Source organism: Nocardia brasiliensis IFM 10847 (assembly GCF_000710915.1).
Lineage (GTDB): Bacteria > Actinomycetota > Actinomycetes > Mycobacteriales > Mycobacteriaceae > Nocardia > Nocardia brasiliensis_A.
Window position 1 is genome coordinate 1 of the sequence record NZ_BAUA01000082.1, and the last position, 57,300, is coordinate 57,300.

General features: G+C 69.1%; 51 protein-coding genes (1 of these 51 only partly in view). 24 read left to right on the forward strand and 27 right to left on the reverse strand.

Annotation, left to right across the window (positions count from 1 at the left end):
* Positions 1-18: 18 nt before the first annotated feature.
* The 9 genes from purH to sucC form a co-directional block, all read right to left on the reverse strand.
* On the reverse strand, positions 19-1,602 hold the full coding sequence (gene purH, locus NBRGI_RS17575; protein WP_029897656.1) for a bifunctional phosphoribosylaminoimidazolecarboxamide formyltransferase/IMP cyclohydrolase: 1,584 nt from the start codon (positions 1,600-1,602) through the stop codon (positions 19-21).
* Positions 1,589-2,281 carry a phosphoribosylglycinamide formyltransferase gene (purN, locus tag NBRGI_RS17580; protein WP_267467018.1) on the reverse strand — a complete coding sequence of 231 codons (693 nt, stop codon included), beginning with the start codon at positions 2,279-2,281 and terminating at the stop codon, positions 1,589-1,591. Before purN ends, purH begins: the two co-directional genes overlap by 14 nt.
* A gap of 56 nt (positions 2,282-2,337) precedes the next feature.
* Positions 2,338-3,846, reverse strand: coding sequence for a cell division protein PerM (locus NBRGI_RS17590; RefSeq protein WP_029897658.1), 1,509 nt, complete (start codon positions 3,844-3,846; stop codon positions 2,338-2,340).
* Positions 3,847-3,918: 72 nt separating this feature from the next.
* Positions 3,919-5,007, reverse strand: coding sequence for a DUF5336 domain-containing protein (locus NBRGI_RS17595; RefSeq protein WP_029897659.1), 1,089 nt, complete (start codon positions 5,005-5,007; stop codon positions 3,919-3,921).
* A gap of 260 nt (positions 5,008-5,267) precedes the next feature.
* Complete coding sequence (locus NBRGI_RS17600) at positions 5,268-5,498, reverse strand: hypothetical protein (protein ID WP_029897660.1); 231 nt, start codon at positions 5,496-5,498, stop codon at positions 5,268-5,270.
* A gap of 45 nt (positions 5,499-5,543) precedes the next feature.
* Positions 5,544-5,804, reverse strand: coding sequence for a hypothetical protein (locus NBRGI_RS17605; RefSeq protein ID WP_029897661.1), 261 nt, complete (start codon positions 5,802-5,804; stop codon positions 5,544-5,546).
* 102 nt (positions 5,805-5,906) lie between these two features.
* On the reverse strand, positions 5,907-8,891 hold the full coding sequence (locus tag NBRGI_RS45260) for a BTAD domain-containing putative transcriptional regulator (RefSeq protein ID WP_051727848.1): 2,985 nt from the start codon (positions 8,889-8,891) through the stop codon (positions 5,907-5,909).
* 243 nt (positions 8,892-9,134) lie between these two features.
* A complete protein-coding gene (gene sucD, locus NBRGI_RS17620) occupies positions 9,135-10,049 on the reverse strand; it encodes a succinate--CoA ligase subunit alpha (RefSeq protein ID WP_029897662.1) in 915 nt (304 codons plus the stop codon).
* An 11-nt stretch (positions 10,050-10,060) separates the two neighbouring features.
* Entirely contained in the window at positions 10,061-11,227 is a 1,167-nt protein-coding gene (gene sucC / locus NBRGI_RS17625; protein ID WP_029897663.1) for an ADP-forming succinate--CoA ligase subunit beta, read from the reverse strand.
* Between the two features lie 546 nt (positions 11,228-11,773).
* Here sucC and NBRGI_RS17635 point away from each other — a divergent pair.
* Positions 11,774-12,943 (forward strand): M23 family metallopeptidase, encoded by a 1,170-nt coding sequence (locus tag NBRGI_RS17635; RefSeq protein WP_029897664.1) that lies wholly within the window; start codon positions 11,774-11,776, stop codon positions 12,941-12,943.
* Between the two features lie 360 nt (positions 12,944-13,303).
* Here NBRGI_RS17635 and NBRGI_RS17640 read toward each other — a convergent pair whose 3' ends face one another.
* Positions 13,304-13,681: a hypothetical protein gene (locus NBRGI_RS17640; protein ID WP_029897665.1), complete on the reverse strand. Its 378-nt coding sequence runs from the start codon at positions 13,679-13,681 to the stop codon at positions 13,304-13,306.
* A gap of 334 nt (positions 13,682-14,015) precedes the next feature.
* Positions 14,016-14,480 (reverse strand): hypothetical protein, encoded by a 465-nt coding sequence (locus tag NBRGI_RS17645; RefSeq protein ID WP_029897666.1) that lies wholly within the window; start codon positions 14,478-14,480, stop codon positions 14,016-14,018.
* Between the two features lie 767 nt (positions 14,481-15,247).
* Between NBRGI_RS17645 and NBRGI_RS43910 the strand changes: the two genes are divergently transcribed.
* Positions 15,248-16,627: a DUF1731 domain-containing protein gene (locus NBRGI_RS43910; RefSeq protein ID WP_029897667.1), complete on the forward strand. Its 1,380-nt coding sequence runs from the start codon at positions 15,248-15,250 to the stop codon at positions 16,625-16,627.
* Between the two features lie 159 nt (positions 16,628-16,786).
* Here the strand turns inward: NBRGI_RS43910 and pcrA are convergent, their stop codons facing one another.
* On the reverse strand, positions 16,787-19,393 hold the full coding sequence (gene pcrA, locus NBRGI_RS17655; RefSeq protein ID WP_029897668.1) for a DNA helicase PcrA: 2,607 nt from the start codon (positions 19,391-19,393) through the stop codon (positions 16,787-16,789).
* 383 nt (positions 19,394-19,776) lie between these two features.
* Between pcrA and NBRGI_RS17660 the strand changes: the two genes are divergently transcribed.
* The gene (locus NBRGI_RS17660; RefSeq protein ID WP_014988338.1) at positions 19,777-20,070 is read left to right on the forward strand and encodes a chorismate mutase; all 294 of its coding nucleotides are present in this window, start codon (positions 19,777-19,779) and stop codon (positions 20,068-20,070) included.
* A 138-nt stretch (positions 20,071-20,208) separates the two neighbouring features.
* On the opposite strand, the gene NBRGI_RS17665 is transcribed toward NBRGI_RS17660, so the two are convergent.
* On the reverse strand, positions 20,209-21,663 hold the full coding sequence (locus NBRGI_RS17665) for an NAD-dependent succinate-semialdehyde dehydrogenase (RefSeq protein ID WP_029897669.1): 1,455 nt from the start codon (positions 21,661-21,663) through the stop codon (positions 20,209-20,211).
* Positions 21,664-21,809: 146 nt separating this feature from the next.
* Here NBRGI_RS17665 and pgi point away from each other — a divergent pair, with 146 nt between their 5' ends.
* Positions 21,810-23,447, forward strand: a complete 1,638-nt coding sequence (gene pgi / locus NBRGI_RS17670) for a glucose-6-phosphate isomerase (protein WP_029897670.1) — start codon at positions 21,810-21,812, stop codon at positions 23,445-23,447.
* A 13-nt stretch (positions 23,448-23,460) separates the two neighbouring features.
* Here the strand turns inward: pgi and NBRGI_RS17675 are convergent, their stop codons facing one another.
* The 4 genes from NBRGI_RS17675 to NBRGI_RS17690 form a co-directional block, all read right to left on the reverse strand.
* Positions 23,461-24,132: a nucleoside/nucleotide kinase family protein gene (locus NBRGI_RS17675; protein WP_029897671.1), complete on the reverse strand. Its 672-nt coding sequence runs from the start codon at positions 24,130-24,132 to the stop codon at positions 23,461-23,463.
* An 84-nt stretch (positions 24,133-24,216) separates the two neighbouring features.
* A complete protein-coding gene (locus NBRGI_RS17680) occupies positions 24,217-25,836 on the reverse strand; it encodes a M4 family metallopeptidase (protein WP_051727849.1) in 1,620 nt (539 codons plus the stop codon).
* A gap of 326 nt (positions 25,837-26,162) precedes the next feature.
* Positions 26,163-27,782, reverse strand: a complete 1,620-nt coding sequence (locus NBRGI_RS17685) for an acyl-CoA dehydrogenase family protein (RefSeq protein WP_029897673.1) — start codon at positions 27,780-27,782, stop codon at positions 26,163-26,165.
* Positions 27,769-28,419 (reverse strand): TetR/AcrR family transcriptional regulator, encoded by a 651-nt coding sequence (locus tag NBRGI_RS17690; protein ID WP_029897674.1) that lies wholly within the window; start codon positions 28,417-28,419, stop codon positions 27,769-27,771. The genes NBRGI_RS17685 and NBRGI_RS17690 overlap by 14 nt, the downstream gene beginning before the upstream one ends.
* A gap of 53 nt (positions 28,420-28,472) precedes the next feature.
* Here NBRGI_RS17690 and NBRGI_RS17695 point away from each other — a divergent pair, with 53 nt between their 5' ends.
* Both NBRGI_RS17695 and NBRGI_RS17700 read left to right on the forward strand, forming a co-directional pair.
* Complete coding sequence (locus tag NBRGI_RS17695; RefSeq protein ID WP_036559631.1) at positions 28,473-29,246, forward strand: crotonase/enoyl-CoA hydratase family protein; 774 nt, start codon at positions 28,473-28,475, stop codon at positions 29,244-29,246.
* Positions 29,243-30,490, forward strand: a complete 1,248-nt coding sequence (locus tag NBRGI_RS17700; RefSeq protein ID WP_029897676.1) for a hypothetical protein — start codon at positions 29,243-29,245, stop codon at positions 30,488-30,490. The genes NBRGI_RS17695 and NBRGI_RS17700 overlap by 4 nt, the downstream gene beginning before the upstream one ends.
* Before the next feature lie 7 nt (positions 30,491-30,497).
* On the opposite strand, the gene NBRGI_RS17705 is transcribed toward NBRGI_RS17700, so the two are convergent.
* Positions 30,498-31,694, reverse strand: coding sequence for a PucR family transcriptional regulator (locus tag NBRGI_RS17705; RefSeq protein ID WP_148310861.1), 1,197 nt, complete (start codon positions 31,692-31,694; stop codon positions 30,498-30,500).
* A gap of 276 nt (positions 31,695-31,970) precedes the next feature.
* Complete coding sequence (locus tag NBRGI_RS17710; protein WP_029897678.1) at positions 31,971-32,663, reverse strand: pyridoxamine 5'-phosphate oxidase family protein; 693 nt, start codon at positions 32,661-32,663, stop codon at positions 31,971-31,973.
* Between the two features lie 79 nt (positions 32,664-32,742).
* On the opposite strand from NBRGI_RS17710, the gene pdxR reads away from it, so the two are divergent.
* From pdxR to NBRGI_RS17730, 4 genes are read left to right on the forward strand one after another with little or no spacing between them, the layout of a single operon-like run.
* Entirely contained in the window at positions 32,743-34,110 is a 1,368-nt protein-coding gene (gene pdxR / locus NBRGI_RS17715; protein WP_029897679.1) for a MocR-like pyridoxine biosynthesis transcription factor PdxR, read from the forward strand.
* Between the two features lie 10 nt (positions 34,111-34,120).
* Positions 34,121-34,366: a DUF2630 family protein gene (locus NBRGI_RS17720; protein WP_014988351.1), complete on the forward strand. Its 246-nt coding sequence runs from the start codon at positions 34,121-34,123 to the stop codon at positions 34,364-34,366.
* An 8-nt stretch (positions 34,367-34,374) separates the two neighbouring features.
* Positions 34,375-35,808 carry a dihydrolipoyl dehydrogenase family protein gene (locus tag NBRGI_RS17725; protein ID WP_029897680.1) on the forward strand — a complete coding sequence of 478 codons (1,434 nt, stop codon included), beginning with the start codon at positions 34,375-34,377 and terminating at the stop codon, positions 35,806-35,808.
* A gap of 13 nt (positions 35,809-35,821) precedes the next feature.
* Positions 35,822-37,339, forward strand: a complete 1,518-nt coding sequence (locus NBRGI_RS17730) for a carboxylesterase/lipase family protein (RefSeq protein WP_029897681.1) — start codon at positions 35,822-35,824, stop codon at positions 37,337-37,339.
* On the opposite strand, the gene NBRGI_RS17735 is transcribed toward NBRGI_RS17730, so the two are convergent.
* Both NBRGI_RS17735 and cobF read right to left on the reverse strand, forming a co-directional pair.
* On the reverse strand, positions 37,332-38,201 hold the full coding sequence (locus NBRGI_RS17735; protein WP_029897682.1) for an Fpg/Nei family DNA glycosylase: 870 nt from the start codon (positions 38,199-38,201) through the stop codon (positions 37,332-37,334). The genes NBRGI_RS17730 and NBRGI_RS17735 overlap by 8 nt on opposite strands.
* Before the next feature lie 53 nt (positions 38,202-38,254).
* The gene (gene cobF, locus NBRGI_RS17740; RefSeq protein WP_029897683.1) at positions 38,255-38,992 is read right to left on the reverse strand and encodes a precorrin-6A synthase (deacetylating); all 738 of its coding nucleotides are present in this window, start codon (positions 38,990-38,992) and stop codon (positions 38,255-38,257) included.
* Here cobF and NBRGI_RS17745 point away from each other — a divergent pair.
* From NBRGI_RS17745 to NBRGI_RS17770, 6 genes are all read left to right on the forward strand, one after another.
* The gene (locus NBRGI_RS17745; protein ID WP_051727850.1) at positions 38,991-39,839 is read left to right on the forward strand and encodes a thymidylate synthase; all 849 of its coding nucleotides are present in this window, start codon (positions 38,991-38,993) and stop codon (positions 39,837-39,839) included. The two genes, cobF and NBRGI_RS17745, sit on opposite strands and share 2 nt — an antisense overlap.
* Positions 39,836-40,372, forward strand: a complete 537-nt coding sequence (locus NBRGI_RS17750; protein WP_081878125.1) for a dihydrofolate reductase — start codon at positions 39,836-39,838, stop codon at positions 40,370-40,372. The genes NBRGI_RS17745 and NBRGI_RS17750 overlap by 4 nt, the downstream gene beginning before the upstream one ends.
* A gap of 198 nt (positions 40,373-40,570) precedes the next feature.
* Entirely contained in the window at positions 40,571-40,897 is a 327-nt protein-coding gene (locus NBRGI_RS17755; protein WP_014988358.1) for a cupin domain-containing protein, read from the forward strand.
* 59 nt (positions 40,898-40,956) lie between these two features.
* Positions 40,957-41,976, forward strand: a complete 1,020-nt coding sequence (locus tag NBRGI_RS17760; RefSeq protein ID WP_029897686.1) for a Dyp-type peroxidase — start codon at positions 40,957-40,959, stop codon at positions 41,974-41,976.
* Positions 41,973-42,773 carry a family 1 encapsulin nanocompartment shell protein gene (locus NBRGI_RS17765; RefSeq protein ID WP_029897687.1) on the forward strand — a complete coding sequence of 267 codons (801 nt, stop codon included), beginning with the start codon at positions 41,973-41,975 and terminating at the stop codon, positions 42,771-42,773. Before NBRGI_RS17760 ends, NBRGI_RS17765 begins: the two co-directional genes overlap by 4 nt.
* Positions 42,774-42,840: 67 nt before the next feature.
* A complete protein-coding gene (locus NBRGI_RS17770; protein WP_029897688.1) occupies positions 42,841-43,371 on the forward strand; it encodes a hypothetical protein in 531 nt (176 codons plus the stop codon).
* Between the two features lie 30 nt (positions 43,372-43,401).
* On the opposite strand, the gene NBRGI_RS17775 is transcribed toward NBRGI_RS17770, so the two are convergent.
* The gene (locus NBRGI_RS17775; RefSeq protein WP_029897689.1) at positions 43,402-44,064 is read right to left on the reverse strand and encodes a TetR/AcrR family transcriptional regulator; all 663 of its coding nucleotides are present in this window, start codon (positions 44,062-44,064) and stop codon (positions 43,402-43,404) included.
* A 207-nt stretch (positions 44,065-44,271) separates the two neighbouring features.
* Between NBRGI_RS17775 and NBRGI_RS17780 the strand changes: the two genes are divergently transcribed.
* The 4 genes from NBRGI_RS17780 to NBRGI_RS17795 all read left to right on the forward strand — a co-directional run bounded on the left by NBRGI_RS17780 (position 44,272) and on the right by NBRGI_RS17795 (position 49,333).
* Positions 44,272-45,810, forward strand: coding sequence for an amino acid permease (locus tag NBRGI_RS17780; RefSeq protein ID WP_036559647.1), 1,539 nt, complete (start codon positions 44,272-44,274; stop codon positions 45,808-45,810).
* Between the two features lie 81 nt (positions 45,811-45,891).
* The gene (locus NBRGI_RS17785; RefSeq protein WP_029897691.1) at positions 45,892-46,644 is read left to right on the forward strand and encodes a DUF1989 domain-containing protein; all 753 of its coding nucleotides are present in this window, start codon (positions 45,892-45,894) and stop codon (positions 46,642-46,644) included.
* On the forward strand, positions 46,641-47,261 hold the full coding sequence (locus NBRGI_RS17790; RefSeq protein WP_029897692.1) for an urea amidolyase associated protein UAAP2: 621 nt from the start codon (positions 46,641-46,643) through the stop codon (positions 47,259-47,261). Before NBRGI_RS17785 ends, NBRGI_RS17790 begins: the two co-directional genes overlap by 4 nt.
* A 98-nt stretch (positions 47,262-47,359) precedes the next feature.
* Positions 47,360-49,333, forward strand: a complete 1,974-nt coding sequence (locus NBRGI_RS17795) for a 5-oxoprolinase/urea amidolyase family protein (RefSeq protein WP_029897693.1) — start codon at positions 47,360-47,362, stop codon at positions 49,331-49,333.
* Between the two features lie 4 nt (positions 49,334-49,337).
* On the opposite strand, the gene NBRGI_RS48530 is transcribed toward NBRGI_RS17795, so the two are convergent.
* Positions 49,338-49,490: a hypothetical protein gene (locus NBRGI_RS48530; protein WP_014988367.1), complete on the reverse strand. Its 153-nt coding sequence runs from the start codon at positions 49,488-49,490 to the stop codon at positions 49,338-49,340.
* Between the two features lie 86 nt (positions 49,491-49,576).
* Positions 49,577-50,731: an epoxide hydrolase family protein gene (locus tag NBRGI_RS17805; protein ID WP_029897694.1), complete on the reverse strand. Its 1,155-nt coding sequence runs from the start codon at positions 50,729-50,731 to the stop codon at positions 49,577-49,579.
* Between the two features lie 63 nt (positions 50,732-50,794).
* On the opposite strand from NBRGI_RS17805, the gene NBRGI_RS17810 reads away from it, so the two are divergent.
* Complete coding sequence (locus NBRGI_RS17810; protein ID WP_029897695.1) at positions 50,795-51,745, forward strand: helix-turn-helix transcriptional regulator; 951 nt, start codon at positions 50,795-50,797, stop codon at positions 51,743-51,745.
* Between the two features lie 65 nt (positions 51,746-51,810).
* Here the strand turns inward: NBRGI_RS17810 and NBRGI_RS17815 are convergent, their stop codons facing one another.
* Positions 51,811-52,821: an NAD(P)-dependent alcohol dehydrogenase gene (locus tag NBRGI_RS17815; RefSeq protein ID WP_036559650.1), complete on the reverse strand. Its 1,011-nt coding sequence runs from the start codon at positions 52,819-52,821 to the stop codon at positions 51,811-51,813.
* A 90-nt stretch (positions 52,822-52,911) separates the two neighbouring features.
* Here NBRGI_RS17815 and NBRGI_RS43915 point away from each other — a divergent pair, with 90 nt between their 5' ends.
* Positions 52,912-53,616 carry a TetR/AcrR family transcriptional regulator gene (locus NBRGI_RS43915; RefSeq protein WP_029897697.1) on the forward strand — a complete coding sequence of 235 codons (705 nt, stop codon included), beginning with the start codon at positions 52,912-52,914 and terminating at the stop codon, positions 53,614-53,616.
* Here the strand turns inward: NBRGI_RS43915 and NBRGI_RS17825 are convergent.
* Positions 53,585-54,049 carry a MarR family winged helix-turn-helix transcriptional regulator gene (locus NBRGI_RS17825; RefSeq protein ID WP_029897698.1) on the reverse strand — a complete coding sequence of 155 codons (465 nt, stop codon included), beginning with the start codon at positions 54,047-54,049 and terminating at the stop codon, positions 53,585-53,587. The two genes, NBRGI_RS43915 and NBRGI_RS17825, sit on opposite strands and share 32 nt — an antisense overlap.
* Before the next feature lie 108 nt (positions 54,050-54,157).
* Between NBRGI_RS17825 and NBRGI_RS17830 the strand changes: the two genes are divergently transcribed.
* The gene (locus NBRGI_RS17830) at positions 54,158-55,297 is read left to right on the forward strand and encodes a GDSL-type esterase/lipase family protein (RefSeq protein ID WP_029897699.1); all 1,140 of its coding nucleotides are present in this window, start codon (positions 54,158-54,160) and stop codon (positions 55,295-55,297) included.
* A gap of 43 nt (positions 55,298-55,340) precedes the next feature.
* Here the strand turns inward: NBRGI_RS17830 and NBRGI_RS17835 are convergent, their stop codons facing one another.
* The gene (locus tag NBRGI_RS17835) at positions 55,341-55,952 is read right to left on the reverse strand and encodes a TetR/AcrR family transcriptional regulator (RefSeq protein ID WP_029897700.1); all 612 of its coding nucleotides are present in this window, start codon (positions 55,950-55,952) and stop codon (positions 55,341-55,343) included.
* Between the two features lie 70 nt (positions 55,953-56,022).
* On the opposite strand from NBRGI_RS17835, the gene asnB reads away from it, so the two are divergent.
* A protein-coding gene (asnB, locus tag NBRGI_RS17840; RefSeq protein ID WP_029897701.1) for an asparagine synthase (glutamine-hydrolyzing) crosses the window boundary here: on the forward strand, positions 56,023-57,300 show its 5' portion. It continues 558 nt past the right edge of the window; the window shows 1,278 of its 1,836 coding nt (coding positions 1-1,278); the start codon lies at positions 56,023-56,025; the stop codon falls past the right edge of the window.

The following is a 57,300-nucleotide window of genomic DNA, read 5'->3' on the forward strand; positions in this document are numbered from 1 at the left end:
GGCGCGCGGTGGTCTCGATCAGTGGGCGAAGTGCCGCGAACCGGTCAGGTACAGCGTGACGCCCGCTTCCCGGGCCAGGTCGATGGTCTCCTGGTCGCGCACCGACCCGCCCGGTTGCACGATCGCCCGCACCCCGGCCTGGATGAGCTGCTGCGGGCCGTCCGGGAACGGGAAGAACGCGTCGGAGGCCGCGACCGAGCCCTTGGCCCGATCGCCCGCGCGCTGCACGGCCAACTGCACCGCATCCACCCGGTTCACCTGGCCCATGCCGACACCGACGGAGGCGCCGTCGTGGGCCAGCAGGATCGCGTTGGACTTCACCGCCCGGCAGGCGCGCCAAGCGAATTCGAGATCGGCCAGCGTCTCGGCATCGGCCGCCGCACCCGCGACCAACGTCCAGTTGGCCGGGTCGTCGCCCGCGGCATCGAGGATATCGCGCTGCTGCAGCAGCGCGCCGCCGCTGATCGGGCGCAGTTCGGCGCCCGCCCGGCGCGGCGGCTCGGCGACCAGGATGCGCACGTTCTTCTTGCGCTGCAACACTTCCACCGCGCCGTCGGCGTAGGCGGGGGCCACGATCACCTCGGTGAAGATCTCGGCGACCTGCTCGGCCAGCTCGACGGTGACCTCGCGGTTGGCCGCGATGACCCCGCCGAACGCGCTCACCGGATCACACGCGTGCGCCTTGCGATGCGCCTCGGCGATATCGGCGCCCACCGCGATGCCACACGGGTTGGCGTGCTTGATGATCGCCACCGTCGGACCGGTGTGGTCGTAGGCGGCGCGCCACGCGGCGTCGGCATCGGTGTAGTTGTTGTACGACATCTCCTTGCCGTGCAACTGACGCGCCTGCGCGAGACCGGCACTGCCGCCGTTGTCGGTGTACAGCGCCGCGGCCTGATGCGGGTTCTCGCCGTAACGCAGCACGGCGGCGCGCTCCCAGGTGCCGCCGAGCCAGCCGGGGAATTGCTCGTCCGCCTCGGCGGGGGCCTGCGCGACACCGGGCACGAGCACCGAGGTCATCCAGCTCGCCACCGCGACGTCATAGCTTGCCGTGTGCTGAAAAGCCTTGGCCGCCAACGCGGTCCGCTCGGGCAGGGTGAACCCGCCGGACTCTGCCGCAGCAAGCACCCGGTCGTAGTCGCCGCTGTCGACGACGACCGCGACGGACGGATGATTCTTCGCGGCCGCCCGCACCATCGACGGCCCGCCGATGTCGATCTGCTCGACGCACTCGTCCGGGGTCGCGCCGCTGGCGACGGTCGCGGTGAACGGGTACAGGTTCACCACCACCAGCTCGAACGCCGCCACCCCCAGTTCGGCCAGCTGATCGGCGTGCTCCTGCTTGCGCAGGTCGGCGAGGATGCCCGCGTGCACCCGCGGGTGCAGCGTCTTCACCCGCCCGTCGAGGGTCTCCGGGAAACCGGTGAGCTCCTCGACCTTGGTCACCGGGATACCGGCGTCGGCGATCTTGCTCGCGGTCGAGCCGGTCGAGACCAGCTCGATGCCCGCAGCGTGCAGACCGGTCGCGAGTTCGACGAGGCCGGTCTTGTCGTAGACACTCACCAGGGCCCGGCGCAACGGCTTGCGCTCATACTCGCTCATCAGGGATTACTGCCTTTCGTCCGTCGGAAACAATGCCCCGCGTCGCGGCGGCGGCGACCACCTGCGCCAGCAACCGCCGTTCGACAACCTTGATGCGCTCGTGCAGGCTCGCCTCGTCGTCGTCGGGCAGCACCGGCACCGCCTCCTGCGCGAGGATCGGGCCGGTGTCGACGCCCGCGTCGACCAGGTGCACGGTCGAGCCGGTGACCCGCACGCCGTAGGCGAGCGCGTCACGCACCCCGTGCGCGCCGGCGAAGGCGGGCAGCAGCGCGGGATGGGTGTTGATGATCCGGCCGCCGAAGCGTCCGAGGAAGCGTGCGCCGAGGATCTTCATGAACCCGGCGGAGACCACGAGATCGGGCGCGTACCCCGCGACCGCGTCGGTGAGCGCGGCGTCCCAGGCGGCGCGATCGGGAAAGTCGTTCAGCGCCACCCGGAAATGCGGCACGCCCGCCGCTTCGGCATGCGCGGTCGCCGGGCAGGGACGGTCGACCCCGACGGCGACGATCCGTGCCGGGAAATCGGCGGCGGTGGCCGCGTCGAGCAGCGCGCGCAGCAGCGATCCGGTGCCCGAGGCGAGCACGACTACGGTCGCCGGAGTGGCGGTGGGGGTCCACCGGGCAGTGGGCGACGCGACGGGGTCGGCGGCCGGCGAAGGCGGCGGGGTGGGTGAGCTCAGGGCTCTACTCCTGCGGTCGATCGGACGGCGGTCGGAACGGCTCCGCCGGGTAGAGCCTAACGACCGTCTACCCGGTGACTTTCCGGCAGGTCCGCCTCGACCACCTCGGCATCGACGATGTCCGGTGTGGTATTCGCGCCGGGGGCGCGCACCGTCTCGATGGACGTCTGTTCCTCGACGAGTTCGCCGTCCAGCGCCTCGTCCGGGTCCTGGTACGGATAGTCGTCGTACTCGTCGTCGAGGTATTCGCGGTCGTCGTTCGCGTAGTGATCGTCGGCGTAGTAATCGTCTTCGTAGTCGTCGGCGTAATAGTCGTGCTCGTCGTACGGATCGCTGTAATCCGCAGGCGCGGCGCCGACCGGGACGAGGAACCAGCGCGCGAAGGCCAGGCCGGCGTACCCGGGGACCGCCAGCCAGGCGAAGGTGACGGCGGCGAAGATCGGCAGATCCAGTCCGACCCGGCCGAAGGTGCCGAGTTCGCCGCCTGCCACTGCCGCGAGCAGCACCAGCACCAGGGTCGCCAGCGCGGCCGAGCTCAGCGTGGCCCACGGCGCGCCGATCCGGTCGGTCGAGCGCCGCGCGAGATCGAGCCCACCGAGCACCCCGATCGCCGCTGGGATCAGCAACAGCACCGGCCACCACGCGGGCGCGGGCCCGGTCGGCACCGCCACCAGCAGCGGCAGCGCCGGAATCGGTCCGCCCACCACGGCGAACAGGCCGAACGAGGCAGCGCCGATCTGCGCGGTCGAACCGACGAGCACACCGACCGCCTGCACCACCAGATTCGGCAGATAAGCCAGCGAGAGCAGGGTCAGCCCGAGCACGCCCGCGGCGTTGCCCGCGCCGGCGTAGGTGTCACCGACTCGCGAGACGTGCAGCAGGAACGACACGAGCGTGAGCACGCTGGCACAGCCGAGCAGGCGCAGCACCGCACGGCCCGCGCCGTACATGCCCGAGATCGCCCAATCCGGTAGGCGCAGCAGCGCGAAGACCCCTCGCCGGTTGGCGGCCGCGATCCCACCAAGGGCCGCAACCAGATACAGCCCGGCGACCCACGCGAAGGCGGCGAGCGTGTTCGGCGGTTGCAGCGCGACGACGCCGGAGGCGTCCTCGGCGACCGCGAGACAGATCGCCGTGATCAACAGGGGCCCGGCCAGCGCGGCGCCGACGATCCAGCCGAGATCGGCTCGGGTACTGCCGGGTTCGACCGCGCGCGCGCATTCGCGGCCGGCCAGCCAGACCACGAGCGCCGTCGGCAGCAACGGCAGCAGGCCGAGCGAGGTCTTGCCGATCACCAGCGGAACCTGATGCACGCCAAGCCATCCCGCGGCGATGGCACCCGAGGTGCCGGCCAGATTGCTGCCCGAGGACAACAGGGCGGCGAGCATGAGGACGATGATCGCGGTGAGTGCGTAGGTGGTCGGTCGTCCGGCGACCAGCACGAGGACCCGGGCCCGCTCCGGGGTCAGCGACAGAAACCCGGCCCCTTCGGCGTCGGCGTGCGGTTCCGGCACACCGCGGGACTCGGCGGTCCGGCGCGCAAGGGAGTTCCTGGGGGCGTTCATGACAATTCAGCGTGGCAGCTTCCCCGGCGCGAGCGGGTCAGGCGCGCCGCGAACTCGCGCCGGGAAGGACTGCTACTTGTTGTCTTCGGACGGCCGGAACGCCTGGGTGGCGTCGGAGGCCGGATCGCCGCTCTGCTCCCCGCCGAACGGCTGCGCGGACTGCTGTGCGCCCGGCTGGCTCGGCTGCCCGTAGTTCGACGCACCGTACGGCGACTGCTGGGCGGGCTGCTGGGTCGAGCCGAAGTGCTGCGTGGCGCCCTCGTCCGGGCGGGCCTGGGGCACGCTCGGCTGACTCGGCTGGCTCTGCCCGTACGGCGAACCCTGCTGCGCCGCACCGAAAGCCGTGGTCGGCTGGCCGTAGGACGGCTGCTGCCCGTAGGCCTGGCCCGGCTGCTGGCCGTACGCGGGCTGGCCCGGCTGGCTCTGGCCGTACGGCGAAGCCTGCTGTGCCGCACCGTAACCGGCCTGCTGGCCGTAAGGAGACTGCTGGCCGTACGACTGGGCGGGCTGCTGCTGCCCGTAACCCTGCTGCTGCCCGTAGCCGGGCTGGCTCTGACCGAATGACGCGCCGGGCTGCTGCTGGCCGTAACCACCCTGGGCGTAACCCTGCGGCGCCGGGGCGGCCGGACGCGGCGCCGGGGCCTTGACGAGGCCCGATTCGAGCAGCACCGCGCCGATCGCCAGCGCGGCCTGCGCGAAGGCAAGCACGAGCAGGATGTAGGCGCCCCACTTCAGCTCGATGCCGTCGACGAGGGTGAACGAGTGCAGCAGCAGCGCGAGGAAACCCGCGACCGAAGCCGCCGCGGCCGCGCCGGTCCAGCTCTGCTTCGGCAATACCGACAACGCGGCGAGTAACCCACCCAGCAGCAGGATGCCGACCAGCGAGGCGCCGGAGAACCCGAACAGGCTGACGGTCTCGTCGGGCGACACCCGAGTCCCGCCGATTTCGACCGGCTTCGAGCCCACATACGGCAGGAAACCGAGCAGGAAGTTGATCACACCGAGCGCGGCGACACCGACCACCAGGAAGAACGGCAGACCCTTGGACTCGGCACCGGACGCACTCGAGCCGGAGCTGGCACCACCTGCCGTCGAACCGAAGCTTGCGGATGTGGATGGCGCGGGTGTGTTGTACCCGGAGCCCCCGGACGGGTATGACATGTCGTCGTCTCCTAGGTCGAGTCATACGTGGTCTGTGCTGGCTGGATCTTCTCCTGACGCTACTGCACTCGCCCGCCCAGGTCACCCTCAACGGACCGGCCGGACGGCATGCTCGTTCGTTTCCGAGCAGGTCGCGGGCCGTTTGCCGACGGCAAGCACTACCTCGTGGAAGCAGTTCCAGCGGCCGTGTCCGGCAAAGGACGCGCGACGGCCCGGAGCCATGTCACCGAACGGACACGGCGCCGGGCCGTGGACACCCATCAGTACTGCGGCTTGATGTACCACGCCCCGGGGGCTCCCTCGCAGGTGTAGTCGGCCCATTCGCCGTTCTCCATACCGAGGTTGCCCTGGCGTTCGCAGGTCGCCAGCTGCTCGTACGGGCCGAGACCGGTCTGCTCCGGCGCGGCCGCGGCGATGCTGTCGGTCAGTCCGGCGCCGAACAGCCCGGCGAAAGTGATCGCGGCGACGGCCGCGAAACGTGCGATGGTCATATCGAATTCCTTCGTGGTCGGTCGGATAGCGCTGACGTGCGCTGGTCAGCGCGGGACGAGTCGCCAGGCGCCGTAGCTGCCGACACAGTCGAAGTCCTGCCACTCGCCGGCCTCGACGCCCTGGTTGCCGCGGCCGAGGCACTGGTGCTCGTATTCGAACGGGCCGAGGCTGCCTGGGGCTGCGGGGGCGGCCGAGCCGCTGTCGAACGGACCCGCGTGCGCGGGGGCGAGGGTGCCGAGCAAGCCGGCGACGGTCAGTGCGGCGGTCGCGGCGACGCGTGCGGCCGCAATGCGGGGAGTGGTCATGATCGTTGCTTCCTGTGCGGGTGTATGGCGTTGTGCGAACCAGACTCCCGGCCGGCCGTCTCAGCGCGGTTTCACCTACATTTCACGAGCTAGGAAGCATTTTCACGACGGTGGCTCGGGGCCGGACAGTCGGTCGGCGTAGCGATGCCAGCCGAAACCGGCGGCGGCGAACTCGGCGCGGAGTTCGGCCCGCAGCGCGCGGGCGCCCGCGTGATCGCCCTCCGCCTGCCGCACTGTCACGGTGACCGCGCGGGCGGCGAGCAACGGCACACCGGCCGGCGCGGTGGCCATGAACTCGTCGAGCAGCGCCCTGGCCGCGGCCGGTTCGCCCTTGGCGAGGAGCACGTCGGCCAGGTCGACCCGGGCGAAACCGGTCGCGTCCTCCTCGTGCGCGAGAGCGGCACGGCAATAGGACTCCGCCGCGTCGAGCTGACCGGTGGCGAGCGCGGCGGCGGCGCGGGTGAGATCGTTCAGCGGCAGGATCTGCCGATCGTCCAGGCGGCGCGCGTAGCGATCGGATTCCGCCACGGCCGCGAGTGCCTCGTCCAGCCGGCCGAGCTCGAGCAGGGCTTTGGCCTGATTGCTCAGCCCACGCGAAAGGCCGTGCTCGTCCTCGTGCACCGCGTCCACCTTGGTGGAGCGGGTGTACGCGGCCAGCGCCTCGGCCGGATCGCCCGCGTACAGCAGCGCAGTGCCGAGCGCGTCCGCGAACGACGCGCCCTGGGTGTCGCGCACGGCCAGATGTTCGCCCTGCTGCAAACGCTCGATCGCCTCGGACAACCTGCCGCGTTCGATATCGACGATGCCCTGGTAGTACCGCACCGTCTGGGCGAGTTCCGCGTCGTCCAGCGGCTCGGCCACCGCGCTCGCGCGGGCCAGCTGCGCGGCGGCGGTATCGAGGTCCCCGGTCATCAAAGTGTGGAAACCGTAGTGACTCAACGCCTCTGCCAGCTCTTGCGGCGTGAGGGCGACGGCTTCGGTGCGGGCCGCGTTTTCGGTCGGCACCGCATTCTCCGTCAGCACCGCGTAGTGGCGTTGCGCCTCCCGGAACCAGGCCCGGGCCAGCCAGGGCACATGCATGTCGACCGCGAGCCGCAGAGCGTCGGCGGCGCGTGCGGTGCCCGGCGACTGTTCCAGCGCGGCAAGGATGTTCGGCCACTCCGCGAAGACGGCCGCCACCGATTCGGCGGCGGCGAAATCATCGGACGCGCCGATCGAGCGCACCAGGTCGCGGCACCAGCGCAGATGCCTGGCGCGCAGATCCTCGGTCTCCGCGGCGGCGGCGAGCCGGGACAGGGCGTAGTCGCGCACCGTCTCCAGTAGCACGAATCTTCTTGTCGCCCCGACGTTCTGCACAGTGACCAGGCTCCGGTTCACCAGATCGGCGAGGGCGGGGGCGATATCGCCGGACTCGATGTCCGCATCCGGTAGCACGGCCTCGGCCGCCTCTAGCGTGCAGCCGCCCGCGAACACCCCGAGCCTGCGCAATACCGTCTGTTCCCGTTCGGCCAGTAGTTCGTGGCTCCAGTCCAGGGCGACGCGCAAGCTGGTGTGCCGTCCGCCCGCGGCGTCGCGCGCGCCGCCGACCAACAGCCGGACCCGGTCGTCGATCCGTTGTGCCAGTTGGGAAATCGTCAGCGTTCTGGTGAGACCGGCGGCCAACTCGATGCCCAGCGGCAGCCAGTCGACCGCGGCACAGATCGCCACCAGTTCGTCCCGCTCGGCCGCGGTCACCAGGCCGTGCAGGCCGGCGCGCTCGATGAACAGCGCGACGCCGACGCTGCGGTCCAGCGGCCCCAGCGGATACACCGACTCCCCCGGTATCCCCAGTGACCGTTGCGAAGTGATCAGTACACCGAATCCCGCTGCGGCCGTAGCGAGTTCGGCCACCGCGTCGAGTACGTGTTCCGCGTTGTCGAGCACCAGGAGCGCGCCGGGGGCCGCGGCGAGTGCCGCGACAATTCCGGGCAGCGGCCCGTTCGCATCGATCGCGCCCTCGGCGGCCAACCCGGCCGCGGCCAAAGCCGCTGCCACAGCGGGCAATACATCCTCGGCACGGCCGAGCGGCGCCAGTTCGACCAGCACCACCGGCCGACCGGACGCGCCGATCGAGCGCGCGAGTTCGGCGGCCAGTCGTGACTTGCCACTGCCCGCGACGCCGACCAGCGTCGTGCGGGCCGGTTCGGCGAGCCGGGCGGTGAGCGTGGCGAATTCGCGACCACGACCGACAAAGCTGGTCAACGGCGCGGCCAGTACCGCGCCCGGCCGCGGTTCGGCCACCGCCGAGTCGCCGGTCTGCGCAGCGCTCTCCTCGGAACGCGCCATGTCGATCGGCTCGACACCCCGGGCGGCCCGCAGCGCCGGATCGTGGTCCAGGATGCGCAGTTCCAGCTGCGCGGTGTCGGGTGCGGGGTCCACGCCCAGCTCCTCCGACAGCGCGCGCCGCAACCGCGCCAGCCGTTCCAGCGCGTCGGCCTGCCGTCCGGTGCGATACAGAGCCAACGCCAGTAGACAGGACAGCGGCTCGTGCAGCGGGTGCCGCGCCACCAGCCCGGTCAGTTCCGTGACCACCTCACCGGCCGCGCCGAGTTCGAGATTGGCTTCCAGGCCCGCCACGGTCAGCGACAATCGCCAATCGTCGAGTCGTTCGCCCTCGGCCGCCGCGAACGGAATGGTCCGCAGATCGGCGAGCGCGGGTCCACGCCACAGCGCGAGCGCCTCCCGCGCCGCGCTTGCCACGGTGCGGTAGTCACCCGCCCGGCGCGCGGTATGCAACCGCTGTGCGGCCGCCTCCGCGTCGAGCAGATCCGTCGCGCTCACCCGCGCCTGATATCCCGCGGAGGTCCGTCCGATCACCTCCGCCAACGGTCCGAGCGCAGCGCGCAGCCGCGACACCACGACCCGCAGCCGCTGCACCGGCCGCTCGACCTCGGCCCCCCACAAATCCTCGGCCAGCCGCCCGTCCGGCACCGGAACGCGATTCGCCAACGCCAATCGCACCAACACTGCCCGTTCCAGCGGCCGATCGACGGTCACCGCGACACCGTCAGCCCACGCCTGCACTGGACCCAACACCAGCACATCCACGCTGACAAGCATGCCCTGTCCGATATGCCGCCGTCTGCTCGCGGCCGGTGAAAACTTCGCACTGAACCGAACACGTGCCAGTCTCGTATCCCCTACGCGGGCGTGGATTGTCCCGCGACCCAGAAAACTGCAGATGGTCGGTCAGGCCGCTCGGCTCCTGCCCAGGTCGAGCCCACCGCCATACATGACGAAGGCCGCCCCCGGTATCGGGAGGCGGCCTTCGTTCGGTGCTGCGCCGGCCGGTCAGACCTCGACGCTGGCCTTCTCCAGGATTTCGCGAGCCAGTGCGGCGGTCTCGGACGGCGTCTTGCCGACCTTGACGCCCGCGGCCTCCAGCGCGTCCTTCTTGGCCTGGGCGGTGCCGGCCGAGCCGGAGACGATGGCGCCCGCGTGGCCCATGGTCTTGCCCTCGGGGGCGGTGAAGCCCGCGACGTAACCGACGACCGGCTTGGTGACGTTGTCCTTGATGTAGGCCGCGGCCCGCTCCTCGGCGTCGCCGCCGATCTCACCGATCATCACGATCAGCTTGGTCTCCGGGTCCTTCTCGAACGCCTCGATGGCGTCGATGTGGGTGGTGCCGATGACCGGGTCGCCGCCGATGCCGATGGCGGTGGAGAAGCCGAAATCGCGCAGCTCGTACATCATCTGGTAGGTCAGGGTGCCGGACTTGGACACCAGGCCGACCGGGCCCTTGCCGGTGATGTTGGCCGGGGTGATGCCGACCAGCGCCTCGCCGGGGGTGATGATGCCGGGGCAGTTCGGGCCGATGATCCGGGTCTTGTTGCCCTTCTCCACGTTGTAGGCCCACGCGAACGCGGTGTCCTGCACCGGGATGCCCTCGGTGATGACCACCAGCAGCGGGATCTCCGCGTCGATGGCCTCGATGATGGCGTCCTTGGCGAACTTCGGCGGCACGAACGCGATGGAGACGTCGGCGCCGGTCTCCTTGATGGCCTCGGCGACGGTGCCGTACACCGGCAGCTCGACCGCGTTGCCGTCCTTGTCGGTGTGCGCGACGGTGGTGCCCGCCTTGCGCGCGTTGACGCCACCGACGACCTGGGTGCCGGCCTTGAGCATCAGCGCGGTGTGCTTGGTGCCCTCGCCACCGGTGATGCCCTGGACGATGACCTTCGAATCCTTGTTGAGGAAGATAGACATTTCCGGGTTCCTTACTTGGCCGCTGCCAGTTCGGCGGCCTTGTCGGCGCCTTCGTCCATTGTCTGCGCGAGCGTGATCAGCGGGTGCGCGGCATCGACGAGAATCTGCCTGCCCTCGTCCACCTTGTTGCCGTCGAGCCGGACGACCAGCGGCTTGTTCGCCTCGGCGCCCAGGATCTCCAGCGCCTTGACGATGCCGTTGGCGACCGCGTCACAGGCGGTGATGCCACCGAAGACATTCACGAACACGCTCTTGACCTGCGCGTCACCGAGGATGACGTCCAGGCCCGCGGCCATCACCTCGGCCGAGGCGCCGCCACCGATGTCGAGGAAGTTGGCGGGCTTGACGCCGCCGTGGTTCTCGCCCGCGTACGCGACCACGTCGAGGGTCGACATGACCAGACCGGCGCCGTTGCCGATGATGCCGACCTCACCGTCGAGCTTGACGTAGTTGAGGTCGTTCTCCTTGGCCTTGAGCTCCAAGGGATCGGTCGCGTCCTTGTCCGCGAAGGCCTCGTGGTCCGCGTGCCGGAACTCGGCGTTCTCGTCCAGGGTGACCTTGCCGTCCAGGGCGAGGATCTCGTCCCGCGGGGTGCGCACCAGGGGGTTGACCTCCACCAGGGTGGCGTCTTCCTTGACGAACACCTCCCACAGCTTCTGGATGGTCACGGCCGCGGCGTCGAGCACGTCGGCGGGCAAGTGGCCCTGCTCGGCGATCGAGCGGGCGAACGCGAGATCGACGCCCTTGACGGCGTCGACGGGAACCTTGGCGAGGCGCTCGGGCTTGGTCGCGGCGACCTCTTCGATCTCCATGCCGCCTTCCACCGAGCACATGGCCAGGTAGGTGCGGTTGGACCGGTCGAGCAGGAAGGAGATGTAGTACTCCTCCGCGATGTCCTTGGCTTCGGCGACAAGGATCTTCTTGGTGATGTGGCCCTTGATATCCAGGCCGAGGATGTTCTGCGCGTGCGTGAACGCGTCGTCCGCGGTCGCGGCGTACTTGACGCCGCCCGCCTTGCCACGGCCACCGGCCTTGACCTGGGCCTTGATCATCACCGGCTTGCCGATTTCCTCCGCGATGGCGCGGGCGTCCTCGGCCGTGTCCGTGACGCGGCCCTCGGACGAAGGCACTCCGTGCTTAACGAAGAGCTCCTTCGCCTGATATTCGAAGAGATCCATGTACTCACCGTCTCGTCTGCGTTGCGATGACAACGTCTTTGTTGGCGGCCCGACGTCGGAAGCGGGTCGGGTCGGACTCTAATCAGTCACATGGACGGCCAATCGGCCACGTTCATCCTAAGTGGCGCAGGTCACGGGCCGATACGCGCGGCGGAAAAACCGCTGGCCAACGCTACTCGCGAGTAGGTTGCTGGCACCGCGCCAGGTAGACCCGCCGAACCCGCACACAAGGCCGGATCTACTACACGCTGTCGTCGAAAAGTCGCGCCCGCATGCCCAATGCACAGATAGATATTCCGTGCTGTTAGCGTGATCAATCTCACATGTTCGGACAGATGGGCCGCAGCGCTTGCGGACCCTGCAATCGTTTCGTTACCGTCATTGCGGTCGATGTCACAGCACGGTCACGACTAGGAGGACGGCAAGCTTGACGCAGCACAGCACTCCGCAGATGGAGAGCCGTTCCGCAGTTGACCCGTCGAAGCCGCTGATCAGCAGGCACCTCGGCCCCGCGAACATCTCCCGCTTCACGATGTGGCACAGCCGATGAACCATCGCTCCGCCCTTATTCCTGAACATCGCGCCCGGACCGGTCATCGTTATCGCGACGACGAATCCTTCGGCGCGCAGGCGACACCCGGTACGTCCCGTGGTCCGTCGGTTGACCGGCAACGGAACTCGCTCTACGCCGCGCCTGCCGCGGCGGCGCCGGTGGACTACAGCTCCCGCGACAACGCCTGGTCCACGAACGACTCGTGGTCCCAGCAGGATTCGTGGGCGCCGCAGGACACCTGGTCGCAGCAGGAGTCCTGGTCCGACGGCGGCGCCTGGAACTCGGGCGACGCCTGGGCCGAGGAAGAGACCTGGGCACCCGAAGACGGCACCTGGGCGCCGGAAGAATCCTGGGCTCCCGAGGCCGAGACCGAAACCCCGGACACTCCGGCCACACCGACCGTGATTCCCGGCCGCCGCGCCGCCAAACGTGGTGGCGCGCATCGGCTGCCCGCCCCGCCCGCCGCCCTCAAGGGTCGCGCCGCGGTGGCCGCCGTCGCCGCCGGTGCCGTGGTCGCGGCCGGACAAGCGGCTCTCGCCTCGCCGGAACAGCCGAGTCAAGCCGTCGACTACGAGGCCGCCGGGCAGATCCACGAGATCGCCGCCCAATCGGTCAGCCTCGCCGACCCCGCCGTCTCGGCGGAGTCGCCACAGATCCTCAACGCCTCCGGGCCGACCCACCTCGGCGACTTCAACGACATCCTGCAAAAGGGTCAGAAGTACGCGCAGGACATGGCCGCCGCGGAAGCGGCGAAACTGCGCCCCCTGTTCACCAAGTTCGCCGCCGGTAACTTCACCTCCGGCTTCGGCGCCCGCTGGGGTGTACAGCATCTCGGCATCGATATCGCCGGCCCGATCGGCACCCCGATCGTCGCCGTCGCCGACGGCACCGTCATCGAAGCGGGCCCCGCCGCCGGCTTCGGCATGTGGGTTCGCCTGCTGCACGACGACGGCACCGTCACCATCTACGGCCACATCGACACCGCCACGGTCTCCCAAGGCCAGCGCGTCATGGCCGGCGACCAGATCGCCACCATCGGCAACCGCGGCTTCTCCACCGGCCCGCACTGCCACTTCGAAGTGTGGTTGAACGGTTCCGACAAGATCGACCCGGTGCCCTGGTTGGCAACCCGCGGAATCAGCCTGGGCCCGCAACGGGACTAGGGCTCGAGTTTTCGTGCCGAAGGTGTGCGAGCAGGGCTGACGAGCCGCGATTTCGGTTCGGCGGACGTGAGTTTCGGCCTGGTGTGCCCGGACTGGCTGCGGCGCACTCCACTTCAGTTCGCCGTACCCGTTGCCGCTCGGCACACCCCCTATGAGTTGCCACAGCCCTCTGGTGCGGACACATTCGCTACGGGATGCCGCCGCGTGTCTCGTTGGTCGGTTGATCAGGAGGAAATGGTGGCGGCATCGGCCGAGAGGCCCCCGCCACCAGTTCCTCCTGATCGACTGACCAGCTATGTCAACTCACCTGGGCCCGTGGCGTAGGCGGAGTGCTGGCGCTGACGTCGGGGGTGGGCGGGGTCAGGGGGTGCGTCGGGTTCCTTCTTCGCCCGGTTCGGGGAGGACTTCGCCGCCTTCCATGATCCAGCTGGCGGCGAATTCGATGAGGATGATCTCGACGGCGGAAGGGGCCATGCCGGCGGCTGTGGCGATAGCGGTTTGCATGGAGCGTTCCAGGCGGGCGAAGAGGTCTGGGGTGCGGTTTCCGCCGCCGCGGACGCCCGCGATGACGGACAGTTCGATGCCGGGGCGGAGCGCGTGGCCGTGGAGGAGGACCACACTGACGAATCCGGATGGTGCGCCGGTGATCTCACAGTGCGTGGCGGTGACAGCAGCCGCGACCGCCCTGTGCGTGGCCGCGTCTGGGCGGACGCGGCAAGCGATGTTGTAGAGCGGCATGTCAACTCCGATCACGATTCGCGGGACTCACGAACCGACTCCGCGCAAGGCGGCAGACGGCACGCTGGGCGGCGGTGTCTAGGCAGGTACGACGTGCGACGCGGTAGAGCGGCATGTCGGCTCCGATCGAATCAATGACCTGCGAGTCGACTCTCCGCACGAGGCGACAGACGGCCGGCTGCGTGACGATGTCCAGGCGAGCACGACCGGCGACGTTGCATAGCGGCATGTCAACTCCGATCACGATTCGCGGAGATCGCGAGCCCACGGGCGAGGTGGAAGACACCGAATGGGGAGTGGGGGTGTCTGTGCGCGTGCGGCGGGCGACGACATGTCAGCTCCGGGGGTGGTTTGCGGGGATCGCGAAGCGGCCCTGGGTGATGCGGGAGGCGGCGAGCTGGGCGAGGGTGCGTAGGAGGAAGCGGGGACGGGCGGCGGGGCGGATGCGGTCGCGGTTCAGTTCCAGGTAGCGGGCGAACAGCGAGGTGTCGACCAGAGCGAGCATGAGATCGTCGGGACCGGCCCCGGTGACGGCGTTCCAGGCCTCGCTCATCGCGCGCATCGCAGGTTCGCGGCGGGCGGCAGGCAGGCCGTCCTCGGTTTCGACGAGCACCCACGACATGGTCGAAGGATGGTTGTCGGTGAAGGACTGGCCGGGCGGGATCTCGCACCACACCACGACCACCCGCTCGCCGCCGCCCAGCGTCTGCCGGTAGGCGTCGGCCAGAGCACGCTCGGCGGCCCGGCATCGAGCGGAACTCAGGCTGCCCTGCTGGATCGTGCCCAGTATCCGGCGCACCGCTCCTCCTCACGAACCACGCCCGTGGTCACCCCGGACGGTAGTGCACCGATCGTTCTACTTCAAGAGCGCACCGTTCCCACCAGCGCAGACATCTTCCACGTACGCCAACGAAAGCGCACAACCCCGGCAGCCCAACAGCACAGATGACCGTGCACATGTACGAACACCTGCGCTTTCGCCCGAGCATTCCGTTCCTGCGCAGACCCCGGTGCACGCGAGAAACCCAGCGCCCAAGGGACTTCGCACACGCAAACTCCACACGTGCAGAGGTGCCGCGTAGAGGACTCCGCCTAGGCGCGAAAACTCACACACGCACAAACACCCCGGCGCACACTAACTCCGCACGCACGAACAACCGGCACAGCATGACTCGCACCGACCCCGACCCGGCACACTCACCCCCTGTCCGGCGCACCCGAGGCCATCCCACAGACACAAGGCGGTACACGCGAATTGCTTGGTACGCAGGACGCGGACGTGAGCGCGGACGCCGGCGCGGGCGCAGCGGAGGTCAGGCGCGGCCAAGGGTGGTGCAGCGCAGGTGCCGGACGCAGGCGCGGGTGATGGGGCGGGTGCCAGCAGGGGCCAAGCGGGGCGCAGCGCGGGGTGCGGACGCGGACGCAGCGCAGGCATGGGAGGCGGGGACGGCGGTGTCGAAAGTCAGGGGTTGTCAGGGGGAGGGTTTGATGCAAACGAAGAGCCGGAGTGGGTGGGTGATGATGCGCACGTACTGTTCGGCGGGGGTTGGGGCTAGCGTCGGGAGTATGGCCGGCACAACGGTGTACACCCAGTTTCTTGCGGCGCCAACGGATGTCGTTTGGGGGGTGGTGGGGGATCCCCGGCGGTGGCCGGAGTGGAATCCCGCGGTGACCGCGGTGCGGCTGCATGGGTCGGTCGCGGTGGGGACGACGGGGGACTATCTGCCGAAAGGGCGGGTCTTCGAGGCATTGCACGGGCGGACGGCACCGCCGTTCGTGATCAGCACGTTGGTGCCGGGGCGGGCGCTGGCGATCGAGCAGCCGGAACCGGCGGGCCGGATGCGGCTGGCCTGGACGTTGACGCCGCGTGACGGCGGAACCGAGATCAGGCAGGAGCTCACGTTCTCGGGGCCTTCAGCGGGGGTCGCGCGGGCGGTGGTCGGCTCGCTGCTGGAGACCGATGCCCGCGTCTGCTTCGCGCGACTGGCCCGCTCGGCCGGTCTGGAACCTGCGGCGAAGGCCTTGTCGGTCGTAATCGCCGGGGGCACCGGCGCATTGGGCAAGCACCTAGCGGCTGATCTGACCTGCCGCGGTCATCGGGTGACGATTCTCACTCGACGCCGCGATCGCGGGCTACCTTTCACGCAGGTGGAGTGGGACGGCAGGACGGTCGGCAATTGGGTTGCCGCCCTGCGCAATCCAGGCCAGACCGCGATCATCAATCTGGCAGGCAAGCTGGTCGATTGCCGGCCGACGCCGCGCAATGTCGACGAATTGCAGCGCAGCCGTGTGGATTCGACCCGCGCACTGGTTGAGGCAGCCGCCTCGCTGGAGCAGCCGATCGACTACTGGGTGCAGGCCAGCACCACCGCCATCTGGTCGGACGCGGGCGAAATCCGTTGCACGGAAACAACTCCGCTGCCGGTCGGATTGCCGCAGATGACCGGGGTGGCGCAGCCGTGGGAGCAGGCGTTCGACGGCGCGAACGCCGCGCACTCGACGGTGCTGCGCACCTCGATCGTGCTCGACCCGCAGGCGCCCGCGCTGAAGCGACTGAGCCAGTTGACGAAAGCCGGGCTCGGCGGCCGGGTGGGGCCGGGCGACCAGTGGTTCAGCTGGATTCATGTGGAGGACTGGCTCGCCATCGTTCGCGCCGCCCTCGGCCTGGACCCGGCGGTGTCGCTACCGGACGGAATCCTGGTGGCCGCCACCGACTTTCCAGTACGCAACCGCGACCTGATGGCGGCACTGCGCAGACACCTGCGCCGTCCGCCCGCGCCGCCCACCCCGACCGCGATCCTGAAGCTCGGCGCGGTCGTCCTGCGCACCGACCCCGCACTCGGACTCACCGGCCGTCACGCCACCTCAGAAGTGCTCCGCACCACCGGATTCGTCTTCCGCTACCCCACCCTCGACGAAGCACTGACAAACCTGCTCCCCCGCTGAGACAAATCCCGAATCCCTGCCACATCCTCGGCAGTCGCCTCGTACACCGATCGACCTCAGCGCGGGCGAACACACCGCCCGCATCCGGCACCGACCGGACACGAGCGACAGCGACGAGGCGCACGACAGGACCGAACAGCCCTGCCGCACGACCGCCGCTCAGAGTTTGACGAGCGTCCTGCTGTATTGCGGGATGAGCCGGATCTTGCCCGCGGTACCGAAGTCGATGGTGACGGTCGCCAACGGGCCGAAGCCCTCGGCGGCGACCACCTTGCCGAGACCGTACTTGTCGTCGCTGACCCGATCGCCCACGGCGAGTACCAGATTCGCGTTGTTCTTGCCGACGGCACCGGGCGCCGGACGGCGCGGGCCCCGATCGGGACGCACCCCGGGGCGCTCGGACCAGCCGTCGCCACGGGTCCAGTCGCGTTCCATGCCGTCGCTGTCACCGCGCCTGCGAATACCCCGGCTCGCCGGTGATCCGGCGGGCTCCAGTCGCCGCCAATCGATCAGGTGGCCCGGAATCTCTTGGAGGAAGCGGGATTCCGGGTTGGACACCGGTTGTCCCCAACCGGAGCGCACGACCGCGCGACTCAGGTACAGCCGCTTCCTGGCCCGGGTGATGCCGACGTAGGCGAGGCGGCGTTCCTCGGCCAGTTCGGTCGGGTCGCCGAGGGCCCGCATGTGCGGGAACTGGCCGTCCTCCCAGCCGGTCACGAACACCACGGGGAACTCCAGGCCCTTGGCCGTGTGCAGCGTCATCATGGTGACCACGCCGGTGCCTTCGTCCGGGATCTGGTCGGTGTCGGCGACCAGCGAGACCCGTTCGAGGAACGCGGCGAGCGATCCGGGGTCGGGTTCGCCCTCGGCGACCTCGGGCAGCAGTCCCTCTTCCCGGGCCGCCTCCGCGTTGTTGTGCGCTTCGGAGCTGAATTCCCGTGCGACGCTGACGAGTTCGTTGAGGTTGTCCAGCCGGGCGCCGTCCTGCGGATCGTCGGAGGCCTCCAATTCGCCGCGGTAGCCGGTGCGCTCCAGTACCGCGTCGACCACATTCCCGACGTCGGGGAAGTCCAGGTCCTCCTGCACGCCCGCGGCCCGGATCTCCTCGAGCAGGTCGAGGAAGCCGGCGATCGCGCGCTGGGCCCTGGTGTTCAGCAGCGCCACTTTGCCGTCCGCCGCGTCTCGCAGCGCCGCGGCGAACCCGATGCCGCGCTGCTCGGCGTGCACGGCGACGCAGGCTTCGGCCCGGTCGCCGATACCGCGACGGGGTGTGTTGAGGATCCGGCGCAGGCTCACCGCGTCGTCGGGGTTCTCCAGCACCCGCAGGTACGCGACGATATCGCGGACCTCCTTGCGCTCGTAGAACCGAACGCCGCCGACCACCTTGTACGGCAGGCCCATCCGGATGAAGATCTCTTCCAGCGCGCGGGAGTTGTTGTTGGTCCGATAGAACACCGCGACGTCGGAGTAGTTGGCTTCGCCCTGATCGACCAGCCGATCGATCTCGCGCGCCACGAAGGACGCCTCGTCGTGTTCGTTGTCGGCGACGTAGCCGGTGATCAGGTCACCTTCGCCGGAGTCGGTCCACAGTTTCTTGTCGCGCCGGTTCTCGTTGCGCGAGATCACCGCGTTGGCGGCGGAGAGAATGTGCTGGGTGGACCGGTAGTTCTGTTCCAGCAGAATGGTTTCCGCGTCCGGGAAGTCGCGCTCGAACTCTTCGATGTTGCGGATGGTGGCGCCGCGGAACGCGTAGATCGACTGGTCCGCATCACCCACCACACACAGTTCGCTCGGCGGCGCCTGGTCCTCGTTGCGCTCGGCCCGGTGATGTCCGACGAGTTCGCGCACCAGCACGTACTGCGCGTGATTGGTGTCCTGGTATTCGTCGACCAGCACATGCCGGAAGCGACGCCGGTAGTACTCGGCGACCTGCGGGTGGTTCTGCAGCAGCGCCACCGTCTCGCCGATCAGGTCGTCGAAGTCGAGGGCGTTGGCCGCGCGCAGCCGCCGCTGGTACTCGACATAGACCCGCGCGACCAGGGCGGGCAGTTCGGTTTCGTCCGACTCGGCGTCCGCGGTGGCCTGCTGCGGCCCGATGAGCTCGTTCTTGAGATTCGAGATCGCGGTCGCCAGCAGTCGTGCCGTGTATTTCTTCGTGTCGATATCGAAGTCCCGACTGATCATGGTGAGCAGTCGCCGCGAATCATCGGCATCGTAGATGGAGAAATTCGAATTCATGCCCGGCAACAGGGCTGCTTGCATGCGCAATATTCGGACGCAACTGGAGTGGAACGTCGATACCCACATGTTGGTGGCCCGCGGCGAGACCAGTCCGCTCACCCGCTCCCGCATCTCGGCGGCAGCCTTGTTGGTGAACGTGATCGCGAGCACCTGACCGGGCGTCACGCCGCGCGCGGCGAGCAGGTAGGCGATGCGGCGGGTGAGCACGGCGGTCTTGCCCGACCCGGCACCGGCCACGATCAGCAGCGGGGCGCCACTGTGCACAACCGCGGCACGCTGCTGTGGATTGAGCCCGTCGAGCAGGCGCTCGGCTTCTTCGGCGCGCCGACGCTCCCGCTCGACACGCCGTTGCTCCTGCTCGTCGACCGACGGCGGCGGTTCCGGAACCGGCGCTCGCACCGCACGCACCTCCTCGACAGCCGACCGCGCTTCCTCGGCGTTACCACCGGTGACCTGCGGGTTATGGATCGAATCCGGCCGTGGGGCGCGACCGGCCTGCGTCTGGGGAGCCACCGTGATGTCCATCGTCCATCCACGCTACCGGCGCGCACCGACAGAGTTGAAGCCCCGGGTTGTCTCGCTGACGATTCGGTGCCGCACCGGCGAACGGACGGTGAACTCGCCCGGCCGCCGGTGCGATGAAACCGTGTCCTTCTTCTCAGCAGATTCACAAACCAAACGTTTTGCACAACCCCGGGGTCGTGGCAGACTGGCCAGATGATCAGTGGTCCTGCGATACCCCCGTTTCGGTTGACAACCGGATATCGTCATCGCGGCACTTGTATCTGAGCGCACATCCTGGGGGGACAATTCGAAGGCCCCACCAGGTCTGTTTCACGGTGAAAGAACCGATCGGTAACGAGCCGGGCTCACCCGCCGATCCATGTTCTGACACGAGGAGATGAATGATGAGCACCCCCGCAACGACGACTGGGTCCGATTCTGCACTGCCGCAGAGCGACGCGGAGATCGACAAGCTCCGTAAGGAGATCGATCGCCTCGACGCGGAGATCCTTGCCGCCATCAAGCGCCGCACGGAGATCTCCCGGATCATCGGCCGGACGCGGATGGCCTCCGGCGGCCCTCGGCTCGTGCACAACCGGGAGATGAAGGTGCTGGAGCGGTTCAGCGAACTCGGTCAGGAAGGCCACACCCTCGCCATGCTCCTGCTGCGCCTCGGGCGCGGCCGTCTCGGTCACTGACCGGGCAGCCCCAATCCCCTTTCGAACAGTCCTCCTCGGCCGCCACAGGCGGCTTCAGACCCATGCGGCTATCAGAACGACAACCGCATTCCCAAGGCCGCCCCGGGTGTATATCACCCCGGGGCGGTCGTTTTCTGCTCAGGTGAGGGCGATGTACTTGGTGGAGAGGTATTCCTCGATGCCTTCGGTGCCGCCCTCCCGGCCGAAGCCGGACGCTTTGACACCGCCGAAAGGCGCTGCGGGGTCGGAGATTACGCCGCGGTTGATGCCGACCATGCCGGATTCGAGGCCCTCGGCGACGCGCAGGGCGCGGTCGAGGTCGCGGGTGTAGACGTAGCTGACGAGGCCGAACTCGGTGTCGTTGGCGGCGGCGAGGCCCTCCTGCTCGGTGGTGAAGCCGACGATCGGCGCGACCGGTCCGAAGACCTCTTCGGTAAGGATTCTGGCCTGGGCCGGCACGTCGGTGAGGATGGTCGCGGGGTAGAACCAGCCGGGACCGCCCGGGGCCTTGCCGCCGAGGCGGAGCTGGGCGCCTTTGGCCACGGCGTCCTCGACGAGTGCGCTGACGGTGTCGAGCTGTTCTTCGTTGATCAGCGGGCCGAGTGTGGTGTCCGGGTCGGTGCCCGGGCCGAGGACCACGCTGTTGCTCATCGCCTCGACCAGTTTGGTGGTGAACTCCTCGAGCACCCCCTGCTGCACGTGGAAACGATTGGCCGCGGTGCACGCCTCGCCGCCGTTGCGCAGTTTCGCCAGCATCGCGCCCTGGACCGCCGCGTCGACGTCGGCGTCGTCGAACACCACGAACGGCGCGTTGCCGCCGAGTTCCATCGAGGTGCGCAACAGACCGTTGGCCGAGCTCTGCACCAGCTTCTTGCCCACCTCGGTGGAGCCGGTGAAGGTGAGCTTGCGCAACCGCGGATCGTCGATCAGCGGCTGGGTGACCGCACCGGAACGGCTCGACGTGATCACCGAGAGCACCCCGTCGGGCAGTCCGGCCTCGCTGCACAACCGGGCCAGCGCCAGCATCGTCAGCGGGGTCGCCGAGGCGGGTTTGACGATCATGGTGCAGCCCGCGGCCAGCGCCGGGCCGATCTTGCGGGTGCCCATGGCCAGCGGGAAGTTCCACGGCGTGATGGCCAGGCACGGCCCGACCGGCTGCTTGTGCACCATGATCCGGCCGGTGCCCGAGGGTGCGTGCAGGTAGCGGCCGTGCACCCGCACGGCCTCCTCGCTGAACCAGCGGAAGAACTCCGCCCCGTATTTGACCTCGTTGCGGCTCTCCGGCAGCGCCTTGCCCATTTCCAGGGTCATCAGCAGCGCGAATTCCTCGGCCCGCGCGGTGATCTGCTCGAACACGGCGCGCAGGATCTCGCCGCGCTCACGCGAGGGCCGCGCCGCCCATTCGTCCTGCACCGCGACCGCCGCGTCCAGCGCGCGCACCGCGTCTTCGGGTGTCGCGTCGGCGACCTGGGCCAGCACCTCCCCGGTCGCCGGATTGTGCACCGGGAAGGTGCCGCCACCGGTGGCCGCGACGGGCCCACCGATCCACAGTTGCGTCGGGACGGATTCGAGAACTTCGCGTTCGGACACCATGCGCCCAGCGTAACCACCGAGCACCGCGACAGCCCGCGCGAACAGGCCGGATATGGCCGGTATGTCGGGTGGGTGGCGCGCCACGGTCAACTCTGCGGCAGGGATTGCCGTGCGCGGACGGTGGGCGATGAGTAACCTCGGCGATCGTGAGCAGCGACATCACCGCGACGGCGGCCTGGCGGAAACTGCAAGAGCATTTCGACGCGATCGCGGGGCAGCACCTGCGGGAGATCTTCGCCGACGATCCGGCCCGCGGCAGCGAGCTGACCGTCGACGTCGCGGACCTGCACATCGATTACAGCAAGCATCGCGTCACGCGGGAAACCTTGCACCTGCTCGTCGAATTGGCGCGCGAGGCGAAAGTGGCCGAGCGCCGGGACGCGATGTTCGCGGGCGCGCACATCAACACCTCCGAGGATCGCGCGGTCGCCCACATCGCCTTGCGGGCGCCCGAGGGCGAGTCCGTCGTCGTCGACGGCGCGGACGCCGGCGCCGAGGTGCACGAGGTGCTGCGGCGGATGGGCGAATTCACCGACGCGGTGCGGGCGGGCGAATGGCGCGGCGCCACCGGTGCGCGCATCGAGACCGTGGTCAATATCGGCATCGGCGGGTCGGATCTCGGACCGGCGATGGTGTATCAGGCGCTGCGGCATTACGCCGACGCCGATGTCGCCGCCCGGTTCGTCTCCAACGTCGACCCCGCCGACCTCGTGGCGAAGCTGGACGGACTCGACCCTGCCACAACGCTGTTCATCGTCGCGTCCAAGACCTTCTCCACGCTGGAGACCCTGACCAACGCCACCGCGGCCCGCCGCTGGCTGGTGGCGGCGCTGGGCGAGGACGCGGTCGCCAAACATTTCGTCGCGGTCTCGACCAATGCCGAACGGGTGGCCGAATTCGGCATCGACACCGCCAACATGTTCGGTTTCTGGGACTGGGTCGGCGGACGCTACTCGGTGGATTCCGCGATCGGGCTCGCCGTGATGGCGGCCATCGGCAAGCAGCGTTTCGCCGAGTTCCTGGCGGGCATGCACGCGGTGGACGAGCACTTCGCGCAGGCGCCGCTCGACGCGAACGCACCGGTGCTGCTCGGCCTGCTCGGCGTCTGGTACTCGAACTTCTTCGGCGCGCAATCGCATGCGGTGCTGCCGTATTCGAACGATCTCGCACGCTTCCCGGCGTATCTGCAGCAGCTCACGATGGAGTCGAACGGCAAGTCGGTGCGCGCCGACGGTACGCCGGTCAGCACCGCCACCGGCGAAATCTTCTGGGGCGAGCCGGGAACCAACGGACAGCACGCGTTCTATCAACTGCTGCACCAGGGCACGCGTCTGGTACCGGCGGACTTCATCGGATTCGCCCGTCCCACCGATGATCTGCCCACCCGGGACGGCACCGGCAGCATGCACGACATCCTGATGAGCAACCTGTTCGCGCAGACCAAGGTGCTCGCGTTCGGCAAGACCGCCGAGGAGATCGCGGCCGAGGGCACCGACCCGAAGGTGGTGCCGCACAAGGTGATGCCGGGCAACCGGCCGAGCACCACCATCCTCGCCGCGCAGCTGACACCGTCGGTGGTCGGCCAGTTGATCGCGCTGTACGAGCACCAGGTCTTCGTGGCGGGCGCCATCTGGGGTATCGACAGCTTCGACCAGTGGGGCGTCGAGCTCGGCAAACAGCAGGCGCTCGCCTTGGCGCCGTTGCTCAGTTCACCGGAAGAGCCTGCACCACAAGGAGATTCGTCGACTGACGAGCTAATCCGGTGGTACCGCGGCCAGAAATGACCGCGCCTCGGAGTTAGCTGTGCTCGTACCGCCCGCCGCGCTGAAACAGCACGAGATCAGCGCGCGGCCTGGTGCCGGCGACGAGATCGGCGTTGCGCAAGTCGCTCTCGCGCACCTTGACCCGGGCAGCCGCCCGGCTACGACCGCCGTTCAGGTGCCGGTGCAGCAACCGCCGCTCCAGCACGTCGCGCGGGGCGTCGAGGTACCAGCATTCGTCGAGCAGCGGGCGGACCGCCGACCACTGCTGGTCCGCGATATCGTCGAGCAGCAGGTAGTTGCCCTCGACGATCGCGATGGTCTGCCGGTCGAACACGACGCCCGCCGGGGTCGGGTCGTCCAGGGCGCGATCGAAGACCGGCCACGGCACCGCCGCGCCGACGCGGGTATCGCGCAGCAGGCGCAGGTTCGCGAGGAAGCCCGCCGTATCGAAAGTATCGGGTTCGCCTTTGCGCGCAAGGCTTTCCGTGGCCCGCAGGACCGCGTTGGTCAGGTGGTAGCCGTCCATCGGCGCGATCTCGGCGAGCGGGGCCGCAGCCTCGTGGTTCAGCGCGTCGCGCAGTGCCACCGACAAGGTGGACTTTCCCGCACCCGGCGGGCCCGCGATGCCGAGCAGATACCTGCCGTCGCGACCTGCGGCGTGCGCGCGCACCCGTCCGGCGAGCGCCGACAGCGATGGATTGTCCACCGTCGCACCTTACCGAGCACAAAAGGACGTCTCACCGAGCCTGTGGCGAGCTCGGTGAGACGTCCGTTCAACCGGTAATGGTTGTTAAGTGCGAGCCTGCTGCTGCGGCAGCTTGGTCGCCTTGGTGGCGTTGGCCACCTGCACGCAGTCGGCGGCCGTGGTGCCGGCCGTCTGGTTGCGCACGTTGGTGTTGCACGCGGTCTTCAACGCGGTGGACAGCGCCGCGTAGTTGGAGTTCGACGACAGGAGCGTCTGCGTCGTCCAGTACAGAGCCGCGGTCTTCGCGATGCCGATCGCGGTGACGGTCACGCCGTTGAGGCTGCCGCCGTCGACCATGATCTGCGCGGTCTTGTTGCCGACGCCGCTGTTGATGTGCACGCCGCCGTTGTCACCGGTGCCGGTGTACCAGTACCGGCCGCGGTAGGTGTCGGGATCCTGGTAGGCGTTGGGGTTCTGCATGTCCCGGATCACGCCGATCGAGCTGCAGGCGCCGAGCTTCCAGCGGTTGGCCGGGGTGTTGCACGGGTTGCTGGTGTTCACCAGGAAGGTGAGCTCGCCGAAGACGTCGGACATGGACTCGTTGATCGCGCCCGGCTCGTTGCGGTAGACGAGACCGTTGGTGTACTGGGTGACACCGTGCGTGAGCTCGTGCGCGGTGATGTCCTCGGTGGTCAGACCGGAACCATAGGCCATGTAGCTGCCGGACCAGAACGCGTTCTGGTAGGGGCATGCGGTGGTGGTGCACAGCCGCACGGTGGCGCGCAGCGCCTTGCCCTTGCCGTCACCGGTGTCGGAGCCGATCAGGTTGGTCAGGTTCGGCACCTTGGTGTACTGGGCGTAGAACCGCTCGGTGTTCCCCAGGTAGTCGTAGATCTTGTCGACATCCTGAATACCCGTGGGGCCCTGGCCCTCCGAGCGAGTCGAGCGCAGGCTACCGGTGCCGCAGCCGGCCCGGTTGGGGTCGATGCGCCGGTTCGCGTTGTCACACACGACGCGGTTGAGGTGCTTGGTCTCGCTCCAGCTGTCGAGTACCTTGCCGGTGTTGTTCGCGTCGACGAACACGACCCACGTCGCGGGCTCGCCCTTCTTCTCCTCGCTGACACCGGTGATGTCGACCTTGAACGCCGGGACGGCCACGCTCTGCGCGTCGTCCTTGGCGGCCAGCTTCGCGTCGTACCAGTACGCCTTGGTCTCGGTGACCGACAGCTGGTCCGGCGCCGCCTTGCTCGCCGCGGCGACCTTCTTCAGCGCGGTCTGCTGGACCTGGGACGTCGGCGCCGTGCTGGCGAACTTGCCTTCGGACTTCTTCGACAGCGCACCGGTCACCGAGATCAGCGAGCCGTTCGCGGTCAGCGACTGCGCCGCGGACGCACCGAACACCGGTACCTTGTCGATCTCCTGCCGCAGCCTGACGGTGGACCCCTCACCAACCGGGAACACCGACTCCACGACGAGATCGCCTGCGCTGTCACCGTTTCCGGCCAGCGCCTTCTCGACACCCTGGGCGTGCGCCTGGGCCGCGGCCGGAGCCTCGGCGGGCGTTCCCTGCGGCGCCGCGAGCGGCTCCTTGGGCACCACGAGCTGGACCGCGCCCTGCTGGTCGACGGTCACCTCTTTCGGCACCGCGGACAGGTCGGAGCTCGTAGGCGCCGACGGACTCGAAGGGGGTTGCGCGTACACAGCCGGACCGGACGCGAACACCATTGCCCCAGTAGCGATTAAAGCGAAGGCGGCATATCGCCCCGCTCGTTTTTGTGTGGGTTTCATGACCAAGTAGAACCACATTCGAGCGGTCAACTCGACTGGAGAGCAAACTGGGGAAACGGACAGCAGAGCCGGAACAGGGTCCGGCAACCGTCCAGCTCAGCTCGGCAAATACGCTGTATCAAGATCTTTCGACGACGTCGTTGATCGAGTTGTCAGCCACCTGCCGAGCTATCTACGAGATCGCCGAATTCATTAGGCCGAAACATGTTTGCAACACCGACAGCCGAATTACGCAGCGGCCGAATTGTTTTGCATCGTATAGCTCAGAGCAACGCGCGCTCGATGATGGCGCCGGTGTCCACCCCGGTCGGCAGGGTGCCGAAGGCGATGCCCCAGTCGTCGCCGAGCCGGGTGGCGCAGAAGGCGTCCGCAACCGCGGGGTGACCGTGCCGGACCAGTTGCGCGCCCTGCAGCACGAGCGCCATCAGCTCGACGATGCGCCGGGCGCGGTACTCGATATCGCCGAGGTCGGTGAGTTCCTTGCCCACCCGGCTGATCGCGTCGTCCAGCCGCGGATTCTCGCCCCGCGCCGATGACACCTCGTTGAAGAACGCTTCGACTGTCTCCGGCTGACGGCCCATGGCGCGCAACGCATCCAGCGCGGCGACATTGCCCGACCCCTCCCAGATCGACATGAGCGGAGCCTCGCGATACAGCCGGGGCATGCCCGACTCCTCGGCATAACCGTTGCCGCCGAAGCATTCCAGCGCCTCCGCGGCGTGCGCCGGTGCCCGCTTGCACACCCAGTACTTGGTGACCGCCAGCGCGATTCGGCGCAGCGCCGCCTCGGCCGGGTCGGTCGTCGCCCGGTCGGTGGCCCCGGCCAGGCGCATCATCACCGTGGTCGCCGCATCGGACTCGATCACCAAGTCGGCCAGCACGTTTCGCATGGCCGGTTGGTCGATCAGTTTGGCGCCGAAGGCTTCCCGATGCCGGGCGTGATGCGCGGCGAAGACCGCGCCGGTGCGCATGCCGGTGGCCGAGCCGATCACGCAGTCCAGGCGGGTCATGTTCACCATCTCGATGATGGTCTTGACCCCCGCGCCCTCCGCGCCGACCAGCCAGCCGGTGGCATTCTCGTATTCGATCTCCGAGGACGCGTTCGACTTGTTGCCGAGCTTGTCCTTGAGCCGCTGGATACGGATCGGATTACGGGTACCGTCCGGCAACACCCGGGTCAGCAGGAAGCAGGACAACCCGCCGGGCGCCTGGGCCAGTGTGAGGAACATGTCCGACATCGGGGCGGAGGTGAACCACTTGTGCCCGACGATCCGGTACGAGCCGTCCGGTTGCGGCGTCGCCGTCGTGGTGTTGGCGCGCACATCCGAGCCGCCCTGCTTCTCGGTCATCGACATGCCCGCGATGAGCCCGGCCTTACCCGACGGTTCGCGCAGCCCGAAGTCGTAGACCCGGGAGCCGAGCAGCGGTTCGTATCTCGCGGACAGCTCCGCGTTGTGCCGCAGCGCGGGCACCACCGCATAGGTCATCGAGATCGGGCACATGTGCCCGGCCTCGGCCGCGCCCCAGGTGTAGAACTTCGCCGCACGGGCGACGTGCGCGCCGGGACGCTCGTCCAACCAGGGTGCGCCGTGCAAGCCGTGCGACACAGCCACATTCATCAGATCGTGCCAGTGCGGATGGAACTCCACCTCGTCGACGCGATGGCCGTACCGATCGTGGGTGTGCAGCACCGGCGGATACTCGTTGGCCAGCCGCCCCCATTCCTGCGCCACGGAACCGCCTGCGAGTGCGCCTAGTTCACGCACCTCGGGTTCGGCCCAGCCCGCACCTTCCCGATGCAGGCCCTCGAGCAAGGCCGGGTTCCGCGAGACATCGAACGGCGCGATATCGGGCACCTGGTTGAACACTTCATGCGTCTGCATCGGATACTCCTGATTCCAGCCGAGCGACCGGGGCGCTCGATGCCGCGGGCACACCGAGTGCGCGCAGGGCGAAGACAATGAGTTCGGGGACAACGGATTCCGCGTGCGGCGCGGCGGCCAACGGACCGACCAGCACCTCACCGATCGCACCGACCAGCGCGGCCGCACTGGTCCGCGCGTCCTGGGCGGGCAGCTCGCCGCTCGAAACGCCCTCCGCCACCGCCGATTCGAAGGCTTCGGCGAACGCGCGGCGAAAGTGCAGCCGCTCGGTGTCGACCACGGTGTCCACCGGCTCGACGAGCAGCACATAGGCGAGTTTCGGGTTCTTCAGCGCGCGTCCGGCGAAGGTCTCCACCGCGGCGCTCACCCGCTCCACGGCGGTGCCGCCCGCGCTCGCCGCGGCGACCGCAGCGACCTCCCAGGCAACCACTCGCCGAAAGACGGCGCTGACCAGTTCCGCCTTGCCCGCGAAGTGTTTGTAGACGGTGCCGGTGGCCACGCCGGCTTCGGCCGCGACCGCCGCCATCGACAGACCGGCATAGCCCGCCCGCGACAAGACGGTGGTCGCGGCCTGCACGATCAGGCCCGCCTGCGCGTCCAGGCGGGCCTGCACGGCGGGGGTTCTGCGGTAGGCCACGCAAGAAGTGAACCACATATTCATTTCTTGCCACAAGGGCGGTTTTACGGCGTATGGTCAAGGCCGTGAACGTACGAATCGAGCGCAACGGCGCGGTGACCACGGTGATTCTGCACCGGCCCGAGGCACGCAACGCGGTCGACGGCCCGACCGCCGCGACCCTGGCGGATGCCTTCCGCGAATTCGATGCCGATCCCGACGCCGCGGTGGCCGTGCTGTGGGGCGACGGCGGCACCTTCTGCGCGGGTGCGGACCTCAAGGGTCTCGGCACCGAACGGTCCAATCAGGTCACCGAGGACGGCGACGGCCCGATGGGGCCGACCCGGATGCGCCTGTCCAAGCCGGTGATCGCCGCGGTCTCCGGCTACGCGGTCGCGGGCGGGCTGGAACTCGCGCTGTGGTGCGATCTGCGAGTCGCCGAGCAGGACAGCACCTTCGGCGTGTTCTGCCGTCGCTGGGGCGTGCCGCTGATCGACGGCGGCACCCTGCGCCTGCCCCGGATCATCGGCACCGGACGCGCGATGGACCTGGTGCTCACCGGCCGTCCCGTCGACGCCGCGGAGGCCCTGCAGATCGGCCTGGTCAACCGTGTCGTGCCGACCGGCGAAGCCCGCAGTGCCGCAGAACAACTCGCCGCCGAACTCGCCGCATTGCCACAGGCGTGCCTGCGCTCGGACCGCCTGTCGCTGCTCGAGCAGGACGGCATGGACGAAGCAGCCGCACTGCGCAACGAACTACGGCACGGCATGACCGCGCTCGCCAACGGCGCCCTCGACGGAGCCCAGCGCTTCGCCTCCGGCGCGGGCAGGCACGGCACGAAAGCGTGAGCGCCCCCGGCAGGCTGAGCGTCGTCGACGAGATCTTCCTCCGGACCCACCGCGGGCTGGGCACTCCCATTGCGCTGCAAGGCTTGTGGCGTACGCCCGAGCGCATCGAGCCGGAGTTGCTCCGGCAGATCCACGCGTCGCTGCGCACCGGCCCGTTGGGGCGCAGGGTCGTTCGCCCCCGCGTGCCCGGAGCGCGCCGGGCCTGGCGGGCTACTACCCGCGCGCACCCGCTCGCGTGGCACGAACAGCCGATCCCGCGCTCCGCGCTGTTCACCTGGGCCGACGCGCAGGGGGCCGACCTCGACCCCGAAACCGGACCCGGCTGGCGGCTGTCCGCCACCGCACTCGCCGACGGGGGTTCGGTTGTCGCCCTGACCTGTTCGCACGCGCTCGCCGACGGCCGCGCGCTGGCGCTCGCGGTGGATGACGCGCTCGGCGGCACGGCGTTGCACGCCGGAGCACCGGTACCCGGATCGGACTGGGCCGATGCCCGCAGGCAATGGTCCACGGTCGTTCGCGGCACCGTGCGGGCGTTGCGGCACGGCATCCCCGCGCGTCCGCTCGTGGCCCCCGACCGCGTCGACGCGCCGTCCAGCGGTGCCGCCGTACACAGCGCGGTCCTGCAGTGCTCCGTGGCCGATTGGGAACGAGCCGCCGCAGCGCACCGCGGCACCGCCAACAGCCTGTTCATCTGGTTGATCGCGAATACGCTGTGGGCCTGCGGTTTTCCCGCCGAAGTGATCGAGGCCAGTCTGCCGGTCGACACCCGCGACGAACCGCGGGTGGACAACGACCTCGCCATGACCGCGATCGACGTACACCGCACCGACACCCCCGCCTCGATCCGCGCGCGGGCCCGCACCGCATACGAGCGCCGCATGTCGAGTCCCGGCGGGATGCCCGAGGAACTGCTCCAGGTCGTTCCGGATCGCTGGGCCTACGCGTTGTCCAAAGGCGCAGGAGAGCGAGACATCCTGTGCTCCAACGTCGGAACGCTGCCCGCCACTCTCACCGCATTGGGCGCGCACCGTTGCACCGGCGTCGCCGCACGGGCAATCCACCCAGGCCTCACCGCCGGCCAGTTACCGCGGACCCGGCTGTCCGGCTACCTGTGCCGCATCGCCGACGACTACGTGGTGGCCCTGGTCGGCCTCGATCCGGTGCGTATCGAATCCGACAGTGCGCTGACCGATCTCGCGGCGAAGACCGCGGCGGCCATCGATCTGCCGGTGCGAACGTGGTGATCCGCGCTCACTCCATGGCGTCGATATCGTGCGCGGTGAGCGCGGCGGCGAACAGCTGCGCGTGATCCGGCCGGTTGGGGTCGTAGCCGGTGACGGTGGCGATCCGGTTGAGCCGGTAGTTGAGCGTATTGCGGTGCACCACAAGGGCGGCCGCGGCTTGCTGACGGTTGTAGTCGTTGTCGATCAGCGCCCGCAGCGCATCGAGCAGATGCGCCTGATCGTGTAGCGGCGCCAGCAGCGTGAGCAGCCAGGTACGCGCGGGACCGGGCCGGGCCAGCTGGTATTGCAGCGCCAGGTCGGCCATCCGGTACACCGCGCTGGGACGACGGAGTTGATAAGCGAGCCTGGCGATTTCACCGGCCTCCTCGGCCGCCGCCGGAATGTCGGCGACGTCGGCGGCGGTCGCGAAACCCGCGACCGTGCGCACGCCGGCCCCTTGGGCGACCCTGGCGACGAAGGTGTCCAACGCCGCGTCGGCGTCACCGTCCATACCGGGCACGAGCAAGACGCCGCCACCGCGCTCGACCGTGCTCAAGGCCCGGCCGGACACCGCGTCGACCTCGGCCTGCACGACGCGTAACACCGGCCGATTCGCGCCGGCCGGATCCGACTCGGCCAGCCGGAACACCAAGACGCGGAATCCGCCGTCGAGCGAGATGCCGAACCGCTCGGCCAGCAGGTCGGCGGGTGTGCCGTGCACCAGCGCCTGTGCCACCGCCCGCTTGGCTTCCCGCTGCTCCCAGTGCAAATCCTGGCGCTCGCGCAGATAGGCGCTCGCGACGCCGGGCGTGACGGCGCCGAGGTAGCCGAGCACGTACGGCACCGCGGCCAGCAGCTGCTCACGCTGGGCCGGTGCGGTCGCGGCGGCGGCGACCGAGTTCCACGCCGCGATCGCGCCGTGGTGATACACCGAAAGCACGGTATCCAAAGGGATTCCGGCTCTGGCCCGGCGCACCGCGATCTCGATCAGCTCGGTCAGCGCGTCCTTGTCCGGCGGTCGCCGATCCGACAGCGACCGCAGGAACAGGCGGAGATTGGCCTCCGCGGCCTGCGGCAGGTCCTCCCTGGCGTCGGCGGAGAGCTCCCGATAGTCGGGCACCGCGCTGAGGACCTCGGCCAGCAGGTCCCGGGTCACTTCGGGCAACACCGTCCGGACATATTTCGACAGGTCGTCCAGCGCAGCGGCATCAGTGCGAGCAGTCACCCGCACATTGTTTGCACAGACAAACCGTTCCGCACAATAGCGACGAGTGAACAAACTTCGTTAGTGCACCCGAACAAGATGACATCCCGTCAGATGCACAAATACCGTCACGAAATCCCGTCGCCCGCACGGTGACCGGCGTCACAATCTCGGATCGGACTGCGCCACGACTCGCTCGCTCCCGGGCCGCGGGAGGGGGCGGAGCCGAGCAGCCACCCGCCGTAAGGTCCGTGCAGTCAGCAGCTACGCCTCGGCAACCGAAGATCGTGGCCGATTTCAGCGCACCGGGGTCAGGGTGCGGTCGGCTCGGTCGAGCACGTCGGAGGGAACCTCCACGTCCGGGTCCAGATCGGCCGAACCGATCGGCGCGTCCCAGACCTGCCGCACCGGCAGCACACCGGCCCATACGCCGCCGGTCTCGATATCGGCCGCGTCGTCATTGGGTCCGCCCGACCTGACTTTGACCGAGGCTTCGGTGAGATCCAGCGCGAGCACCATGGTGGCGGCGAGTTCCTTCTTGCTCGGCGGCCGCACCCGCGACCAGGCCCCCGGCGCGGCATGCTCGGTGATCACCTCGAGCGCGCGCACCCGCTGCGCCGGATCGGTGAGCTCCACCGCACGACCGTGCACCACCGCGGAGCGGTAGTTCATCGAGAAGTGCATCGCAGAACGGGCGTAGACGATGCCGTCGACCAGGGTGACAGCGACCGAGACAGGCCCGGTCATGGCCGCCCGCAGATTGCCCGCGCCGGTCGAACCGTGCAGGTAAAGCGTGTCACCCTCGCGCCCGTAGATGGTCGGCAGCACCACCGGCGCGCCGCCGAGCAGCACGCCGAGGTGGCAGATCAGGCCCGCGTCGAGCACCGCGTCGAGTTCGGCTCGATCGCTGCGCGCCCGCTCCTTCGAGCGCGTCACGGTGCTGCGCGGGGTCGGCGAGAGCGGGGTCCTGGCATCGGCTGAACGGGTCATACGACCAGGATCGGACGCTTAGTGGCATTATCAAAGTGCCAATTCAGCGAAATCTACACAGTCCACTTTTGAGGTCACCGTGCTCGACGAACTCCCCCTCGATCTCGACCGCGCGCGGCCCGAACCGTTGTCGGTCCAGGTCGCCGACGGGTTGCGGGCCGCGGCGACCAACGGTCTGCTGCGCGGTGGCGACCGGCTGCCGTCCTCGCGTTCGCTCGCGGTCCGGCTCGGTGTCAGCCGGACCGTGGTGGCCGCGGCCTACGATCAACTGCACGCCGAGGGCTGGATCGACGGCAAACGCGGCTCCGGCACCTACCTGACCACCGCGCCGCCCGCCACGCCCACCCGCGCGTTCCGGTCCGCAGCCGCGGACAACGAACCGCAACTGCGCGACCTGGAACCCGGCGCACCGTGCTCCGATGCCATCGACCGCGCCGCCTGGCGGCGTGCGTGGCGCTCCGCCGCCGACCTGTCGCCGATGGTGCGCCGCGACCGCGCCGGCGAGCCGGAGTACCGCACCGCGATCGTCGAGCATCTGCTGCGCCACCGCGGCTTGGGCGCGGGCAGCGACACCACGCTGCTCGCCACCGCCGGAACCAGCTCCGCGGTAGGCGAACTCGCCGCCGCACTGCTGCGGCCAGGTGACGCGGTGGCTTTGGAGGATCCCGGATACCACCGTGCCGCAGGCGCTTTCGCGGCGGCCGGGGTGCGCGTGCTGCCGGTGCCGGTCGACGCGCACGGCCTGCGCGTCGATCTACTGCCGCCGCAGATCAAGGCCGTGTATTGCACGCCGGCGCACCAGTTTCCGCTCGGCCCCCGGCTGCCCGCCGCGCGCCGCGTCGCCCTCGTCGAACACGCGAGGCGGCACGGCCTGCTGATCATCGAAGACGACTACGACGGCGAATTGCGTTACGACACAGCACCTTTGCCGCTGCTCGCGGCGATGGCACCGGACGTCGTGGTGCACCTCGGCACGACGAGCAAGATCCTCTCGCCGACTCTCGGCGTCGGTTGGCTGGTCGCCCGGCCCGCGATCGCCGACGCGGTGCTCGCGCACCGGCACCGGACCGGCACCTGCCCGAGTCCGGCCGGGCAGCAGGTGTTCGTCTCGCTGGCCGCGCACGGCGATCTGGCCAGGCACCTGCGCAGACTGCGCCGCGAGCTGCCGCCGCGCCGGGCCTTGGTGGTGGCGGAGCTGCGCCGCCGCGGGCTCGACGTGCTCGGCGACGATGCGGGCACCCACGTCGTGGTGCCGCTCGGCTCGGCCGAGGCCGAGGAGCGCGGCGTGACGCTGGCCCGCGCGCAGGGCGTCGCGCTCGACGGATTGGCCCGCTACCACCTCGGCCCGCGACGGCACTTCGGTGTCGCGCTCGGCTACACCGCGTTGTCCTTGCCCGACCTGGCCACGGCCGTCCCGATCGCGGCCGCGTGCCTGGCGCGGTCGTAGCATGGTCGACATGACCGAACAGGACGTTCTGGCACGCATCAAGGCACTGGTCGAGCAGGAGCACGAGCTCCGCGCACAGGCCACCAAGGGTGAGCTCGACCCCAAGACCGAACGCCGGCAGCTCGCCGAGCTCGAGGTGATGCTGGACCAGGCGTGGGACCTGCTGCGGCACCGCAGGGCACGGATCGACCAGGGCGAGTCCCCGGACGGCGCCGAACCGAGCTCACCGGCACAGGTCGAGGGCTATCTGCAGTAGCCGCGACGATGCCGAGCGAGACGACCGAATACGACGTCATCGTGATCGGTGGCGGACCGGCGGGCGAGAACGCCGCCGCCTACGCGATCGCCGGGAGCGAGCGCACCGCCGTGATCGTGGAACGCGAACTCGTCGGCGGCGAATGTTCCTACTGGGCCTGCATTCCCAGCAAGGCGCTGTTGCGGCCGGGTCATGTGCTCGCCGCCGCGCAGGCGATGGACGGGATCACCGCCACCGGCCTCGACGTCGCCGCTGTGCTGCGGCGCCGCGATTCGTTCGCCGGGCACGACGACACCTCCCAGGTGAAATGGGCGAACGACAATCGCATCGACGTGCTGCGTGGCACCGGGCGACTCGCCGGTCCGCGCCGCGTCGAGGTCGACGGCCGGATTCTGACCGCACGCCACGCGGTGGTGCTGGCGACCGGCACCACCGCGAACGTTCCCGACATACCCGGCCTGCGCGCCGCGCTGCCGTGGATCTCCCGCGACGCCACGAATCTGCACGAGGTGCCCGAGCGGGTGCTCATCATCGGCGGCGGGGTCGTCGCGTGCGAGGCGGCGACCTGGTTGGCCGCGCTCGGCGCGCAGGTCAGCCTGGTCGTGCGCGGCGGTGGCGTGCTGGCCGCCGCGGAACCGTTCGCGGGCGAACGCGTCGTCGCGGCGCTCACCGAGCGCGGCGTGCGCGTCCTGCTGAACACCGCGCCGGTGCGCGTGCACCGCCCCGACGCGAAGGACACCGGCGAAGGACGCGTGCACGGCGGCCCGATCACCGTGTGGCTGCACAGTGCGCAGGGCGAGGACGAAATCGAGGTCGACGAGATCATCGTGGCCGCGGGACGCGCCCCGGCCACCGCGGGTCTCGGCTTGGCCGAAGTCGGCCTGCCGGACGGCTACGTCGAGGTCGACGACCAACTGACCGTGCGTGGCGTGGACGGCGACTGGCTGTACTGCGTCGGCGACCTGAACCACCGCGCCGCCCTCACGCATATGGGCAAGTACCAGGCCAGGGTGTGCGGTGACGTGATCGCGGCCCGCGCCGAAGGGCGTCCGCTCACCGACGCCCGGTTCGCGGCGAGCGCCGATCACGCGCAGGTCCCCCAGGTGGTGTTCACCGCGCCGGAGGTGGCCTCCGTCGGGCTCACCGAGGCGGCCGCACGCGCCGCGGGCCACGCCGTCGAGACGGTGGAACTCGATATCGCGGTGGCCGGATCCTCGTTGGCGCGCAACGACTTCGCGGGCCACGCCAAGCTGGTCATCGATTCGGCCACCGACACCCTGCTCGGCGCCACCTTCGTCGGCCCCGAGGTGGGCGAGCAGCTGCACGCGGCCACCATCGCGGTGGTGGGCAAGGTACCGCTGGCAACTCTGTGGCACGCAGTGCCTGCGTTTCCCGCCGTGAGCGAGTTCTGGTTACGTCTGTTGGAGGCCCGCCGCGCGTAGCTACCATCGGTGAATGGTGGCATCGACAGATATCCAGACCGCCGACGGAGTCGTCCGGGGTCGTCGTGGCCGCCGCGTGCTGCGCTGGCGGTCCCTCCCCTACGCGGCCGCACCGGTGGGTGACTTGCGTTTTCGCGCCCCGCGGCCGGCGGTCCCCTGGACCGGGGTGCGCGAGTGCACCGAGTTCGGGTTCGCCGCGATGCAGCACCGCACCGGCGCGCGGATCGGGCCGCGGCGCTACCAGCCCACCAACGAGGACGCGCTGACACTGAATGTCACCGTGCCCGTCACACCGTCCACCACGCCGCGCCCGGTCCTCGTGTTCATCCACGGCGGCGGGTACCTCATCGGCACCTCGGCACTGGGCCTCTACTCCGGTGCCCGGCTGGCGCTGCGCGGGGACGTGATCATGGTGTCGCTGAACTACCGGCTCGGCGCGTTCGGTTATGTCGACTTCAGTGAATTCAGCACTCCGGAGCACACTTTCGAGTCGAACCTGGGGCTGCGCGACCAGGTCGCCGCGTTGCGCTGGGTGCGGGCCAATATCGCGGCGTTCGGCGGCGATCCGGACAACGTGACGATCTTCGGCGAATCGGCGGGCGCGCACGCGGTATTGAGCCTGCTCGCCACGCCTGCCGCGAAAGGCCTCTTCCATCAAGCTATTTCGCAGAGCCCGCCGGCGGACTGGGCGATGACCGCCGAGGACGCCCGGGCCTTCGCGCGCCGGTGCGTCACCGAACTCGGCGCCACACCGGAGACCGCGGCGCGGACGCTGCGCACCGCGAGCGCCAACGATATTCGGCGCGCGGTCGACCGGAGCAGCGGCCGGGTGCTGCGCGAACATCGCGGCCTGTTCCCGGTCGCTCCGGTGGTCGACGGCGATTTCCTGCCGCAGGCGCCGATCGACGCGATCGTCGACGGCAATGCGCACCGGGTGCCGCTGATCATCGGGACCAACCGCGACGAAGGGACGCTGTTCGCGAAGTTCGCCGACTCGCTGCCCACCACCGCGCAGCGCCTGCGGGCCGCGGTCGGCTCCGCCGAGGCCGAATCCCGTATCGCGGCAGCCTATCCCGGGTATCCAGCGGCGCGGGCAGCCGTGCGCGCGGGCGGTGATTTCGTCTTCTGGCGCCCCTCGGTCCGCGTGATGGCGGGGCACAGCAAGTACGCGCCCACCTACGCCTACCGGTACGACTTCGCGCCGCGCGCGTTGCAACTCCTGGGCCTCGGGGCCTCCCATGCCACCGACCTCGTCCCCGTCTTCGGCGGCGGCGAGGCCTCGTTCGGCATCGCCTTCACCGCGGCGGGCGGCCGGCGCGGGCTACAAGCCGTGACCCGCCAGTTCCAGGACAACTGGCTCGCGCTCGCGCGCACCGGCGCGCCGCTGCCGTCCTGGCCGCCCTACACCGAGTCCCGCCGCACGACGCTGATCATCGATTACCCCACGCGCGTGGAGCACGACCCGGATCAGGCCAAACGCCTTGCCTGGCAAGACATCCGAATTCCCACCCTGCGCGCGCGGGCTACTTGAGCAGGCGCGACATCCGGCGGTCGGCCAAGATCTTGCCGCCGGTCTGACAGGTCGGGCAATACTGGAAGGAACGCTCCGCGTAGGAGACCTCACGGACGGTGTCGCCGCAGACCGGGCACGGCAGACCGGTCCGGGCGTGCACCTGCATGCCGGAGCGTTTCTCGCCCTTGAGCCGGGCGGCGTCCTGGCCGACCGACCGCTGCACGGCGTCGGACAGCACCGCCCGCATCGCCGCGTACAGTTCGGAGACCTTGTCCACCGCAAGGGTTTTGGTGTTGGCGAACGGCGATATCCGGGCGGTGTGCAGTATTTCGTCGGAGTAGGCGTTGCCGATGCCCGCCAGCAGGGACTGGTCGACGATCGCGGTCTTGATCCGCTGCGAGGCGCCGCGCAGGATCTCGGCGAACTCCTCCTCGGTCACCGCGAGCGCGTCGGGGCCGAGCCGGGCGATGCCGGGGACCAGCTTCGGGTCGTCCACGATGTACACCGCGAGCCGCTTCTTGGTGCCGGCCTCGGTCAGATCGATCGCGGGCGTCGCGCCCTCGGGGGTGAAGAAGTGCACGCGCAACGCCAGCGGACTCTTGCCGCCCGGCTTCGGCGGCGTCTGGCTGGGTTCGTCGATCCAGCGCAACCAGCCACCGCGGGACAGATGCGTGATCAGCCACAGCCCGCCGCAGTCCATGCCGAGGAATTTGCCCCAGCGGCCCGCGCCCGTCACGTCCCGGCCGGACAGCGCGGTCACCGGCGGATCGAAGGTCTTCACGGCGCTCAACGCCGCGACATCCACACGCCCCACCACGGCGCCGACCGCATGTTCCCGCAGGAACTGCGCCAACGCCTCCACTTCAGGTAGTTCGGGCACATGCCCAGGCTACCGGCGACCACCGACATCAGCAGGCCGGTCGGGCTCGGAGTTCAGCCGCGACGCAGCAGGTAGACGTCCATGATCCAGCCTTTTTCGGCACGCAAGCGGGTCCGGCGCTCGACGATCTGCTGTTCGACCTCGCGCAGCGGGCCCGCGATCAAGGTCTCGTCCGGCATGCCGAGGTAGGCGCCCCACCAAATGTGCACGTCGTTCCCCGGCACCTCGGTGAACGCGCACTCGCCGTCCAGCATCACCACCGCCGAATCGGCGAGCCCTTCCGCCCGCAACCGCCGACCTGTCGTGATGTGCACCGGCTCGCCGATCCGATGCAGCACCATCCGATGCCGTGCGGCCAGTGCCTGCACGCTGGTGACTCCCGGGATCACCTCGTAGTCGAACCGCACGGCGCCGCGGGCGAGCACCCGCTCGATCATCCGCAGGGTGCTGTCGTACAGGGACGGGTCGCCCCACACCAGCATGCCGCCGACGCCCTCGGCCGCGGCGAACGCCGCCTCCAGCAACGCCGCCCGGCGCTCGTGCCAGTCCTCGACGACGCCCTGGTAGTCGGCGGGCGCGCGGTCGCGCGGCGGATCGGCGATCTCCACGATCCGATACGGCCGCTCGACGTGCTCGGCCAGGATCGCGGTCCGCACGTCGACCAGCTCCTGTTTCTCCGCGCCCTTGCCGATCACGAAGAACACGTCGACCTGCCGCAGCGCTTTGACGGCCTGCACCGTCACCTGGTCGGGATCGCCCGCGCCGATGCCGATGACCGAGAGCTTGTGCATGCGCCGAGCTTGCCAAACGCCGCGAAGACTAGAGTTGGCAGGCGTGGCGACGACCGATACCCAGTACGAGGACCTGCTCCGACTGGTACTCGCATCCGGCACGAACAAGGCGGACCGCACCGGCACCGGCACGCGCAGCATCTTCGGTCACCAGTTGCGCTATGACCTGTCCAAGGGCTTCCCGCTGATCACCACCAAAAAAGTGCATCTGAAGTCGATCGTCTACGAGTTGCTGTGGTTCCTGCGCGGCGATTCCAACGCGACCTGGTTGCAGGAGCACGGCGTGTCCATCTGGGACGAATGGGCTGATGCCGAGGGCGAACTGGGCCCGGTCTACGGCGTCCAGTGGCGGTCCTGGCCGACGCCGGACGGCACCCATATCGATCAGATCGCCGAGGTCCTGCAGACGCTGCGCACCAACCCGGACTCGCGGCGCATGCTGGTATCGGCCTGGAACGTCGCTGAATTGAACAAGATGGCGCTGGCCCCCTGCCACGCCTTCTTCCAGTTCTACGTGGCCGACGGGCGACTGTCCTGCCAGCTGTATCAGCGCAGTGCCGACCTCTTCCTCGGCGTGCCGTTCAATATCGCCAGCTACGCGCTGCTCACCCACATGGTGGCGCAGCAGACCGAGCTCGAGCCCGGCGATTTCATCTGGACCGGTGGCGACTGCCATATCTACGACAACCACCTCGACCAGGTCGACGAGCAGCTGTCCCGGGATCCGTACCCCTTCCCGACGCTGCGCCTGCGTCCCGCGCCGACGCTGTTCGACTACGTCTACGAGGACGTGGAAGTGGTCGGCTACCAGCATCATCCGGCGATCAAGGCACCGGTCGCGGTGTGAACGACCACGCCCGTATCCGCCGGCACGGCAGCGGCGCCCGCACGATCGGTTTGATCTGGGCGCAGACGCCCGACGGCGTCATCGGCGCCGACAACGCCATTCCCTGGCGGGTGCCCGAGGACATGGCGAACTTCAAGGCCGTCACCATGGGTCACCCGGTGATCATGGGCAGGCGGACCTGGGATTCGCTGCCGCCCCGATTCCGTCCGCTGGTGGGTCGCCGCAACATCGTGGTGACCAGACAGCCCGACTGGGCCGCCGCCGGTGCCGAACGCGCGGGCTCGGTGCCCGAGGCGCTGGCGCTGAGCGGCCAGGACACCGTGTGGATCGCCGGCGGCGGTGAGATCTACCGGGCCGCCATGGCTTTCGCCACCGACCTGCTCGTCACGGAGGTGGACACCGAGGTAGCCGGCGATGCCTACGCGCCCGCCATCGGCCCGGAGTGGAAGGACGCCGACACGTCGCCGTGGCACGCCTCGACCTCCGGCGTGAACTATCGAATCCGCCGTTATATCCGCAGGTCTGCCGACTGATCGCGGTCGAGTCACCGATCCGCGCGCCTCGCACGACACCGTTCGATCACAGAACGCCGCCACCCCGCAAACCGGACACGAGAGGCTGCGCGGTCGGGCATACTCCAGGGTAAGTGGCGCCCGGGCCCAGTCCGCCCGAGTCCCCGAGCCGATGCGACCAGCCCTCGCACCGGCTGCTGTCATTGCGAAAGGCGGTCCATGGACAAGAAATCGCTGACTGCGGTTGCTCGGCAACAACTCAAGTTGGCCAGCACCGCCACGAGCGGACGTAGTTCGCAGACGATCTACGGCGGTCACGCGAACACGTTGCGCCAGACCGTGGTCGGCCTCAGTGCGGGCCAGAGCCTGGCCGAGCACGACAACGCGGGCGAGGCCACCCTGCTCGTGCTCAGCGGCACGCTCACCCTGATCAGCGGCGCCAACGAGTGGAAGGGCTCGACCGGCGACCTGCTGGTGGTGCCCAAGGCCAGGCACAGCGTCAAAGCCGTCGACGACGTGGCCTTCCTGCTGACAGTCGCCAAGTAGTAGCCGGGAGCCCGTGCCGCCTGCTCGGTGATCTTGGTACGGGCATTAGGCTCTTGGCTATGAGCGAGCCGCAGTCGATTCTTGAACCGCTCACGCCGGCCGCGATCTTCCTCGTGGCCACCATCGACGAGGGCGGCGAGGCGGTTGTGCGGGACACGCTCGCCGATATCGCCGGACTGCGCCGCTCGGTCGGCTTCCGCATTCCCGGCGCCGGGCTCAGCTGCGTCACCGCGATCGGCTCCGCAGCCTGGGATCGGCTCTTCGCCGGGCCCAAGCCCGCCGAACTGCACGAGTTCCCCGGCTTCGTCGGCGCACAGCACCGTGCCCCCGCGACGCCGGGCGATCTGCTGTTCCACATCCGGGCACAGAATCAGGACGCCTGCTTCGAACTCGCCATGACCATCGGCGACCGGCTGGCGGGCGCGGCCACCATCGTGGACGAGACCATCGGCTTCCGCTACTTCGAACAGCGCGACCTGCTCGGGTTCGTGGACGGCACGGAGAACCCCGAGGGTCAGTCGGCCTACGCGGCCGCGCTGGTCGGCGACGAGGATCCCGAATTCCGCGGCGGCAGTTACGTCATCGTGCAGAAATACCTGCACCCGCTGGCGGACTGGCGGGCGCTGACGGTCGAGCAGCAGGAAAAGATCATCGGCCGTACCAAGCTGGACGATTTCGAGCTCTCCGACGCGGACAAGCCGGCGGACTCGCACGTCGCGGTGAACACCATCGTCGACGCCGACGGCACCGAACGCGAGATCCTGCGCGCCAACATGCCGTTCGGCAGCGTCAAGGACGGCGAATTCGGCACCTACTACATCGCGTACGCGGCCACGCCCAGCGTCACCGAGCTGATGCTGACGCGCATGTTCGTCGGCACCGAAGAAGCGGCCTACGACCGCATCCTCGATTTCTCCATCGCGGTCACCGGCACTTCGTTCTTCGCGCCGACCGTCGATTTTCTCGAAGAACTTCCCCCACCGCCGGACGACACCGCAGCAGCAGAAGACGTGCAGCCCAACGACATCGGCGCTGGCTCACTCGGTATCGGCACGTTGAAAAGGAGCAGGCAGTCATGAACAACCTCCATCGCGAACTCGCGCCGATCACCGACGAGGCATGGTCGGCGATCGAGGAAGAGGCGACGCGCACCTTCAAACGGCATATCGCGGGCCGCCGCGTCGTGGATGTGTCCGGCCCGCACGGCTTGGACTACGCGGCCGTCGGCACCGGGCACACCAGCTCGATCGCGCCGCCCGCCGATGGCGTGCTCGCCCGCCAGCGCGTGGTCGCGCCACTGGTCGAGTTGCGGGTGCCGTTCCGGTTGTCCCGCGAGGAACTCGACAACGTGGAACGCGGCGCCAAGGACACCGATCTGGATCCGGTGAAGGACGCCGCGCAGAAGATCGCCTTCGCCGAGGACCGGGCCATCTTCGAGGGCTACCCGGCCGCGAATATCGCCGGCATCCGGGCCAGTTCGACCAACCAGGCGATCGCGCTGCCCAGCGATCCGCGCCAGGTGCCGGAGTCGGTGGCGCTCGCGTTGAGCGCGCTGCGCCTGGCGGGCGTCGACGGGCCGTACTCGGTGCTGTTGAGCGCGGACCTGTTCACGGCGGTCAGCGAGACCTCCGATCACGGGCACCCGATCCGCACCCACATCGAACGCCTCATCCCGGACGGCGAGATCATCTGGGCGCCCGCCATCGACGGCGCGTTCGTGCTCACCACCCGCGGTGGCGACTACGACCTGCGGCTCGGCCAGGACCTCTCCATCGGCTATCTGTCCCACGACGCCGAGTCGGTGCAGCTGTACTTCCAGCAGAGTCTCACCTTCCTGGTGTACACGGCCGAGGCCGCGGTCGCGCTCGAATCCTGAGCCGCGCGCGGGCACAGCGGCGCGGTAGCGTGTGCCGCAGCACAGCCGGACACAGGTGAGGTGAGCGATGACGACGGTGCGCGCGGGCGTGGTGCCGGCTCAGCGGGCGGCGCTCTACAGCGCGCTCGCCGTCCTGGTGACCGCCGGACTGTGTGCGGGGGTGGTCGCGCTGTTCGGCGTCAACCGAGTGTTCACCGGGTTGCTTGCCGGTGCGGTCGCCGGGATCGCGGTGGCCGTCGCGCTGTTCACCCGGGACGCCGTCGTGCTCACCGAGCGCGCGATCTACCGGCGCACGCCGTGGACGCGGTCGAGCATCGACTGGGATCGGGTGGTCGCCGGGCGCTTCGCGCTCGACGACCGGGCCAGGTGGTCGCTCGCGCTCGATCTGACCGATGGCGCGGAACGCCACGGCGAACTGGTGCTGCTGGCCATCCCGCCGGTGCTCGGCCCGGTGTCCGGCGCCTACGACCTGCGTAAGCGGGAGCAGGTCAACGAGATTCGCGCCCTGCTGCGCAGCAAGCGGGTGCCGATCACCATCCTGCCGGAGATCGCCGGCGCGCTGCAGCAGCACTGGCGGATAGCGCCCCCGACGCACTGACCTGCTCCCCAGTCCGCACTGCGCCGGTCCTCACTGCGCCTGGTCGAGCACCCGCGCCGCGGCACTGCGCAGCGCGACCAGGTCGCCGGGCCAGCCGAGCACTCGCAGCGCGGCCTCCGGAATCGTCCGTTCGGCCTCGACGGGCGCTTTGCCCTCGTCCGAACGAATATTGATCACCGTCTCCACCAGCCGGAACGGCAGCGCCGCCGCACCGACGACGCCGGCGCCCGCACCCGCGGCCAGCACCGCGGCGGCCAAATTCTCGTAGTGTCCGCGTAGTTCGTCGCGCCGCAACCGGAACGCGGCGAACCGTGCGGTGCGCAGCTCCGGAAGCAGGTACAGCGCACCGAGATTCCAGCGGGACGCGCAGAGTTGCCGGACGTCGAACCAGGCGAGGGCGTACAGGCGGGTCGCAGGCGGGGCCGACACGTTCCCCAGTCGCTCGGCGAGTTCCAATGGGGCAGCTATGGTTTCGGCAAGCAGCGCATCGAGGATGTCATCCTTGGCGGCGAAGTGGTGATACAGCGATGCCTGACGGATCCCGACCGCGTCGGCGACCACACGGGTGGAGGTGTTCGCGTAGCCATTGGTAGTGAAGAGTTCCCCGGCGGCATCCAGGATCTCGGCGCGCGGCGTCTGGCCGCGACGACGTCGCTGCTCCACCCGAGGACGGCCGGGGCCGAGGTTTGCCACACGTCCATTCTGGCAGGTCGTCACAGGTCGATCCGCCGCGGTACACCGCGGGACAGGCAGCGGAGAGGTTTCTGTCATTCGATAGAAACCTCGGCAACGCAGTTGTTACGGGGGTTGCCGCAAGAGATACATGCGGGTCACCGGAAACGCGATCGCCACCGCAAAACTGTCATCTGATAGGTATTGGCCGCTCGCCGAAGGACCCTCATGGCCACAACATTCGCTCCCCCGCCGCCGCCCGACACCAGCCGTGACGGCGCCGACCTCGCCCGGTTCGGCTACCAACCCGTGCTGCATCGCAAGCTGGGCCGCTACGCCTCGTTCGCGGCAGGCTTCTCGTTCGTCTCCATCCTCACCACGATCTTCCAGTTCTTCGGCTTCGGCTATTCGTTCGGCGGCGCCGCCTTCTTCTGGACCTGGCCGCTGGTCTTCGCCGGACAGTTCCTCGTCGCGTTGAACTTCGCCGAACTCGCTGCGCGCTACCCCATTTCGGGCTGCATCTACCAGTGGTCGCGTCGTCTCGGCGGCGAGCTCGTCGGCTGGTTCGCCGGCTGGATGATGGTCATCGCGCAGATCGTGACGGCCGCCGCGGCCGCCATCGCGTTGCAGGTGGTGCTGCCGACGATCTGGCACGGATTCCAGATCATCGGCACCGACACCGCGCTCACCTCGTCCTCCGGCGCGACCAACGCCGTGCTGCTCGGCAGCATCCTGCTGGTGTGCACGACCACGATCAACGTGCTCGGCATCGACCTCATGTCGCGGATCAACTCGATCGGCGTCACCGTCGAGATCGTCGGCGTGCTCGCGATCATCGCGCTCTTCTTCACCCACACCGAGCGCGGGCCCGGCGTGGTGCTGGACACCACTCAGGCGGTGCCCGGCTCGTACCTGGCCGCCTTCTTGGTCTCCGGGCTGATGGCCGCGTACGTCATGGTCGGCTTCGATTCCGCCGGTGAGCTTTCCGAGGAGACGAAGAATCCGCGCCGGGTGGCGCCGCGCACCATCCTGACCGCGCTCGCGGTCTCCGCGTTCGGCGGCGGGCTGCTGCTGATCGGGGCGTTGATGGCCGCGCCGAGCCTGTCCGACGGCTCGCTGGCCACCGACGGGCTGGCCTACGTGCTGACCTCGAAGTTGGACAGCCCGGCGGGCAAGGTGCTGCTCGGCTGTGTCGCGGTGGCGATCACCGTGTGCACGTTGGCGATTCAGACCGCCGGATCGCGGCTGATGTTCTCGATGGCCCGCGACGGCAAGCTGCCGTTCGCCGCGCGGGTCGCCGCGGTCCATCCCCGTTTCGGCACTCCGGTGCTGCCCGCCGTGATCATCGGCGTGCTCGGGATCGCGCTGCTGGTACTGAATCTCGGCAATGCCGCGATCTTCGCGACCCTGGCCAGTGTCTGCATCGTCACGCTCTACCTGGCCTATCTTTTGGTCACGGTGCCACTGCTGGTACGCCGGTTCCGGGGCATGCCCGCCGACGAACCCACCGAGCAGCGGCTGTTCAGCCTGGGCCGCTTCGGGATTCCGGTGAACGTGCTCGCTGTGCTGTGGGGCGTCGCGATGGCGGTGAATCTGGCCTGGCCCCGCGCCGAGGTCTATACGCCGAACGGCGGCAGCTGGTGGATGCGCTGGGCCGCACCGCTGTTCGTGCTGGTGGTGATCGCCGTCGGCGTGCTCGTCCACCGAATGGTCACCGGCACCCTGCGCTCCGCCGAGAACCAGGAAACCGCAACGCCTTCCGCATGAGCCCCGGCGCGGTGGTGGTGCTTGCCACCACCACCGCGCAGGCGGACATCGGTAGGACCGCACCCATCGAAGGGAGCAATCATGACCAACACCGCATCGACCTCCGGTGCCAGAGCACACGCACGCGCACAGGCCGCCGCGGCGACGCTCGCCGAACCGGATCTGCCCGTCGGCATCGATCCGGCGAGAATCACCTTCGCCCAGCGTGTTCCGCCCCAGGGCTACGCCGGTCTCGTGCTCGGCCGGGGCACCCGAATCCGGCTGACCGACCCGGCTGGCGCCGCGTGCGCGCACCTACTGCTCCTGCGCGCCGAAGCACCGTGGGAGCGGCTGAACGTCGCCGACACCGTCAAGGTGCCGTGGCAGGCCTATCTCGGCGACGGTCATCCGCTCCTGTCCGACCAGGGACGCATCCTCGCCACGGTGCTCGCCGATACGTCGGGCAGGCACGACACCCTGTGCGGCCCGACTGCCGAGGCACGGCAGCTGTTGCGCCTGGCGGGGGCCAAACACGGTCTGGCGCCGCGCGATATCGGCCCGACCGTGTCGTTCTTCCGTGGCGTCCGGGTGGCCGCCGACGGCGCGCTGACCGCCACCGGCAGCGCCGCCCCCGGCTCCTCGGTCGAGCTGCTGCTGCACCTGCCGGTGACGCTGCTCGTCGCCAACGCCACCCATCCGCTCGACGACCGCGCGGCCACGGACCTCGATGTCGTGGCCTGGAGTGCGCCCGCGGATCTCGCCGTATCGCACAGCACCGACCCGGAATACCAACGGGCCGTGCAGAACACCGAACAGGCCTGGACGGCCGCGCGGACACCGGAGGCAGCGCAATGAACACCACCCCGTCCCGTCGCACGGTGCTCGACGAAATCGTGCCCGCGCGCTCGCCCTGGTCCGCGGTGGTGGCCGCAGGCGATCACCTGGAGATCATCGACCTGCACGGCAATCAAGCCGTCGACTGCCTGCTGTACTCGGCCGCCGATCACACCGATCGCTACAGCGCGCAGGCCACCGTCGCCGCGCAGCGCAACATCTTCCTCACCACCGGCAGCGTGCTGCGCACCGACGCGGGCACCGCGCTGATGACCGTCGTCGCCGACGAGGTCGGCAACCACGACACCATCGCGGGCGCCTGCTCGCAGGAGTCGAACACGCTCCGCTACGGACACCACACCCGGCACCAGCACGCCTGCGTGGAGAACTTTCTCACCGCGGCGCTGTCCTGGGGTCTGGGCAAGCGCGACCTGGTGTCGAACATCAACTGGTTCATGAACGTTCCGGTGGAAGCCGACGGCACGCTCGGCATCGTCGACGGATTGTCCGCGCCGGGCAAGAAAGTCACGCTGCGCGCGGAGATCGACACCCTGGTCCTGGTCTCCAACTGCCCTCAGATCAACAACCCCTGCAATGGTTTCGATCCGACGCCGGTGCGCATGGTGGTGACCCGATGAGTACTGCGGCCGCACCCGCGCTCTCGCGCGGCGGCGACGATACGGTCACCGCTTCCGCCCCGCCCGCCCGGCCGACGGTCGAGGTGGTGCGTCCGGGAATGCTTACGACAGTGCAGGATTGGCCGGGCCGGGTCGGCTACTGGCATATCGGCGTCCCACCGTCCGGCCCGATGGACGACCTGTCGTTCCGGCTCGGCAATCGCGTCCTCGGCAACGCCGAGGGCGCGCCCGGCCTGGAATGCACGCTCAGTGGTCCCGCCCTACGGTTCGCGACCCCGACGTGGGTGTGCGTCACCGGCGCGCCGGCCGACGTGACGGTGGACGGGGCGCCGATCGAGCAGTGGCGGGCCGTGCGGGTCCCGGCCGGTGGCGTCCTCGACGTCGGCGCGGTTCGAGGCCCGGGCATGCGCACCTACATCCTGCTGAGCGGCGGTCTCGAAGTGCCCGAATATCTCGGTAGCGCAGCAACTTTCACCCTCGGCCGATTCGGCGGCAGCGACGGCAACGCCCTGCGCGCCGCGACGGTGCTGTCGCTCGGGGCACCGAGTGACCGGATCACCACCGCCGTGCCCATGGAGGAGCAGCCGGTGCTCACGCACCGCTGGGAACTCGCCGTGACCGAAGGCCCGCACGGCGCACCGGAATTCTTCACCCGCACGGACTTCGACACCATCATCGGCACCGACTACACGGTGCACTTCAACTCCGATCGCACCGGCGTCCGCTTGGTCGGGCCCAAACCGGAGTGGGCCCGCTCCGACGGCGGCGAAGCCGGCCTGCATCCGTCCAACATCCACGACACCCCGTATTCGGTCGGCGCACTAGACTTCACCGGGGACACCCCGATCCTGCTCGGTCCCGACGGCCCCAGTCTCGGCGGTTTCGTCTGCCCGGTCACCGTGGTCGCGGCCGACCGCTGGAAACTCGGGCAGCTCGCCGCGGGGGACACCGTCCGGTTCGTGCTCATCCGCAGCGATCGCGCCGCCTCCGTCCGCGAACTGGGTCCGGCCCGCCGGGCGAACTGGCAGACGGTGTTCTCCGCGGGCGGCGACGGCGACGACGGCGTGCTCCGCCGCACCGACGTGGACGACGAGACCGGTGTCACCTATCGCCGCGCGGGCGACGACGCGGTACTCGTCGAATACGGCACGATGACACTGGATCTCGCCCTCAGGGCCCGCGTGCATGCCCTGCACCAGCACCTGCTCGCCGCCGCGGTGCGCGGCGTGACCGAGCTGACGCCGGGGATTCGCTCGCTCCAGATCAGGGTGGATCCGCAGGTCCTGCCCATACCGCACTTGCTCGCACTGCTCGCCGAGGCCGAACGGCACCTGCCCGCAGCCGACGAGTTGGTCGTGCCCAGCCGGACGGTGCACCTACCGCTGTCCTGGGACGATCCGGCCACCCGCGAGGCCATCACCCGGTACATGCACGGGGTGCGGGCCGACGCTCCGTGGTGTCCGTGGAACATCGAGTTCATTCGCCGCGTGAACGGATTGGATTCGGTCGCAGACGTTTACGACACCGTCTTCGACGCCGAATATCTCGTGCTCGGCCTCGGCGACGTCTACCTCGGCGCGCCGGTCGCCACCCCCACCGATCCCCGGCACCGTCTGGTCACCACCAAGTACAACCCGGCTCGCACCTGGACGCCGGAGAACGCCGTCGGCATCGGCGGCGCCTACCTCTGCATCTACGGCATGGAGGGGCCGGGCGGCTACCAGTTCGTCGGCCGCACCACGCAGGTGTGGAACCACCACGCGGGCCGGCACACCGGCCGTCCCGGGGCGGATCGCGATCCTTCGGGTGCGCAAACCCCTTGGCTGCTGCGCTATTTCGACCGCATCCGGTGGTATCCGGTGAGCGCGGACGAATTGCTGGACCTGCGAGCGGATTTCGCGGCGGGCAAGGTCGAGGTGCGAGCCGAGGACGGCGAGTTCCGCCTCGCCGAGCACCGCGGTTTTCTCGCCGCGCACGAGGATTCGATCGCCGCCTTCCGCGCGACGCAGGCAGCCGCCTTCGCCGCCGAACGCGACTCGTGGCGACGGGCCGGCGAACTCGCCGCCGGGTAGCGGACTACCAGCCGAAAAGCTCCGCCATCTCGATCGATTCGTCGTCCCACGCACGCTCGATCGCCACGCGCTCGCCCTCCGGCAGTTCGGGTGCCCAACCACAGCGACGCCAGAAGTCTTCCCGATGCTCCTGGCTGAGCGGTCTCGGTTTCTCCATGCTGTACCTCACCGACGATCCTGCTCCCCCGATTGTGGGCCTGCTCCGGCGACGACATGCCGGAACAGGCCCACAGACTTCGGTTTTCAGCGCAGGTCGCGGAAGAACTCGCGAATATCGGTGGTGAGCAACACGGGTTCCTCCATGGCGGCGAAGTGGCCGCCGCGATCGACATCGTGCCAGCGGGTGATGTTGTGCTCGGTCTCGGCGTACTTGCGGATGCCGATGTCATGGGCGAAGACCAGCGCCGCGGTCGGCACGCCGGAGCTGGGTTTCGTCTCGCCCCAACCGCCTTCCTGCGCGTAGCCGACGTAGGCGGACGAGCCCGCGGTGCCGTTGAGCCAGTACAGCATCACGTTGGTCAGCAGCCGGTCGCGATCGATGATCTTGTCCGGGTCGATGTTTCGCGGATGCGTCCACTCGCGGAACTTGTCCATGATCCAGGCCAGCTGTCCCACCGGCGAATCGACCAGCCCGTAGGCCAGCGTCTGCGGCCGGGTGGACTGGATCGAGATGTAGCCGAACTCCTCCTGCATGAACGCCTCGATCCGGGCGATCCGATCCCGTTCGATCTCGCTCAGGCTCGCCAGTTCCGCTTCGGCGAGCGGCAACGGCGGCATCGGGCCGGGCCCGCCGTTGACGTGCACGCCCGCAACGTTTTCCGGTGCGACCCGGCCCACCTCGGGGCTCACCGCGGCGCCGATATCACCGCCCTGCACGCCGTAGTGCTCGTAGCCGAGCCTGCGCATGAGTTCGGCCCAGGCCCCGGCGATCCGCTCGACCGTCCAGCCCGCTTCGGTGACCGGACCCGAGAAGCCGAAGCCCGGCAGCGACGGAATCACCAGGTGGAAAGCGTCTTTCGGATCACCGCCATGCGACCGCGGATCCGACAGCGGCCCGATCACGTCGAGGAACTCGACCACCGAGCCCGGCCAGCCGTGCGTCATCAGCAGCGGCAGCGCGTCCGCCTCGGGCGAGCGCACGTGCAGGAAGTGGATGGTCTGCCCGTCGATCTCGGTCAGGTACTGCGGGTAGGAGTTGAGCCTGGCCTCCGCGGCCCGCCAGTCGTATCCGGTGCGCCAGTAGTCCACCAGCCCGCGCAGCCAGCTCGTCGGCACGCCGGTGTCCCAGCCGTCGCCGGGCAGCGGGGCAGGCAGCCGTGCGCTGTCGAGCCGGGTGCGCAGGTCATCGAGCTGCTGTTGGGGGATGTCGATGCGGAATTCGCGGATCTCGTTGCTCATGAAATAGACGTTAGAGCGCACCTAGGACAACTTCTGCCCTAGCTTTCGCGCATACTCGAATTCATGTTGGAAACTTCCGCCCGACTGCTTCGCCTGCTCTCCCTATTGCAGACGCCGCGCGACTGGACCGGCACCGAACTGGCCGAACGCCTCGAGGTCGACGTGCGCACCGTCCGGCGTGACATCGACAAGCTGCGCAATCTCGGCTATCCCGTGGATGCCACCGCAGGTGTCGCGGGATACCGGCTCGGGGCGGGCGCGAAACTGCCGCCGCTGCTACTCGACGACGACGAGGCGGTGGCCGTCGCGATCGGGTTGCGCACCGCGGCGGGCGGCACCATCACCGGTATCGAGGACAGCTCGCTGCGGGCGCTGACCAAACTCGAGCAGGTACTGCCGTCCCGCCTGCGGCACCGGGTGAACCTGCTGCAATCGGTCACCGTCACGGTGGCCGCGGGCGGGCCGACCGTCGACCCGGACACGCTCACCGCGATCGCGGGCGCGATCCGGGACAACCACCGGCTCCGGTTCGACTACCGAAGCCACGACGGCACAGCGTCTTTGCGGACCACCGAGCCACATCGCCTGGCGCACACCGGACGGCGCTGGTACCTGATCGGCTGGGACGTCGACCGCGCGGACTGGCGCACCTACCGGGTCGACCGGCTGCATCCCCGGATCCCGACCGGTCCGCGCTTCACCCCGCGCGAGGGGCCCGACGCGGACCTGTCCGGCTATCTGACGCAGGGCGTGACGAATTCGCCGTATCGGTATTCCGCACGCGTCACGCTCCGCGTCCCCGCCGAGGTCGCGGTAGAACGCATTTCCCCGACGGTCGGCGTCGTCGAAGCGATCGACGCCGAATCGTGCACACTGCGCGTCGGCGGCAACTCACTCGATGAAATGGCCATCTATCTGGCGACTTTCGGCTTCCCGTGCCATGTGCACGAACCACCGGAACTCGTCGCTCATGTCCGCACGCTCGCACAGCGCTTGCACGAGTCCGTCGACTGACCTCGAGCACGGCCGCACTGTTCGGCCCCGGCGGCGCTGCTGCTCGACGGATCACGCGGCGACGTTCACACCACGATCACTGTTTTGCCCTGGGCATGCCCGTCGATGACGTGCTGGACCGCGGCCGCGGCCTGCGCCAGCGGATGGTGCTGCTCGACCAAGGGGCGCACCTTGCCCGCGGCGACGAGGTCGGCGAGATATTCGAGGTCGCTTCGTTGCGGGCGCATGAGGTGCACCGCGATCCGCTGGCGCACGACCAGGTTGGCCAGCATCATCTTTCCCATCCAGACAACGGGCCCTGCCCAGTTGCCGCCGGGTGCGCCCGCGGACGAGACGAACACCCCCTTCGGGGTGAGCACGCGACGACAGTCCCGGAGCCTCCGATTGCCGACGAGGTCGAGCAGCACGTCGTAGCGCGTCTCGCCGGCGGTGAAATCGGCTGCGGTGTAGTCGATCACGTGGTCCGCGCCGAGCGTCCGGACCGCCGCGAGGTGGCGGGTGCTGCACACCGCGGTCACCTCCGCGCCGAGCGCCTTGGCGAGTTGGACCGCGAACGTGCCGACACCGCCGGAGGCGCCGTTGATCAGAACGCGCTGCCCGGCCCGCAGACGCCCGGCGTCGCGCAGACCCTGCAACGCCGTCATGCCCGAATCCGGCACGGCGGCAAGCTCTTCGAAACTCGCCCCAGTCGGCGCCGGGGCGAGGCGCTGCGCGCAGACGCAGGCGTACTCGGCGAAAGCACCCGACCCGACCTGGCCGAAAACCCGGTCCCCACGCCGGAATCCGGCGACACCCGCACCGACCGCGACCACCTCGCCCGCCAGGTCGTGCCCGATCACCGGATCCTTGGGCCTGCGCAGCCCGAATCCGAGGCGCAGCAGATATGGCGTGCCGGTGAGCAAGTGGGCGTCGCCCTGACACACCGCCGCGGCCCGGACCCGGACCAGCACCTCACCCGCGCGCGGGTTCGGCCGGGCGACCCGCTCGATCCGGAGCACCTCGCCGGTGCCGTAACGCGGTGCGACGACCGCTGCCATCTCGGCGACTTCCGCGTTGGGGCTCTTGATCTCGGACATAGATTTCCTCGCTGGAACGGAGACTTACAGCGTAAGTCGCTCGCCTCGGACGGTACGCTTACACCGTAAGTACGTCAACCGAGAGGGCCCATGCCCAAGCCAACCGCCGCCCGCGCGCCGCTGAACCGCGAAAAGGTGCTGCGCGCCGCCCTCCGCGTCGCCGACGAGCAGGGGCTCGCCGCGCTGTCCATGCGCAAGCTGGCCCACCTGCTCGGCGTCGAGGCGATGTCGCTGTACAACCACGTCGCCAACAAGGACGACCTGCTCGACGGCCTCGCCGATCTGGTGATCGCCGAAATGGCCGTGCCCGCCATCGGCGGCGATTGGAAGGCGGCCATGCGCGCCCGCGCGACCTCCGCGCACGAGGTGCTACGGCGGCACCCGTGGGCCACCGGACTCATCGGCTCCCGCCTGAACGTGGGCCCGGCCATGCTGCGCTACATCGACGCCACCGTCGGCTGCCTGCACGCCGCGGGCTTCTCGTATCAACTCGCCGACCGCGCCTGGAACGCAATGGACAGCCACATCTACGGCTTCACCATGCAGGAGTCGAACTTTCCACTCCAGCCCGACGAGTACGCTTCCGCCGCAGCGCATTTCCTGCCACGGATACCGGCGGATCAGTTCCCGTACATGAACGCGCTGTCCCAGCTCGTGATCGAGGGAAAGCACACGGGGATAGCGGATTTCGACTTCGGCCTGGACCTTATCCTCGATGGGCTGGAACGCCTGCTCGCCGCGTCGGACCCGCGGCCGCGCGAAATCAGTCGACGCCCGCCGTCGCCTCGGGATTGACCGTGTCGCGCACGATGCGCAGCGCGGTGACGAACCCCGTCAGCTGCTCAGGGGTCAGCAACCCGGTCAACCAGCGGTCCACCGCGACCAGATAGTCGGGCAGCACCTCGGTGAGCCGCTGCGCGCCCGCCGCGGTGAGCACCGCGTAGGCGCTGCGCCGGTCACCGGGATCGAGTTCCCGTTCGACCAGCCCGGCGCGGGTGAGCCGGTCGACCAGCCGGGTCACGCCGCTGGTGGACAGCGCGGCCTGGGTCGCCAGGTCGGACATGCGCAGTCGCCGGTCCGGCGAACGGCTCAGGCGCATCAGCGCATTCAGGTCCATGCCGGATAGGCCGTGCGCCCGCCAGGTCGGCTCCAGCCTGGCGACCACGCCCGCGTGCGCCTCGAACAGCAGCCCCATCGTGGTCAGCCGGGGGTCGTCGAACAGGTCCATACCGCCAACCTACCGCAAGTAGTTGACACAGGGATAGTTGACACGAGGAATACACCGTTGTAGAAATATGCCTCCGCATTATTCCTCGCAGCAACTAATGGAGTATCGATGTCTGACACCACCCACTGGGTCGCCGGCTTCCGTTCCGCGGTCATCAGCCCCTACGAGCAGGTCAAACTCGCCGAATCGCGGGCATTCGCCGACGAGACCGTCCGCCAGGTACTACACCTGGCCGGTGGCGGTGACCAGCTCCGGATCCGGCTGACCAACTTGTTCGGACGGGACGCGCTGACCATCGGCGCCGCACGGGTCGCGCTGCGCAAAGCGGGCAGCGCGATCGTCACCGAAACCGATGTCGCACTGCACTTCTCCGGTGCGGAGCAATCGGCGATTCCGGCGGGTGGCGAACTCGTCAGCGATCCGGTCGCGCTGACCGTCGCACCGGGAGACGACCTGATGCTCAGCCTGTACCTGCCCGAACCGACCGGACTCGCGACCTTCTCGCACCAGCCCTCCGAAATCGCTTACATCGCAACCGGAAATGTCGCCTCCGTGCCGGAACTCAATGGCGCGCAGACGTTTCCGGCGCGCTTCTTCGTCTCCGGCGTGGACGTGTCCGCGCCGGTGGGCACACCGGTCGCCGTGGCGTTCGGCGACTCCTGGTTCGAAGGCGTCGGCACGACCATGAGCGCGAACCGCCGCTCGGTGGACGTATTGAACAGCAGACTCGACCGCGGCTGGGCGGTCAATCAGGGCATCGCCGGAACCCGCTTGCTCACCAACGAGATCGGCACACCCGGGCTGGCACGCTTCGACCGCGACGTACTGGCCGTTCCCGGGGTGTCGGCGGTGCTGGTCAACTTCGGCATCAACGACCTCATCCTCGGCGGCATGTCGGGCGAGCCGCCCGCCACCGCGGACGAGCTGATCGCGGGCTTCACCACGCTGGCCCGCCGCGCCCGCGCCGCGGGCCTGACCGTGCACGCAGGCACCATCGGCCCCTACGCCGGCGTCATCTACCCCGGCATGCCCGTCGCCGAGACCGTGCAGACCCGTCGTGCGGTCAACGAATGGCTGCGCACCACAGACGTTTTCGACACAGTCTTCGATGTCGCGAGCGCCGTGGAAGATCCAGCTCGGCCGGACTTCATCCGCCCCGACTACGACAGCGGCGACGGCATGCACCTCAACGACGCGGGTGCCAGGGCCATGGCCGAAACCATCGACACCAGCGCCCTGTTTCGCTGAGCCGAGCACGAGAATCGTTGCGCCGCAGGTACAACGACTTCGATCACCCCTGAGGCAGGTCGCCGGCCGCCTTGATCGCCAGATCCAGCGCGCCGTCGACCGCATCCTGGAAAGTCTTGTCCGCTCGCATCGCCGCCCGTCCTCCCGCGAACAGGGCGCCGCACAGTCCACCGACCAGTATCGCGGCCCGCACCTCGTCCAGTTCGGCCGGGAACGCCTCGGCCAATGCCCGCGCCAGGCGATCTTCCACTTCGAACAAGCGCTGCAGAGTGGCGGCGCGCAACGACGGGACCGACATCAACAACCGGATCCGGGTCGCCTCGAGTGCGCCCGACGGATCGCGGGGACCACCCGCCATTTCGCGCAGCATCGCCCGCATCGCCTCGGCGAGCACCGCACCGACTTGCGCGTCCGCCGGCCGCGCCGCGATCGATGCGAGTCCGACATCGAGCAGGCCACCACCCTCGGCGAAGAGCACCGCCTCCTTCGTCGGGAAGTGGTTGAAGAAGGTGGCAGGCGAAACATCCGCTGCCGCAGCGATTTCGGTAACCGTCGTGGCGTCATAGCCGCGTGTCTCGAACAGCCGGTAGGCCGCCTCGGCGATCGCGGTCCTGGTCCGCCGTTTCTTGCGTTCACGCAGCCCCGGTTCACCCATGCCGGAAGCTTACTATATCGACAATAAAGTTATAGTTGCTAGAACTTTAGAGTGACTCTAGTCTTATGGCATGTGCGGAATCACCGGATGGGTCTCCTTTCAGCGAGACCTCTCGACAGCGAACAACTCCATCGACGCGATGACGGCCACCATGGCGTGCCGCGGACCCGACGGCTCCGGCACCTGGGTCGCGCCGCACGTTGCGTTCGGACACCGGCGGCTCGCCATCATCGACCTGGCCGGCGGCACGCAGCCGATGACGATCGAAACGCCGGATGGCGTTGTCGCCATGGTCTATTCAGGAGAGGCCTACAACTTTCGCGAACTACGCGAGGAACTGCGTGCCCGCGGGCAGCGCTGCACCACCGCCTCCGACACCGAAGTCGTGTTGCGCGCCTACCTCGAGTGGGGCACGGCCTTCGCCGAGCGACTAAACGGGATGTACGCCTTCGCCCTCTGGGATGCGCGGACCGAGCGGCTGGTGCTGGTGCGAGATCGCCTCGGCATCAAGCCTTTCTACTATTATCCGACCGAGGACGGTCTGCTGTTCGGCTCCGAGCCGAAGGCGATCCTCGCCAATCCGTTGGCGGACAGATCGATCGGCCTCGACGGGCTGCGCGAATTGTTCGTCGTCAGCGTGCGCCCAGAAGGATCGGCGTGGACCGGGATGCGTCAGGTGCCCCCGGGTTCGGTGGTGACCGTCGATCGCGCCGGACTACGCACCACCGCCTACTGGACATTGCGCACGCTCGAACACGGGGACGACCGCGCCTGCACCGTACGGACCATCCGGGACCTACTCGAGGACGTCGTTGCACGGCAACTGGTTTCGGATGTGCCGCGCTGCATGCTGCTCTCCGGCGGGCTCGACTCGTCCGCGCTGACCGCCTTGGCCGCCGCCCATTTGCGCGGCACCGGCGAGCAGGTGCGCAGCTTCAGTGTCGAATTCCAGCAGCAGGACGAGGATTTCGTGCCGGACGAGTGGCGGGCGACGCTCGACGCGCCCTTCGCTCGGGCCGTCGCCGAACATTCCGGCACCCACCACCGGGATATCCGGCTCGACAGCGCGGCGCTCGCCGACCCGGCCGTCCGCGCCGCAGTGGTCACCGCCCGTGATCTGCCGACCGGGCACGGCGATACCGACGCGTCACTTCATCTGCTGTTCAAAGCAATTCGGGAACATTCGACCGTCGCCCTGTCCGGAGAGTCCGCGGACGAGGTCTTCGCGGGCTACCGCTGGTTCCGGACCGCCGCCGAGCACGGCCTGACCACCTTCCCCTGGCTCGCCGTGCTGCCACCGGAGTTCGCGCAGCGCACCAGATTGCTCGATCCCGACCTGACCGCGGCC

Bases quoted from the DNA above. Each gene is read 5' to 3' on its own strand.
- sucD (WP_029897662.1), bottom strand. From the start codon at position 10,049: ATGTCTATCTTCCTCAACAAGGATTCGAAGGTCATCGTCCAGGGCATC.
- NBRGI_RS17790 (WP_029897692.1), top strand. From the start codon at position 46,641: ATGAACACCACCCCGTCCCGTCGCACGGTGCTCGACGAAATCGTGCCC.
- NBRGI_RS17730 (WP_029897681.1), top strand. From the start codon at position 35,822: ATGGTGGCATCGACAGATATCCAGACCGCCGACGGAGTCGTCCGGGGT.
- purH (WP_029897656.1), bottom strand. From the start codon at position 1,602: ATGAGCGAGTATGAGCGCAAGCCGTTGCGCCGGGCCCTGGTGAGTGTC.
- NBRGI_RS17805 (WP_029897694.1), bottom strand. From the start codon at position 50,731: ATGAGCAACGAGATCCGCGAATTCCGCATCGACATCCCCCAACAGCAG.
- NBRGI_RS17600 (WP_029897660.1), bottom strand. From the start codon at position 5,498: ATGACCATCGCACGTTTCGCGGCCGTCGCCGCGATCACTTTCGCCGGG.
- NBRGI_RS17780 (WP_036559647.1), top strand. From the start codon at position 44,272: ATGGCCACAACATTCGCTCCCCCGCCGCCGCCCGACACCAGCCGTGAC.
- NBRGI_RS17810 (WP_029897695.1), top strand. From the start codon at position 50,795: ATGTTGGAAACTTCCGCCCGACTGCTTCGCCTGCTCTCCCTATTGCAG.
- NBRGI_RS17745 (WP_051727850.1), top strand. From the start codon at position 38,991: ATGCGCCGAGCTTGCCAAACGCCGCGAAGACTAGAGTTGGCAGGCGTG.
- NBRGI_RS17710 (WP_029897678.1), bottom strand. From the start codon at position 32,663: ATGACCCGTTCAGCCGATGCCAGGACCCCGCTCTCGCCGACCCCGCGC.
- NBRGI_RS17685 (WP_029897673.1), bottom strand. From the start codon at position 27,782: ATGCAGACGCATGAAGTGTTCAACCAGGTGCCCGATATCGCGCCGTTC.
- sucC (WP_029897663.1), bottom strand. From the start codon at position 11,227: ATGGATCTCTTCGAATATCAGGCGAAGGAGCTCTTCGTTAAGCACGGA.
- NBRGI_RS17635 (WP_029897664.1), top strand. From the start codon at position 11,774: ATGAACCATCGCTCCGCCCTTATTCCTGAACATCGCGCCCGGACCGGT.
- pcrA (WP_029897668.1), bottom strand. From the start codon at position 19,393: ATGGACATCACGGTGGCTCCCCAGACGCAGGCCGGTCGCGCCCCACGG.
- NBRGI_RS17605 (WP_029897661.1), bottom strand. From the start codon at position 5,804: ATGACCACTCCCCGCATTGCGGCCGCACGCGTCGCCGCGACCGCCGCA.
- NBRGI_RS43910 (WP_029897667.1), top strand. From the start codon at position 15,248: ATGGCCGGCACAACGGTGTACACCCAGTTTCTTGCGGCGCCAACGGAT.
- NBRGI_RS17680 (WP_051727849.1), bottom strand. From the start codon at position 25,836: ATGGTGTTCGCGTCCGGTCCGGCTGTGTACGCGCAACCCCCTTCGAGT.
- NBRGI_RS17755 (WP_014988358.1), top strand. From the start codon at position 40,571: ATGGACAAGAAATCGCTGACTGCGGTTGCTCGGCAACAACTCAAGTTG.
- NBRGI_RS17595 (WP_029897659.1), bottom strand. From the start codon at position 5,007: ATGTCATACCCGTCCGGGGGCTCCGGGTACAACACACCCGCGCCATCC.
- NBRGI_RS17785 (WP_029897691.1), top strand. From the start codon at position 45,892: ATGACCAACACCGCATCGACCTCCGGTGCCAGAGCACACGCACGCGCA.
- NBRGI_RS17590 (WP_029897658.1), bottom strand. From the start codon at position 3,846: ATGAACGCCCCCAGGAACTCCCTTGCGCGCCGGACCGCCGAGTCCCGC.
- NBRGI_RS17830 (WP_029897699.1), top strand. From the start codon at position 54,158: ATGTCTGACACCACCCACTGGGTCGCCGGCTTCCGTTCCGCGGTCATC.
- NBRGI_RS17720 (WP_014988351.1), top strand. From the start codon at position 34,121: ATGACCGAACAGGACGTTCTGGCACGCATCAAGGCACTGGTCGAGCAG.
- NBRGI_RS17725 (WP_029897680.1), top strand. From the start codon at position 34,375: ATGCCGAGCGAGACGACCGAATACGACGTCATCGTGATCGGTGGCGGA.
- NBRGI_RS17640 (WP_029897665.1), bottom strand. From the start codon at position 13,681: ATGCCGCTCTACAACATCGCTTGCCGCGTCCGCCCAGACGCGGCCACG.
- NBRGI_RS17665 (WP_029897669.1), bottom strand. From the start codon at position 21,663: ATGGTGTCCGAACGCGAAGTTCTCGAATCCGTCCCGACGCAACTGTGG.
- NBRGI_RS17825 (WP_029897698.1), bottom strand. From the start codon at position 54,049: ATGGACCTGTTCGACGACCCCCGGCTGACCACGATGGGGCTGCTGTTC.
- NBRGI_RS17695 (WP_036559631.1), top strand. From the start codon at position 28,473: ATGGTCAAGGCCGTGAACGTACGAATCGAGCGCAACGGCGCGGTGACC.
- NBRGI_RS17815 (WP_036559650.1), bottom strand. From the start codon at position 52,821: ATGTCCGAGATCAAGAGCCCCAACGCGGAAGTCGCCGAGATGGCAGCG.
- NBRGI_RS17765 (WP_029897687.1), top strand. From the start codon at position 41,973: ATGAACAACCTCCATCGCGAACTCGCGCCGATCACCGACGAGGCATGG.
- NBRGI_RS43915 (WP_029897697.1), top strand. From the start codon at position 52,912: ATGCCCAAGCCAACCGCCGCCCGCGCGCCGCTGAACCGCGAAAAGGTG.
- NBRGI_RS17835 (WP_029897700.1), bottom strand. From the start codon at position 55,952: ATGGGTGAACCGGGGCTGCGTGAACGCAAGAAACGGCGGACCAGGACC.
- NBRGI_RS48530 (WP_014988367.1), bottom strand. From the start codon at position 49,490: ATGGAGAAACCGAGACCGCTCAGCCAGGAGCATCGGGAAGACTTCTGG.
- cobF (WP_029897683.1), bottom strand. From the start codon at position 38,992: ATGCACAAGCTCTCGGTCATCGGCATCGGCGCGGGCGATCCCGACCAG.
- NBRGI_RS17770 (WP_029897688.1), top strand. From the start codon at position 42,841: ATGACGACGGTGCGCGCGGGCGTGGTGCCGGCTCAGCGGGCGGCGCTC.
- NBRGI_RS17760 (WP_029897686.1), top strand. From the start codon at position 40,957: ATGAGCGAGCCGCAGTCGATTCTTGAACCGCTCACGCCGGCCGCGATC.
- NBRGI_RS17660 (WP_014988338.1), top strand. From the start codon at position 19,777: ATGAGCACCCCCGCAACGACGACTGGGTCCGATTCTGCACTGCCGCAG.
- NBRGI_RS17795 (WP_029897693.1), top strand. From the start codon at position 47,360: ATGCTTACGACAGTGCAGGATTGGCCGGGCCGGGTCGGCTACTGGCAT.